The sequence below is a fragment of the Amycolatopsis dendrobii genome (assembly GCF_014145675.1).
In the GTDB taxonomy this organism is placed as follows: Bacteria; Actinomycetota; Actinomycetes; order Mycobacteriales; family Pseudonocardiaceae; genus Amycolatopsis; species Amycolatopsis dendrobii.
In genome coordinates this window covers 170,301-226,970 of the sequence record NZ_JACGZW010000009.1, presented here as the reverse complement: position 1 = coordinate 226,970, position 56,670 = coordinate 170,301, and the positions used below count along the sequence as shown (strand labels likewise).

Here is a 56,670-nt window from a genome sequence, read left to right as displayed (position 1 = left end):
TACGGCTCGTCGTCTTCCTTCGCGAAACGGGAGTACTCGCGGAAGATGACCGTCTTGTCCTTCGGGTAGTCCCGCTCCGGGTGGAAGTGGCGGAACTCGATGATCCGGGTGTAGTCGACGTCGGCGTCGTTGTAGTTGACGACCGACGTGCCCTGGAAGTCGCCGGTCTGCGCGACCTCGGACTCGAAGTCGACGGTGCGCCAGGTGAACCGGCCCGCCGAGTAGTCGAAGTAGCGGTCGAGCGGCCCGGTGTAGACGGTCGGGGTGCCCGCCGGGATGTGCTCGCGGACGTCGAAGTAGTCGACGTTCAGCCGGATCTCGATGTTCTCGTGCTCGGCCATCTTCTCGAGCCACGCGGTGTACCCGTTGACCGGGAGACCCTCGTAGGTGTCGTTGAAGTACCGGTTGTCGAAGGTGTAGCGGACCGGCAGCCGGGTGATGATGTTCGCGCCGAGGTTCTTCGGGTCGTTTTCCCACTGCTTCGCGGTGTAGTCCCGGATGAACGCCTCGTAAAGGGGACGGCCGATCAGCGAGATCGCCTTCTCCTCGAGGTTCTGCGCGTCCTCGGTCCGGAACTCGGCGGCCTGCTTCGCGATGAGCTCGCGCGCCTCGTCCGGCGTGTGCGACTTGCCGAAGAACTGGTTGATCATGCCGAGGTTCATCGGCAGCGGGTAGACCTGCCCGTTGTGCTTGCCGAAGACCCGGTGCTGATAGCCGGTGAACTCGGTGAAGCGGTTGACGTACTCCCACACCCGCTTGTTGGACGTGTGGAACAGGTGCGCGCCGTAACGGTGCACCTCAATGCCCGTTTCGGGCTCGACCTCGGAGTAGGCGTTGCCCCCGAGGTGGTGGCGGCGCTCGAGGACCAGGACCTTCTTGCCCAGCTCGGCCGCGGCCCGTTCGGCGATGGTCAGGCCGAAGAAACCGGACCCGACGACGACGAGGTCGTAACCGCGAAAGTCGTCTTCAGTAATCTTGGCGGAGTTCGTGTGCTCGCTCACGGGCGCTCAGGGTACGCAGTCGCGCGACCGCGTCCCGAACCGACCTCGGCATCCCGCCAGGTTTTACCGGCACTACACACGTGAGAAGCATGCCTGCACCAGACACCTTCTGGACCTATCTCGGCGCGGTCGCCAGCTACGTGGCCGTGCTGGCAGTCCCGGGCGGCCTCATCGGCCGGGCCGCGGGAGTGCGCGGGTGGGCCCTCGCCGGGCTCGCGCCGCTGCTCAGTTATGCCGTCACCGGCCTGGCTGGGCCCTGGTTGTCGACTGTCGGTCTCCCGTACAACGTCTTCACCGCCGCGGCCTGCACGCTGCTGCTGGCCGGGGTCGCGTGGGGGATCCGGCGGCTCTGCCTCGTCCGCGGCTGGATCACCCCGGGCGCGGAGGAGCCTCCGGTCGCCTGGAGCACGCGCGCGCAGTGGTCGGTCGCCGCGTGCGTCGCGGTGGCGACGGCGCTGTCGATCGCCGTGGTGCTGTCCGCGCGCGGCGGGACGACGGCGGTCTTCCAGCGCTGGGACACCGTCTTCCACGCGAACGGCATCCGCTACATCGCCGACACCGGCGACGGTTCGCTCATCGGCATGGGCAAGATCAACTGGTACCCGGACGGATCGTTCTATCCGAACGGCTATCACCTGGTCGGCGCGCTGGTTTACCAGATCTCCGGGACGAGCATCCCGGTCACGCTGAACGCCATCACCATGCCGGTCGCGGGCATCTTCGCGCTGTCGATGGTCGCCCTGGTCCGCCAGATGGGCGGCCGCGCGGTATTCGCAGGCTGCACAGCCCTGATCGCCGCTGCTGCGACGACGGGCGCGTACGAGTCGGTGTCGAGCGGCCTGCTGCCGTACGCGCTGGGGATAGTGCTCACGCCGCTGACGGTGGTCGCGCTGCAACGCTTCCTCGTACGCCCGGGCGTCGACACCGGCCTGGTGTTCGCGCTGGCTGCGGACGGTCTGCTCACCGCGCATTCGAGCGCACTGTTCGGTGGCGTCCTCTTCGCGGCTCCGCTGGTGCTGCAACGCTGGTACCGCTCGCTTCGCGGGCTTCGGGTGGACGGTGTGCCTGAAGGGCGCAACGGGCTGCGCGTGATCGGCGGCGACATCGTGCGCACAGTGCCGGTCATGGTGGCCGCAGTCGTCTTCGCCGCGCCGCAGATCCTGGGCGCGATCAGCTTCACCTCCGGCGCGTACCCGTACCAGCCGTGGAACTCGGACCTGCCGGTCCTGTCGGCGCTGAACATGCTCGGCACGTTCCAGCAGGTGCTGCACACGCCGCAGCTCTGGCTCACCGTGCTGCTCGTGGTCGGCGTGCTGGCCTTCCGCACGCTCGACCGGATGCGCTGGCTGGTCCTGTCCGCGATCGGGCTGTCCGGGCTGTTCGTGCTGGTCACGTCGTACGGCGCCTCGCCGCTGGTCATCTCGCTGTCGCGGCCGTGGTGGAACGACCGGTTCCGGCTGATGGCGCTGGCCGCGATCCCGCTGTGCCTGCTCGCCGGGCACGGCATGGCGGAACTGCAGCGCTGGACCGCGCAGTGGATCCGCTCGATCGGCTGGGCGAAAGCGCGGCCGACGGTGGTCTCCCGGCTCGGGATCACGGCGGCGGCGGTCGTCGTGGCCGTGACCGCGGTGCTGACCGGCGGTTTCTACCGCACCGCGAACGCCACCGCGGTGTCGTTCCTGTACTACAACGGGCCGGAGGGCGAGGTCACGCCGCCGGTCAGCCCGGACGAGATCGCGGCCATGGAGTTCCTCGGCCGGATGCACATCCCGTCCGACGAGAAGGTGCTGAACGACCGGCTCGACGGCACCGCGTGGATGTACGCGCTGACCGGCGTGCACCCGGTGGCGGGCCACTACGACGGCGGCGGCCCGGTCTCGCCGGACGCGACGTACTTGGCGCTGCACTTCCGCGATTACGACCTCGACCTGCGCGTACGCGAGGCGGTCCAGCGGCTGAAGGTGCACCACGTGCTGGTGGGCAGCGGTTCGATCGCCAGGGGCGCACCGATCTCCCCCGGCCTGCGCGACCTCATGGGCAGCGATTTCCTGCGGCTGGTCTACCGCAATCCCGGCGCGCAGATTTACACGATCATCAAGTGATCCTGGCGGCCGCGACCTGGGTGGTCGCGGCCGCCAGAGGTCATTCGGCCTTGAGGCCCGGCAGTACTTCTTCGACGACCTTTTCCAGCACCGATTCGTGCCCCTCGTACGGCCCGCTCGAACGCGGCCAGTGCGCGATGACGTCGGTGAAGCCCAGCTCACGGGCCCGTTCGGTGGCCTCGCGGAACGCCGCGACGCTGCTGAGCGAGAACACCGGCGCCGCGTCGAGGCTCAGGTACCGCTGGATGCCTGCCGGTTCGCGGCCCGCCGCCTCGAGCCGCTGGTCGAACGTGCGGACCAGCTCCTCGATGCCGGTCCACCATTCGTCGAGGGTGGACCCGCCGCGCCCGGTGGTGACCCAGCCCGCGCCGAACCGCGCGGCCAGCGTCATGGTGCGCGGGCCGTTGGCCGCGACCAGGAACGGCAACCGAGGGCGCTGCACCGTGCCGGGCAGGTTCCGCGCGCCGCGCGCGGAGTAGTACTCGCCGGAGAAGTCGAAGTTGTCGGTCATCAGCAGCCCGTCGAGGGCCTCGACGAACTCGGTGAAGCGGTCGACCCGCTGGCGTGCGGTCAGCTCCGGGGCGGCGAGCACCTGCGCGTCGTAGCGCGAACTGTCCACGCCGGCTCCGACGCCCAGCACGAACCGCCCGTCGGACACGTCGTCGAGGGTGATCAGCTCGCGCGCGAACGGCACTGGATGCCGCGCGACCGGAGAGGCGACGAAGGTGCCCAGCCGGATCGTGGAGGTGACCATGGCCGCCGCGGTGAGGGTGGGCACAGCGGAGAACCACGGCCCGTCGACCAGCGATCGCCAGCCGAGATGGTCGTAGGTCCACGCGTGGTCGAAGCCGTACTCCTCGGCCGCGCGCCATTTCGGCTCGGCCGCCCACCAGCGGTCTTCAGGAAGAATTACGATGCCTGCTCGCACGAGGCCGACCGTAACGTCCGGCACTGACATTCGCTCGAACGGGCGGCGACCGGGAGAATGGGACGCGTGGAGAAACCCCGGTTGATCGCGTCCGATGTCGACGGCACCCTGCTCGGCCCCAGCGAACAAGTGACCCCGCGCACGGTGTCGGTCGTGCAGCGGGTGCTGGCCGACGACGTGCCGTTCGTGCTGTGCACCGGCCGCCCGCCGCGCTGGATCGCGCCGATCGCCGGACCGCTCGGGCTGACCGGCTACGCGGTGTGCGCCAACGGAGCCGTACTGCTCGACATCGGCACCGACTCAGTGGTCGCGGTGCACGGCGAACTCGAACCGAAACTGCTGCACGACCTGGCCTCGGCGCTCGACAAGGCATTGCCCGGCTGCCGGCTGGCCGCGGAACGGATCGGCACCGGATCGGTCGACCACGAGTTGCGCAATTTCGTGATCGAGCCGGAGTACCACAACCCGTGGGGCGACGAGGAGAGCCGGATCGCGCCGCGTGCCGAGATGCTCGGGAAAACCGCGATCAAGCTGCTGGTCAGCCGACGCGGGATGACGTCGGAGGAGATGGCCGAGGCGACGAACGCGGTGCTCGACGGGGCGGTAGACGTCACGTATTCGTCCTCCGGCGGGCTGATCGAACTGTCCGCACACGGCGTGACGAAGGCGACCGGGCTCGCGGACATCGCCGAGCGCTTCGACGTGCCCCAGTCGTCGGTGATCGCGTTCGGCGACATGCCCAACGACGTCGAGATGCTGCAGTGGGCCGGACACGGCGTCGCGATGGCCAACGGCCACCCGACCGTGCTGGCAGTGGCGGACGAGGTGACCGGACCGGCTGCGGAGGACGGGGTGGCGCAGGTGCTGGAGCGCTGGTTCTAAGCGCCCCAATGTGGCATTGGGTGCGTCAGATGCACCCAATGTGGCGTTCGGTGCGCTCAACGCACCCAATGTGGCATTGGGGCGCTCACGAACGGCGGTCGAGCTCAGCGGCTTCCTCGGGCGTCGGCGCGCTGCCGCCGAGGTGTGCGGGCAGCCACCAGCGTTCGGCGTCGCTCTCCGGGGCCTCCGGGTACTCCGCCTGGGCCTTCTCCAGCAGCTCCGACATCCGGGCGCGCAGGTCCGTCGTCAGCGCTTCGCACGAGTCCTCCGGGCCCGGGCGCATCGGCTCGCCGATCACCACCGAAATCGGCACGTGCCTGCGGGTGAGGTCCCGCGGACGGCCCTTCGTCCACAGCCGCTGCGTGCCCCACAGCGCCATCGGGATCACCGGCACGCCCGCTTCGGCGGCCATCCGGACCGCACCGGTCTTGATGTCCTTCACGGTGAACGACTGGCTGATCGTGGCCTCCGGGAAGACGCCGACGACCTCGCCCGCACGCAGCCGCGCCACGGCCTCGTCGTAGGACGCCTGCCCGGCGGCACGGTCCACCGGGATGTGGTGCATGCCGCGCATGAGCGGACCGGCGACCGAGTTGCTGAAGATCTCCTGTTTGGCCATGAACCGCACCAGCCGCTTCGCCGGGCGGGCGCCGAGGCCGCAGTAGATGAAGTCCAGGTAGCTGACGTGCGTGCAGGCGAGCACGGCGCCGCCGCGGGCGGGCACGTGTTCGGCGCCGGTCACCCGGAGGCGGTTGTCGAGCAGCCGGAACATCAGCCGCGCGGCGACCAGGACGGGCGGGTACACGAAGTCAGCCATGTGCCCAAGGCTACGGGACCGTAGGTTTCCCGCCGGTAGGTCGCGCGGGTCGGCTCCGCCACACTTCAGGGGCAGGACACGTAGTGGAAGTCCGGGGCGCGGTCGAGTTCGCCGACGAGCCTGCTGGCGTCGTCGGCACGCGGGTAGACCGAGATCCAGAACGGTGTCCCGGTGCGCCGGAAGGTCGCGACGCGGTACCAGGCGGGCAGGTCGTCGGCACAATCCTGGCGATCGGCGTACCCCGACCGGCCGGGCACGGCGAGCGTCGACCGTTCCGCGTCCAGTCCGACCACCAGCACCTTCGAACCAGCCCGGCTCGCGAGCAGCCCCGGCGATCCGGCGCTCACGGTGGACCCCGGCGGCAGGTAGCGGGCGAGCCAGTCCCCGACCTCGGCCAGTTGCGCGCCCTGTGTGCTCCAGGCCCGCACGCGCTCCAGTACTTCTGGGCTGAACACCGAGACCGCCACCGCGACCCCGGTGAGCGCGGCGGTAACCGCCGGAACCGCCCGGGAAACCGCCCGCGGCCTCGGTACCGGCGTGAGGACGCCACACCCGGCCACCGCGGCGACTGCCAGCAAGGGCGGCACCGGAACGAGCAGCCGCCACGACAGTCCCGGATCCTCCTCGAAAAACAGCACGATCCCGGTGTGGCAGACAGCAAGCGCCAGCAACAACCACAACGCCGACTGGGCTTCCACTGCGCGTCGCCGGGACGCCACGAGCCCCGCCACCACCGCGGCCGGGACGAGAAACCCTAAGTGCGCCAAGGCGAAACCGCCGAGATACGGCCAATCCGGTGCGGCCGGCAGACTCGCGTCCGGCACGAAACGGTCGTAGTAGGTAACGCGCCAAGCCGTCCACGGGGCCAGGAACACTAACGCGCCCAGCACAAAACCGACCGGTGCCCACCAGGTGTGCCGTCCGCGCGCGGCGGCGAAAACGAGCCACACCGCGCCGACGACAGCGAGCACAATTCCTTCCGGCCGCGTCATCACCGCACTGGCCACGAGCACGCCGGCGACCAACGGCCGCCCGGCCACCAACGCGTACGCGACACAGAGCACGAGCAACGCGAACATCGGCAGCTCAGTGCCGGAAAGCCCGTACACCGCGAGCCCATTCGCCCCCGCGGTCAGCAACGCCGCCGCGACCCCGACCGCACGCCGAGGCTCAACCCCTTCCGGCAGCCCGAGCGCGGCAATGCGATTGGCGAGGAAATACGCTGTCAACACGCACCCCAAGGCGGCCGCGCCACTCAACACAACGGCCGCCACCGGCACTTCCGCCCCGAATGCCCCGCGCGGCAACGCGATCACCACAAGCCAGAGGAAATTCGCGTACGTCTCGCTGCGATCGCCCGTGTTGAATACCGGGCCGTTGCCGTCGGCGATGTTCTGCGCATACCGGAAACTGACGTACGCGTCCTCGGTCGCGGTGGCGAACAACAGCTGATGCAGCAGCGAAAAGCCGAGAACAAGCAGAAGAACGCCGACGCGCCACCGCCGGTCCTGCCCCATCCGCCGCCAAGCGGCGACGACCAGCGCGGCCAGCGCCAGCCATCCCCCCACGACCGCGTAAACCACGCGCCCCCAGCCTCCCGCGCCCCTCACCCGTCCGGCCGACCCCTGGCGGACCGTTCCTCACCAGCTCCAGTCAAGCGCGCTGCCGCGCTTCCCGGACATCAGCCGTTCGGGTGTACATGGGGTGCGGTTAGCCTAGGGCCCGATTCCCATCCGCCACGGGGAGCAGGCGGACGCCTATGACTCGAGGAAGACTGTGCCGAGCGACCCCACATCGTTGTCCGTGGTAGCCAGCATCGCCTGCTGCCTGCTCGTGCTCGGGATCCCCGGGCTCGTCACCGGAGCCGCCGCCGGATTGCGCGGCTGGCTGCTGGCCGGCCTGACCCCGCTGCTGAGCTACGTCATCGGCGGCCTCGCGGGTCCGTGGACAGCGGCGATCGGGCTGCCGTTCAACGCCTGGACCTACGCGCTGGCCACCGTGCTTTTCGCGGCTGTCGCGTTTGGACTCCGATGGCTCACCGTCCGCCGGTGGCCACACGAGCCCGAGGTGCGGGCCTGGGAACCGCGGGCGAACTGGGCGGTCGGCGCCTGCCTCGTCCTCGCGACCGCCATCGGGTTCTACGCGGCCGTGCGCGGCATGGGCCACCTCGGCGCGATCGCACAGGGCGGCGACGCGCCATACGCGGCCAACGGCGTGCGCTACATCGCCGAGACCGGCGACGGCAGCCTTTTCGGCATGGGCACGGTGAACTGGTACGAAGACGGTGCACCGCCCTTCTATCCCAACGCGTACCACCTGCTCGCCTCCGTGCAGTACACGCTCAGCGGCGGTTCGATCCCGCTCACCCTGGACGTGAACACGGCGTTGCTGCCCGGCTTGCTGGCCCTTTCCCTCGTGGTGCTGGTGCGGGCGTTCCGCGGCCGCGCCGTGCTGGCCGGAGCCGTCGCGCTCGCCTCGGCCGCGCCGGTGATGGGCATGTACGAGTCGATGGACCGCGGGCCGCTGTACCCGTTCCTGCTGGGCATGGCGCTCACCCCATTGGCCGCTGTGGTGCTGCGCCGGTACCTCGACCGGGTCGCACCGGACACCGGTTTCGTGCTGATGGTCTCGGCGGTCGGACTGCTGTGCATCCACTCGTCCACGTTGTTCGGCGCGATCCTGTTCGCCGGACCGCTGCTGGTGCAACGCTGGATCGAACGGTGGCGCTCGATCGGCAAGGACCTGCTGGCGCTGCTGCCGATCGCGGTGCTGGCGATGGTCGTGGCGTGGCTGCAACTGTTCGGCGCGCTCGGCCTGGCGAACAGTTCGACGGTGGAATACCTAGGCTGGCCAAGCGAATGGCGCGCGACGACCGCGCTCGGCGCGTTGCTCGGGTTCCAGCACTTCGAACCAAATCCGCAGATCTTGCTGTCCGTGGCGCTGCTGTTCGGTTTCATCTTCTTCCGCAGGCTTGGCTCGCTGCGCTGGATCGGCCTGACCGCACTGATCACCGGCTTGCTCTACATGGCGGTCTCGTCCTCGGACGCCCCCTTGGTCATGGCACTGGCCCGCCCGTGGTGGGACGACCCGTACCGGTTCATCACGATGGCGACCGTGCCGCTGTCGTTCATCGCCGGCCACGGAATCGCGGCGCTGCACGAGTGGCTGAAGGAACGACTGCCCGCACGAATCCCGCCGGCAGCACTCGCCGCGCTGGTCCTGATCGCCTTCGTAGGAGCCACGAAAGGCCTGTACGCCCGGACCAACAGCGAGGTGGTCGCGCGCGGGTACCAGCGCCCCGATCCGCACACCCTGGAAATCACACCCGGCGAGGAACGCGCGATGGCCGAACTGGGCAAGCTCGCTAAGCCAGGTCAATGGGCGATGAACGACCGCTGGGACGGCACGCCGTGGACCTACGCCCTCAGCGGAGTCCGCACCGTCGCCGCCCACGACGACGGCACGAAACCTCCCTCGGACGCCGTGCTGCTCGCCGCGAAATTCCGCGACTACGACACCGACCCGGCGGTCCGAGCCGCGGTGCAGCGCCTGAACATCCACTGGGTGATCCTGGGCCGCCCGGCGGCCCCGCCGAAACGCGCGTACGCGGATCCGGGCGTGAACGGGCTGGCCGGACTGCCGTTCCTGAAAGAGGTGTACCGCAACGAGGACGCGGTGATTTACCAGCTGAATCGTTGATTTTCTTTCTGGTCGGCGGCAGGGGTTTCCGAACCCCTGCCGCCGACTTTTTTATGCCGTATTCGAACTCCGGATCCCGCTGACCGGAACAATGTCCTGAGTCACACAGGCGATGGGTAATGCCTGCATACCCCCGCCGATAGACAGGCGGATCGATTAATGAGGGCATTCGCGGGACCGAGGGGACGGACCATATCGGCACAGTAGACAGAATTGCGCCATTCAGCGTCTGGACAACCAGTTCACAGCCGACTATCGCACCCTAAAGGAAGGCCTTTATGTCTCGAAGAACCCAGAGAGCCCTCGCCATTTCGGCCACGCTGCTGACCGGCGGCGTGCTCACCGCGATCCCGGCGCACGCGATTTCCGGCGGCACCGTCGTGCCCTCCGGAACGTCGGGTTACCTCGCACGCATCACGACGCCCACGAAGGCGTGCTCGGCCGCGCTGATCGACCCGCAGTGGGTCATCACCTCGGGGAGTTGCCTGACCGCGAGCGCTACCGGTGCTCCTACTGAGAACGCAACGGTCAGCGTCGGTGCGGTCGATGTCAGCACCGGAGCTGGGACGAACGCCAAGGTCGTCAAAGTGATCGGCCGAAGCGACCGCGACGTCGCGCTGGCCAAGCTTGAGAAGCCCACCACCGGGATCGCACCGGTCGCGTTGGCCACGACCGCTCCGACGAGCGGGGAGACCCTCCAGTTGGCCGGGTTCGGCCGCACCGCGACCGAATGGGTGCCCGCTCGGCCGTCCGTCGCCTCCTTCTCCGTCTCGGCGGTGAACGCCACCGAGGTCTCGGTGACCTCCGCGAACGGTTCGGACACCTGCCTCGGCGACGCCGGCGGCCCGGCGTTGCGCACGGTGGGCGACAAGGTCGAGGTGGTAGCGGTCAACAGCCGGTCCTGGCAGCACGGCTGCCTCGCGGTCACCGAAACCCGGGAAGGCGGCACTGAAGCCCGGGTCGACGACCTCGCCGACTGGGTTCGGCAGAACACCGTCCCGACGCCGGTGAGCTGTCCGAACGGCGCGGTCGTCTGGGACGACATGGCCGACGGCACCCTGTGGCGGCACATCCACAATGGACCGGTGAACGGTACAGCGAGCTGGACCGAGCCGACCAAGTCGAGCGGAAACGGCTGGTTCGGGCGACCGGTCGCGGGCAAGAACGGCGCAATGTGGGACGTCCACCGTTCGTACGGCGCGGGCGATCCATACGGCGACGGCGTGCTCAAGCTCTGGAAGTGGGACGGCGCGAACCTGACCGGCGGCAAGGCGGTCGGCGACGGGTGGGCCCGGTACCTCACGCCCGAGTTCAAGAATCGCATCACCGTCGACCAGTCCGGCCGCATTTTCATGGTCAACGACCAGGGCGAACTGCGCGCGTACCTCTGGGACGACACTGCCGGCAAGTGGGTCGACGGCAACGGCCAGCTCGTCGACACCGGCTGGACGAAGTACGACTCGATCACCGCTGCCGGCGACGGCGTGCTCTACGCCCGGACGCCGAACGGCAATCTGTACCGCTTCCAGTACGACTTCGGCGCGGCGAAGTGGACTCAGCGGGAGAAGCTGGTCGGCACCGGATGGAATATCTTCAGCGGCATCTTCTCGCCTGGAGCTGACATCCTGTACGGCCGCGGGGCCTGGGGCCCGGGCCCGTGGGACGGCAAGGACGGCCCGGTTCTGCGCTGGTACCGGTACTCCGCGAACACGGACACCTGGCTGCCGGTAGGCACCAGCGGCACGAGCGTCGGTTCAGGGTGGAACACCGACCTCCACGCGACTGCCGCGCCGGACTCGTGCCGGCTCGTTCCGTGAGCTGAGGTTCCCTTTCAACGACTGAGGAGGCCGCCCGAACCCGGGCGGCCTCCTCGTACGTCAGAACTCAGGCGGCGTCGACCGGAGCCGGCCGCCGGGCCGCCATCTTCGCGCCCAGCGCGGCGAAACCGGCGGTGAGCAGGTCTGCCACGGTGAACATGACCCGCGAGGCGACCGCGAACGCCGTCGCCTGTCCGACCGTCAGTCCGCTTGCGGTGAGAACCGCGACCTGCGCGACCTCACGGACGCCGACGCCGCTGGGCAGGATGAAGGCGAACGTACCGACCGTCATCGCGACGGCCATCGCGCCCACGCACAGGATGAAACCGTTGAAGCCCGGCGCACCAACCGAGTTCGCCAGCAGCCACAGGTGCACGCCCTGCAGAGCCCACGCGCCGGTGGAGGCGCCGAACGCCTTGAGCACCACGCCCCAGCCCAGCGGCTCGGCGAGCGGCGGACGGCGCAGGAGCTTCAGGACCAGCGACGTGCCCCAGGACAGGATGCGCGGATGCAGCAGCGCGAGACCGACCGGGATCAGCACGAACAGCCACATCGCACGCGGGCTGTTGCTGAACACCGCAGGTGCCGCGAGCAGCGACACGACCAGCGCGGACACCACGCTCACGCCCAGCTGGATCAGCGAGCCGGTAAAGATCCGGGCCCTTGCCAGGCCCGCCTTGCGACCCAGTTCCATCTGCAGCAGGTACGCCCACACCGAACCTGGCACGTACTTGCCAAGCGAGCCGACCAGGCAGATCTGCGCCCCGCGGGCGTAGCCGATCGGCTTGCCGAGGTGGTCGACCAAGACCTGCCAACCCCACGTGGACACCATGATCGCCAGGATCAGCGCCACCAGGCTCAGCGCGGAGGACTGCCAGGCGACGTCCGACAGCGTGTGCCAGAACTCGTCCCAGTTGGACGCCAGGCTCTTCGCCGCGAAGCCGATCACCAAGAGGATGGCGACCCAGCGCACGACGTCGAGCACCCGCGCCTTGGTGGACTTGCGGGCTTTTCCGGTGGTCGGGGCGTCCTCAGTGGACGGGGTGTCGTCCCCCGGCGTCTCCGTACGAACGGTCGTCACTGCCTCTCAGCTCCTCAGGCCTGTACCGTGACCAGCCGGCTGAACTCGGACAGCAGATCGTAGCCGTCCCAGACCCCGGCGAACGTGAGGGCCGAACCGAAGGGCACGACCCGGTCCACCCCCCGTCCGGCGAGCGCCGTCACGAATCCGGTCAGTTCCTCGCGGGTGAACCCGAACTGGCTCACTGTCTGGTCCTTGCGCTGCACGATCGGCACCAGCTCGTCCAGCGACGCCACCGAGGCGTTCGCGAACGTGCCCGCGCCCAGCCATTCGCGCGGCATCACCGTGGCGTCGGCCAGCTCAAGCGTCGCCAGCGCGTTGCCGTCGAAGCGGATCGACGACACCAGCCCGTCGACCGCCGCACCGTAGGCCGACACCCGCTTCTGCACGGCCATCGCCGGCTCGGTGACGTGCTGTTTCGCTGCCAGCACCTCGGCGAGCAGCCCGCGGAACTCCTGTCCGGCGGCCTGCGCACCCGTCGCGTCGCCAACCCAGAACACCGCGCGCGGCGACGAGCAGGCGGCCTGGTCGAACCAGTACGAGTCGTTGTAGAAGCCCTCGGCGGCGGCCTTGCGCTGCTCCGGCGCGGCCTCCTGCCAGCCGCGCACCGACGCGATCGCGAACGACGAACGGTCCGGGAAGGTGAGGTCTCGCGCGTGCGGGGCCAGCGGGTACTTCCGTAGCGCGGCCACGGAAGCGTCGCCGCCCCAGATCACCCGCAGGTCCGCGGCCAGCGACAACGCGCCGCTGACCTCGTCGCTGCGGTCATAGGTGACCATGCGCTGGGTGGCGCGGATGGTGGCCGCGGTCTCCGGCGACACGTCTTCCATCGCCGCGTTGAGCGCTTCCAGCACGGCTTCCGCCGCACCGGCGGAACGCGAAGACACGCGCACGACGTTGCTGTTGCCCGCCAAGGCCGACAGCGCCCACGAGTACACGAAAATGGTGTCCACGTTGGCTGGCGGCACGTGGAAAACGAGCCCGCGCGGGAACCGCAGCGAGTCGCCATTGGTTTCCAAAGTGGACAGTGACTTCGCGAGTTCTCCCTTGCGCAGGAAGAAGCCCAGCGAGGCCAGCTCCGGGAAACGTCGCGCCAGCGCGGGCGCGAGCAGCTTGCGCGCGAACTTGGTGACGAACTCGACCACCCGCGGGTCGCCGACCGTCAGCCTGCCGCCGGGCGGTTCCTCGCGCAGCTCGTCCAAGAGCGCGCCGACCGAAACCGATTCGCCGAGCGGAAAACGCTGTTCCAAAGCACTCACGCGGCCGCTCCCTGGAACGTGTCCGAGCATCCGCGAGCCTCAGCCTTCGGCAGCCTGCCCAGCACGGAGAAGTGCTTGCCCGGCCAGTCGCCGTCGTCGATTCCGTTGTAGACGCCAAGGTCTTCGGTGAGCAGCACGTGTCCCGGGTACGAGCGAGGCAGCGTGCTCACCACCTCGATGACACCCGGTTTGCCGACCGGCTGCTCTTCCCAGGTCTCCGGGTCGCGGATCACGACGTCGGCGAAATCGGGGCAGTACAAGGAGTTCCCGGACGGGCCCTCGAGGAACACGGTGCCGATCTGCTCGATCATCCCGTAGTAGTTGTGGATCCGGGTGAGACCGGTGTCCTCTTTGAACCGCCTGCGGAACTCGCTGTTGTCGACCGCTCGGTCGATCAGCTTCTTCCAGCCGCCGGAGTGGATGAGGATGCCGTTCGACAGATCGAGCTTGTGCTCGCGGGCGACCTCGTAGAGGTACTGCCACACCATGAACGTGAAGCCGAAGATCAGGAAGGGCTTGTCGCCGTACTCGGCGAGGAACTTCCGCACGGCCTCGACGTCCGGCTTGTCGTTCTCGTCCAGCACGTAGGTGTGCTTGCGGCCGAAGTTCGCCATGCCGAGCACGCCCGCGCCGCGCGCGGAGAACGAACGGCGGTTCTTGATGATGCCGATCGTGTCGACCATCAGCATCGGCAGCCGCTCGCCGCCCAGCACCTCCTGCAAGGTGGCGCCGAGCTGCTTCGTCTGCGCGCCCGCCGCTTCCTTGTCCAGGTAGATCCGCGACGCGCCCGCCCCGGTGGTGCCCGAGGACGTGAGGGTCTTGAAGACCTCGGCGTCCGGAATGGACTTCAGGTCGTGCGTCTTGAACATGCGCACCGGCAGCCACGGCAGGTCCGCGATCGTGGCGAACGACGCGTCCGGCGCGAAACCGAGCGAGGCGAGGATGCGCTCGTACCCGGCGGAGTTCGCCCGGTGGTGCGCGGTCAGCTCGGCGAGCTCAGGGAGCAGCGCCGCCTCTCGCTCCGCCTGCGAGCGCGTGAACACACTCATACCCGTCCTTCCAGCGACCGGTAGTCGATCTTCCCGCTGGCCAGCAGCGGCACTGTGTCGATCGGACGCACGTCGAACCCGCTGGCGTGCAGGTGCAGCCGCTCGGCCAGCGCCCGAGCCGCGTCCTTGCAGATCGCCTTCGCGCCGTCGCCCTCGGGCAGTTCGGCGAACAGCACGACCTTGTCTCCCGCGGGTACCGCGGCCACCACGTCGATGCCCACCGCGGCGGTGCGCACGGCCTGCTCCAGGTCGTCCAGGCTGACCCGGTTGCCGAACACCTTGCCGATCCGCTTGAGCCTGCCGGTGATGTACAGGTACCCCTCGTCGTCGAGATACCCGAGATCCCCGGTGGCCAGCGTTCCGCCGTATTCGTCGCCCGCGCTCAGCCCTGCTTCGTCCTCGGCATAACCCATCATCACGTTAGGTCCACGGTAAAGGACCTCACCGACAATTTTGGGATGCGTGGTTTCCTCGCCGTCGTCGCGGCGGATGGCGAACGAGCCGCCCGGCAGCGCCGGGCCGGCCGAGCCGATCTTGTCCGCGAGCCGCTCGGCGGGCACCGTGGTCATGCGCGGGGACGCCTCGGTCTGGCCGTACATGACGTACATCCGGCCGCCGACCGCGAGCATCTTGTCGTTGAACTCGGCGACCAGGTCGTCCCGCAGCTTTCCCCCCGCCTGGGTGAGGGTGCGCAGCGTCGGGTACTTCGCCGGGTCGAATTTCAGCCGGCGCAGCATTTCGTAGTGATAGGGCACGCCGGACAGCGAAGTCACGCCGTGTTCCTTCACTGAATCCCAGAATCCGCGGCCAAGAACACCAGAAGATTCGATAACCACTGTCGCACCACGCAAAAGGTGCGAATTCAGCACCGAAAGCCCGTAGCTGTAATGCAGCGGCAGACAAGTCGGCGCGACCTCCTCCGCGTCGATCGCCAGCACCTGCGCGATGGCGTCGGCATTGGCCAGCAGGCCTTGCCGGGACAGCCGGACGAGCTTCGGATTGCCGGTGGAACCGCTGGTCGGGAGCAGAACGGCGAGGTCCGGATGCGGGACAGCGCCATCGGCCGCCTCGCGCACCCAGTGCCCGTTTTCGGCCCGGTAGCCCTGCGGCGCGTCCGCTTCGGGCGCGGCCAGCACGGCGGCGGGCCGGAACCGGGTGATCAGGCCTTCGAGCACCTCGGCGTCGAGCGCGGGGTCGATCAGCGCGATCGCCCGTCCCGCCTCGAACGCGCCGAGGTACCGCAGCACGCTGTCCAGGTCCAGCGACATCCGCGCGAACAGCACGCCGGGCGGGAGCTCCGCCAGCGCGGCCGCGGACTGCTCGACCTCCGCCGTCAGCTCGTCGCCCGCCAGCGTGCGGCCCCCGGCCACATCGACCAGCCGGGACCCTTCGCCAACCAGATTCACCGAACCTCCTCGCACTCGCGAGAGCACTTCACAGCACCAAGCCGCCGTCGACGCCCAGCACCTGACCGGTCACGAACGACGCCTCGTCGCTCACCAGGAAGCGGATCGCCTTCGCCACGTCCTCGGCCGCGCCGAGCCTGCCCAGCGGCGTGCGCGCGATGTTGTCCGCCTTCGCGTCCTCGGCAAGGCCCGCGGTGAGATCGGTGTCGATCACGCCCGGCGCGACCGCGTTCACGCGGATACCGGAGCGGCCGAGTTCCTTCGCCGCCGAACGCGCGATGTTCGCCACCGCCGCCTTCGACGCCGCGTACACGGTCTGGCCAGCGCTTCCGTACTCGCCGACGATACTGGCCAGCACGACGATCGCGCCGGTCTTCTTCCGCATCATCGCCCTCGCGGCGGCCTGCACGGTGTGCAGCGTGCCTGCCACGTTGGTGCTCAGCGTGGTGTCGACCAGGTCTTCCTTGATCATGCCGAGGAGCGCGTCCTCCATGATCCCGGCATTCGCTACGACGATGTCGAGCTTGCCGTGCTCCTTAGCCACGCCGCGCACCAGCGTGGAGACCGCCTTCGCGTCGGTCACGTCGAGCGCGAGCCCGGCCGAAGCGCCGGCGGCGGCCGCGGCCTCCTTCGCGCGCGATTCGTCGCGACCGGTCAGCACCACGGTGGCCCCGGCCTCGGCCAGGGCCTTCGCCGTGGCGAGGCCGATCCCGCGAGTCCCGCCGGTGACGAGCGCGACGCGTCCGGACAGATCAGTCATTCTTCGACTTCAACTCGGTCACCATGTCGACCGCGACCTTGAAGCTCGACATGTCGATCACCTGGTCGGTGTCGAACTCGACGTCGAACTCGTCCTCGATGGCGGCGACCAGCGCCATGTGGCCGACCGAGTCCCACGCTTCGATGTCGCGGTACTTGAGGTTCTCGACGTCAACGTCCCCGTCGAGATCCAGCGCCTCGACGAAGACCTCTCGCAGCTTGGGGGCGATTTCCGACATTCACAGCTCCTAGTGTTCGTCGCGGGGGCGGGCGTCCCACGCCTTGACCACGGTAGAGAGGTCCCCGGGAAGGCGATCGGCCAGCCCGTCGTCCGGCAGTTCGCCCTTGCCCTTCAGCCACGGCGAGAGCGCCTCGATCATGGCCTCGTCGAGGCCGCGCCGGGACAGCCCGACCACATTGACGCCGGTCACCCTCGCCGGGTTGCCTACCGCGATCGTGAAAGCGCCCACTTCGCGGCGGACCGCCGAGCTCATCCCGACCATCGCGCCCGGCCCGACCACGACGCGCTGGTGCAGCACCGTGCCCATGCCGAGGTTCGCGCCGTCCCAGATGTGGCAGTGCCCGCCGGTGATCACGTTCGACGCGACGGTGACGCCAGAGCCGACCAGGCAGTCGTGCGCGATGTGGCTGCCGCGCAGGTAGTAGCTGTCGCTGCCGAGTGTGGTGGTGCGCCAGGTGCCCTGGTGCACGCTCACGTACTCGCGGATGCGGTTGCGGTCGCCGATCACTACGCCGTAGCCGTCCTGGTCCGGATCGCCCGTCGGCGTTTCCTCCCAGGCCGCCGGATGCGGACGCCCGCGGTCCTCGCCCGGCGTGCCGATGGTCACGTGCGGTCCGATCCAGTTCCCGTCGCCGATGCGAGCCGGGCCGACGATGACCGTGTAGGGGCCGATGACGTTGCCTTCGCCCAGCTCCACGCCCTCGCCGACGACCGCCGTGGGGTGAATCCGGTTGGGTGCCGCAGGTGACACAGTCGGTGTTCCGTTTCGTCGCTTCCGGCCTGGACGGCCTGGGGTCAAGGGCTGGCGGCGGCGCCCGGTAACGTGTGGCCCGCGTGCATGCAGGGTGGCCGGGCGCAGAACCGGCGGCTTTCCGGCCTCGCGGCCGGAGCGCCTAGCACTGTACCGGACGCATAGAAATCCCCAGCCGAGAGAGACTGCCGATGATCCCCATTACCGTGGTCGACGTCCGAGACGCGGAGGACCTGGTCGTCGAGGTGCTGCGATCCGGCGCCATCGCTCAGGGGCCGATGGTCAAGCGCTTCGAGGAGGCGTTCGCGCAAGTCGCGGGCACGAAGCACGCCATCGCCGTGAACAACGGGACGACCGCGCTCGTCGCGTCGCTGCAGGCGCTGGACCTTCAGCCCGGGGACGAGGTGGTGACCTCGCCGTTCACCTTCGTCGCGACGCTGAACGCGATCCTGGAGGCGGGCGCGACCGTCCGGTTCGCCGACATCCGGCGCGACGACTTCGCGATCGACCCCGACGCGGTCGCCGCCGCCGTCGGCCCGCGCACCAAGGTGCTGATGCCGGTCCACCTGTACGGCCAGACCGCGGACATGGGCAAGCTCGCCCCGCTCGCCGCCGAGCACGGGCTGCGCGTCATCGAGGACTCCGCGCAGGCCGTCGGCGCGTCCTTCGAGGGCAAGCAGGCCGGGTCGTACGGCATCGGCTGCTTCTCGCTGTACGCGACGAAGAACGTGACCACCGCCGAGGGCGGCGTGATCACCACGGACGACGACGCGCTCGCCGACAAGCTGCGCGTGATGCGCAATCAAGGCATGAAGGCCCGCTACCAGTACGAGATGGCCGGCCACAACTACCGGATGACCGACCTGCACGCCGCGGTCGGCATCCCGCAGCTGGAGAAGCTCGACCAGCTCACCGCGGCCCGCCAGGCGAACGCGAAGCGGCTGTCCGAGGGTCTCGCCGGCACGCCGGGCCTCGAGGTGCCGCAGGTGCTGCCGGGCCGCGAGCACGTGTGGCACCAGTACACCGTGCTGGTCGGCCCGCACGCGATGCTGTCGCGCGAGGAATTCGCCTCCGCGCTGACTGAAAAGGGCATCGGCAACGGGATCTACTACCCGAAGATCGTCTTCGACTACGACTGCTACCGCGGGCACCCGCTGATCCCGGACGCTCGCGTCGAGGACTTCCCGGTGGCGTCCGCCGTTGCCGCGCAGGCGCTTTCGCTCCCGGTGCACCCGCATCTGACCGAATCCCAGCTGGACCGGATCATCGAGGCCGTTCGCGAGGTACTTGGCGCATGACACACCGCATCGCACTCGTCGGCACCGGCAACATGGGCTCGCTGCACGCGCGGGTCCTGTCACAGAACGACCGGGTGGACCTGGCCCGCGTGATCGACCCCCGCGAGGAAGCGGGCCGCGCGGTCGCCGAACGCTACGAAACCCAGTGGACGCCGGAAATCGGCTCGCTGTCCGATGTGGACGCCGTCGTGCTCGCCTCGGCCACCGAGGTGCATTACGAGCTGGCGCAGGAGATTCTCGGCCAGGGCAAGCCGATGCTGGTCGAGAAGCCGGTGTGCAACAGCCTCGAGTTCTCGCAGGAAATCGTTGCCCTGTCGGCGAAGAAGGACGTCCCGCTGATGTGCGGGCTCCTGGAGCGCTACAACCCGGCCGTGATGACCGCGCGGGCGCTGGTGAACGAACCGGTGCACCTGATGGCGCGCAGGCACGGCCCGTACGCGCCGCGGATCAAGACCGGCGTCGCGTGGGACCTGCTGGTGCACGACGTCGACCTGGCGATCCAGTTCTTCGGCGGGTCGACCCCGAGCCGGGTCACCTCCAGCGCGGGGTACTTCCACCCGCAGTCGGTCACCGGGGCCGAGGACACCATCGAGACGGTGCTGTCGTTCCCCGCCGGGCTGGCCACGGTGTCGGCTTCGCGGCTGGCGCAGCGCAAGGTCCGGTCGCTGATGGTGTCCGAACTGGACCGGATGATCGAGATCGACCTGCTGCGCCGTGACGTGACGATCTACCGGCACGTCTCGCACGATTCGGTCACCCCGGACGGCCTCGGCTACCGGCAGCAGACCGTCATCGAGATCCCGGAACTGGTCACCGCGCGCGAACCGCTGGCGACCCAGCTGGACCGGTTCGTCGACCTGCTGGAGGGCAAGGTCGACGCGGACGTCGAGCGGGCGCTGATCCTGCCGTCGCACGAGGTCGTGGCGCAGGTTCTGGCCGAAGCCGCCTGATTATTTGGTGAGACGTTTGCCGTCCGCGGAGTAGGCGACCAGCGGGGTCGCCCGCTCCGCGGACGGTACGTCGTCCTGGTCGAACCAGAAGACGACCACGTCGGGGTCCTCGCTCCAGCGCGCCGTGTGCGCCGGGATCGTGCGACCGTCCACTGTGGTCTCAATTCGCGCGGCCGGCCCGCTGAAGTAGCCGTACACCGGCACCCAGATGTCGGACACGGTGGTGCCGCCCGAGGTGGCGTGGAAGCCGAAAGAGCGGTCCTCGCCTTCGGATTCGTTGGCGAGGTAGAGCGGACGCAGGTTGCCGTCCGGCTCGTACAGGCTGGCCATCACTCCGAATTGGACAGTCGGCAGGTTGTCCGGATCGTCGATTTCCGTTGCGTAGAAGACAAGTTCCGCGCCATCAGTGTAGGTGCCGGTGGAGATCACCTCGCCGAGCGGCCGCGATTCGGCCGATGTCGGAGCCGGCAGCGGAGTCGACGAAGACACGCTCGTCACCATCGGCGGCGGCGACGCGGCCGCGTGCACCTGCTCCGGCGCCCCGCCCGGCGACCGCAGCCAAGCCGCACCGAACACGACGGCGACCACGGCCACGGCCGCCCCCGAGGACGTCAGAAACCGCCGCCGACGCCGGATCCGCCCGCCCTCTTTGAAAATCCGGTCGAGATCGGGCGCCGCGAAGGGTTCCGCGGGCGCTTCCTGAAGCGCGGCGCGCAATCGGTCGAGTTCGTCAGTCACGCGCTCACCTCCCCGACCAGCGCGTCGCCGTCCACGCGCAGTTTCGCCAGCGCCCGGGAATTGGTGCTCTTGACCGTGCCGACCGACACGCCCAGTTCCTCGGCTACTTGGTGTTCCGGCAAATCAAAGAAATGCCGGAGAACGACTACGGCGCGTTCCCGCGCGGTGAGCCGGGCCAATGCGTCGGAAAGCCATTCCCGATCGGTGACGGCGTGCGAAATGTCCGGCACCTTCGGCGGTTCCGGCATCTCCTCGGTGGCGTATTCGCGGATCGGGCGGCGCCACATGTCGATGACGTGATTGGCCAGAACGCGCCGGGCGTAGGCGTACGGGTTCTTGCGCCGCACCCTGGGCCAAGCGGCGTAGGTGCGGGTGAAGGCGGTCTGGGCGGCGTCTTCGGCCTGGTGACGATCGCCGGTGAGCAGGTAGGCCGCGTGGGTGAGCCGAGCGGAACAGGACCGCACGAAGTCGGCGAACTCGTCGTCCCCGCGCACCATCCACCTCTGTTTCCCGGTTGCCTTGCTGTCCAGGTTACGGGGGCGGGAGACGTGCGTCGATGTAATGGCTGGTCAGTCTTGTCTCAACGGCGACGCATGGTGTTCGGGGAGGTGCCCGACGTCAGCGCTGCGCGCGAGGGTCGATGAGCGCGTTCAGGTCTAGCTTCACCGGTGCGCCCGCGACCTCGAGTTCGACGCTGCCGGAGTACTCGCCGAAATTCTCGTAATCGCCGTCGATGAGCCGGTAAGCAATCATGCTGACCGGCGGATCCAGATCGACAACCCAGTAATGCTCGATCCCGGCATCGGCGTACTCGAAAAGCTTCGCACCAAGATCGACGTGTTTGGTGCCCGGGGACAGCACCTCGATCACCAGCTCGCGTCAGCCGCCGCGATCCGGGCCGGGTTGGCTTCCGCGACCTCAGCCGAGGTCACGACGACATCCGAGACACGGATCGTCAGCAAGGGTCAGGAGGTGGTGAGGTCATTCAAGGACACTCATGAGATCTCCTCCACCGACAGTGACTGAGAGTAGTGTCCCATGTTACCCGGAGCATCCGCCAGTGCGTGACGCACCGTGTCCGAATCACTTCCCCGTGAAGTCGCCTGACGGGGAACCCCACCCGTACGGGTCGTCCGACAGCGCTCGGCGGCGGGCGTTCTCCTCGCGGACCCGCTTCACCTCCGCCTCGATGTACTCCTCGTCGTAGCGTTGGAACACGCGCGCCGGGTTGCCCGCCACGAGCGAGCGCGCCGGAACATCCTTGGCGACCACGGAGTTCGGCTGCACTGTCGCGAAGTCACCGATCGTGACGCCCGGCATGATCACCACGAGGCCGCCGATGAAACAGCCCTTGCCGATTTTCACCGGCTTGCGTTCGATCAGATCGCTGCCGGAGTGGTTCTCCAGCGCCATGTTCGCGAGCCAGCTCGAATGCGTGAACACGAGCGTGTTCAAGCCGATGCTGGTGTGTTCGCCGATTTCCAGCCCGCCGCTGGCGTCAAGTGCCGCACCCTCGCCGATCCAGCAGTGCTCGCCGATCGTGAGGTTGTCCGGGCTGATGATCTTGACGCGCTCGCGCACCCGGCATGATTCCGGCAGTCCGTAGAAACGAGCCCGCTCGGCGTCGTTCATGTACTGCGAAACGAGGTCGTTCAGGATCATCGGGCGCAGCCGGTTGCTGCGCTCGTCCTCGAAGAACATCAGTTGTCCGCCACCAGTTTCGTGAGCACCCGCAGGTGTTCCTCGGTCACCACGTCCAAGCCGAAGTTGGCCCGGACCATCGAGCTTTCCCGCTCGGCGATCCGCGCGCGCAGCTCAGGGTCGTCCAGAAGGGACAGCACGGTCGTCTCGACCGCGGCCGAGTCGTCCGGGGGCACCAGCAGGATGTTCTCGCCGTTGTGCAGTTCGATGCCGGGGTAGTTGTCCTCGGCGACCGACGCGATGGTCGCCGTACCCGACAGCATCGCCTCGAGCGACGCGGTGCCGCAGCCGCCGTTGAGGTCGTGCGTGACGATGTCCGCGGCCGCGAAGTACGCGGGCACGTCCGCCTTCGGCACCGCGCCGGTGACGATCAGCGCGTCGGAGACGCCCAGTTCCTTGGCCCGCTGCTGGAACGCGTCGTGATACACCCGGCCGACGATCACCACGCGCAGTCCGGGGTGCCGTTCCAGGATCGCGGGCAGCGCCTCGATCAGCGGCAGCCGGTTGCGCAGCGGGATCACGTGTCCGAGCGACACGATCAGCGGCGCGTCCCCGATCTCCAGTTCCGCGCGCACGTCCTTGGTCACCGGCTTGGCGAAATGCCCGGTGTCCACCGCGATCGGGAAGTACTCGGAGTTTTCGTCGCTCGTGCCGTAGCGCTCGACGCAGTAGTCCACGCCGAGCTTGTCGAGAATGACGAAGCGCGGGCGCAGGTACTTCAGCACCGGGTTCACCAGCATCGCGTCGAGCGCCCGGAACACGCGCCCGTACATCTTGTTCTCGCTGATCAGCAGCGTGTGGATGGTCAGCAGAACGGGCAGCTTGCGCCGACGCGCGTAGATGCCGACCATCCAGGACAGGTCGAAGAACTGCCCGTGCAGGTGCACCGCGTCCGGTTTGAACTCGTTCAGCAGCTTCCACAGCCGCCGCCAGTTGCCCGGCCGCATCGACGCGAACGTCATGTCGAAGTCGATCGACAGGCCGAGCTGCGGCATTTTCACCGCGGGGAGGCGCACGACGCGGTATCCGTCGCGCTCCTCTTCCGCCGGCGCGTCACCGTAGGCAGCGGTGATCGCCAGCACTTCGTGTCCGGCAGCCGCGTACTCGGCGGCCAGTGAGGCCGACATGTGCGCGCTCCCGCCCACGCGCGGCGGGAAGAAGTTGTTCACCACCACGATCCGCATGGGCTTTCCTTCGGCCGGGCCCGCAGTGCTCATTACGCATTCCCCTCGGAAGACGCGCCGACGGCGAGGCTCACTCGGAGTCCCGCACCAAGGCGCGCATGCCCTCTTCGACGGTGATCTGCGGCTCCCAGCCGAGCACCTCGCGGGCCCGGGTGATGTCCGCGGCACGGCGGGACACGAGGACGTCGCGCTTGTTGAACACCGGCTCGACGTCGACGCCGACCGCCTCGATCAGGATCTTCGCCAGGGTGGCGATCGAGGTGTCGATGCCGGTGCCGATGTTGATCGGCAGGTTCGACTGCTCCGACTCCAGCGCGGCGACGACGCCCTTGGCGAGGTCGGTCACGTGCACGAAGTCCATCGACTGGTCGCCCGCGCCGTCGATGATCGGCGGCTGGCCGGCGCGCAGGCGCTGGATGAAGTGGTTGATGACCGAGGTGTAGTACGCCTCGATCTTCTGGCCGGGGCCGTACACGTTGAAGAACCGCAGCGCGTTCCAGGACAGGCCCTTGGTGCGCTCGTAGAAGCCGAGCAGGTCCTCGCCCGCGCGCTTGGAGATGCAGTACGGGGTGAGCGGGTTCAGCTTGTCGTCCTCGTGCATCGGCAGCTTCTCCGGCTCGCCGTACACCGAGGCGCTGGAGGCGAACACCAGGCGCTCGACGCCCTCGTCGGCCGCGGCCGCGAAGACGTTGTTGTTGCCGACCATGTTGATGTCGATCGACTCGCCCGGGTCCGCGATCGACTTGTTGATCGACACGGTGGCGAAGTGGATCGCGTGCGTGCAGCCCCGCATGGCCTCGCGGACGCCGACGCCGTAGCGCACGTCCTTCTCGACCAGCTCGACCTTGCCGGTGGCGACGAACTCGTTGACGCGGTCGCGGTCGCCGCGGGTCATGTTGTCGAAGATCCGGACCGTGTAGTCCTTCTCCAGCAGGATCGGGATCACGTGCGAGGCGATGAAACCGCCGGCGCCGGTGAAGAAAACTTTCTTGTCGGACATGGGTTCTCCTCAGGGAGGTCGGCGGGTCAGGAAAGAGCGGACACGGCTTCGCGCACGGTGGTGACCACGCGCTCGACTTCGCTGTCGGTGAGTTCCGCGTGCATCGGGATCGCCAGCTGGCGGCGGAAGGCGTCGGCGGAGACGGGCAGCGGCTGCTGCTCGCCGTACACCGGCTGCAGGTGGGAGGCGTAGGTGCCGAAGTTGCACTGCACGCCCTGCTCGCGGATCCGCAGGGCCAGCGCGTCGCGGCTGATCTCCGGGGCCACCGTCATCAGGTATGCCTGCCACGGGTGCTCGCGGTCCGGGGCCTCGACCGGCACGGTCAGCGCGTCGACGTCCTCGAACGCCTCGTGGTAGCGCTTGGCCACCGAGCGGCGGGCGGCGAGCAGGTCGGGCAGCCGGTCGAGCTGGACGCCCATGATCGCGGCCTGGATGTCCGAGAGCCGGAAGTTCCAGCCGAGCTCGTGGAAGGACGGGATCGGCAGCGTGTCCGAGCCTTCGCGGCTGATCGCCGGCTCGATGCCGTAGGTGTGGATCTTGCGCGCGTGCGAGATCAGGTCCTCGCGGTCCGAGACCAGCGCGCCCCCCTCGCCCGCGGTGATGCCCTTGCGGCCGTGGAAGGAGAACGCGGCCAGGTCGGCGAGGCTGCCCGCCGGGCGGTTGCGGTAGGTCGCGCCCGCGGAGCAGGCGGCGTCCTCGAACAGCCACAGGCCGTGCTTGTCGGCGATGGCGCGGTACTCGTCGAAGTCGCCGGGCTGGCCCGCGACGTCGACGGCGAGGATGCCGACCGTGCGCGGCGTGATGAGCGCTTCGATCGCGGCCGGGTCGGCGCTGAAGATGTCCGGGCGGATGTCGGCGAAGACCGGCTTCGCGCCGGCCTGCAGCACGGCGTGGCCGGTCGCCGGGAAGGTGTAGTCGCCGACGATCACCTCGTCGCCGGGCTGGACGCCAAGCACCTTCAGGCCCAGGAACAGGGCGGAGCCGCAGTTGCTGGTGGTCAGCGCGTGCGCGGTGCCGGTCAGCTGCGCGAACCGCTCCTCGAAGCGACGGCACGCCGGGCCCGCGCCGGCCAGCCAGCCGGAACGGAACACTTCGGCGACGGCTGCGAGCTCTTCGTCGCCGACGGTCGGCTTCCCGAGCAGGACGGGTTCGCCCACTGTAGATCTCCTGTGCATCGGGGTGTCCCGCATTGCGCGGGGTCGCGCCAAAGTGTATAGAAGTCGCGTTTGCCGCCTGTTTCGGGGACAGAACCCACGGGTAAGCACCCGTTCCGGGCATAGGCTCACGGGATGCGGATCGGGGTGCTGGGGGCCGTCGTCGCGTGGGACGGCACGGGCGGGACGGTCGCCGTGGGCGGCCCGCGAGGCCGGGCGCTGCTGGCGTTGCTCGCGGCGGACGCCGGGCGGTTCGTGTCCGCCGAGCGGCTCATCGACGGGCTCTACGGCGAGGAACCGCCGGACGGCGCGGCCAACGCGCTCCAATCACAGGTCTCGCGGCTGCGCAGCGCGCTGAAACTGCCGATCGAACTCACCTCGGCGGGGTACCGCCTCCGGATCGAACCGGACGAAGTGGACGTGCACCGGTTCGAGCGGCTGGCCGGTGAAGGCCGTCGCGAACTGGCCGAGGGCGATCCGACGCGGGCCAGCGACCTGCTCGGCGAGGCGCTCGCGCTGTGGCGCGGACCGGCGTTCGCCGATGTCCCGGCGGTACCGGCGGTAGAGGTCCAGGCCACCCGGCTGACCGAACTGCGGGCCGAGGCGGCCGCCGACCGGGTCGACGCGGAGATCTCGCTCGGCCGCGCCGCCGACGTCCTCGACGAGCTGCGCTCCGCTATCGCCGAGCACCCGCTGCGTGAGCGGCCGCGTGCCCAGCTGGTGCGGGCCTTGCACGCGGCTGGCCGGACCGCCGAGGCACTGGCCGCGTTCGAGGACGCCCGCCGCACGCTCGCCGACGAACTCGGCGCGGACCCTGGTCCAGACCTCACCGAGGCGCATCTGGCCGCTTTGCGCGGCGAGTCAGCGAACGCCGCGACACCGTTGCCGGCGCAGCTCACCAGTTTCGTCGGGCGGGACAGCGAACTGCGGCAGGTCGCCGATCTCCTGCGGCAGGCCCGGCTCGTCACGCTGCTCGGGCCGGGCGGGACCGGGAAGACCCGGCTGGCCATCGAAGCCGCGGCGGACGCGGGACCGTGCGTCTTCGTGGAGCTGGCCCCGCACGTCGCGGACGACGTTCCGCAGGCCGTCCTCACCGCGCTCGGCCTGCGCGAGGGAGCCCGCGGTCGCCAGGACCCCGTCGACCGCCTTGTCTCGGCCTTGCGCGATCAGGCGACGTTGCTGGTGCTGGACAACTGTGAACACGTCATCGCCGCAGCCGCGAGATTGGTCGCGCAGCTGCTGCTCGCCTGCCCCGGGCTGCGTGTGCTGGCGACGAGCCGGGAACCGCTTGGCATCACCGGCGAGCAGCTCGCGCCGGTCCCTCGGCTCGCCGTTCCGCCGCCGGGCGCTGAGTCGGTTGAGACCTACCCCGCGGTCCGGCTGTTCCTCGACCGCGCCCGGGCGAGCGACCCCGCCTTCCGGCTGACCGACGAAACGACGGCCGACGTCGTCCGGATCTGCACCGCGCTCGACGGCCTTCCCCTCGCGCTGGAACTGGCCGCTGCCCGCGTACGCACGCTGCCGGTCGCCGACATCGCCGCGCGGCTCGACGACCGCTTCCAACTGCTGGCCCGCGGCAGCCGCACCGCCGACGAGCGGCACCAGTCGCTTCGCGGCGTCGTGGAATGGAGCTGGGATCTCCTCGATGACGACGAACGCCGCCTCGCCCGCCGGCTGACCGTCTTCACCGGCGGCGCGACGCTCGCGTACGCCGAGCAGGTGTGCGACGCCCCCGTCGACCTACTCCCCGAACTCGCCGACAAGTCGCTCGTCGAACCGTCTAGCGGGCGCTACCGAATGCTGGAGACGATCCGCGCGTTCTGCGCGGAAAAGCTCGACGCCGCAGGCGAGACCGAACGCTTCCGGCACACACACGCGCAGGTTTTCCTGCGGCTCGTCGAGGAAGCCGACCCGAAGCTGCGTACCGCGGAACAGCTGGACTGGCTGCGGAAAATCGACGCTGAGTACGACAACATCGTGGCCGCGCTCCGGTGGTCGGCCGCGGCAGATCCGGCGACGGCCTTGCGGATCGCTACCGCGCTGTCGATGTATTGGTGGCTGCGCGGACGACGTTACGAAGGCGCGGCGCTGTCGATGGAAGTCGTGCGCCACTGCCAAGCGGAGCCGCCGGAGGGACACCGCGAGCAATTCCTCATGTGCTTGCTGACCGCGATGGCTGGCGCCCCGGAGGCGGCCGAGACGGCGAACTATCGGTCCTATGTGGAGCAATACCTAGTAGACAGTTCGTGGGCCCCGGAGCATCCGATGATGCTCATGCTGTCCGGCGTCGTGCTCGGACCGCCGGAGGACGACGACGCGCGGCTCCGGCTGTCCGGGCTCGAAAATCATCCCGATCCGTGGCTCACCGCGCTCGTGCCGATGGGCGACGGTCTGCGCTCGATGCTCGCCGGCGAACTCGACGAAGCCGAACGCGGTCTGCGAGAAGGCGAAGCGCGCTACCGGGCTCTCGGCGAACGCTGGGGGCTCTCGATGGCGCTCGACCACCTGTCGCAGCTGCTGGTGTTGCGCGGCCGTCACGAGGAAGCGCTCGCCGCGATGACCGAGTCCCTGTCGCTCATGCAGACGCTCGGCGCGACCGACGACTACGCGGACCTGCTGTGCCGTCGCGGCGACAGCCGCGCGTTGCGCGGCGACCTCGCGGGCGCGAAGGCCGACTACCAGCGGACCATCGAACTGGCCCACCGCACCGGGATGCCCGAGACGCGAGGCAGCGGTCATGTCGGCCTGTCCGGTGTCGCCCGCCGCTCCGGAGATCTGGCCGGCGCGCGGGCCCTCGCCGAGCAGGCGCTCGCTGAATGCACGGCGGACTCGTTCTCGGCCGCCATCGTGCGGGCCGCCGCGTCGATCGCGCTCGGCTGGATCGACGTGGCCGAACACCGCCCCGAGGATGCCCGGGGGCGGATGCGGCTCGGCGTCGAAACGGCGCACCGCTGGCACGACCACGGGTCACTGGCCACCGCGTTCGAGGGCGTCGCCGGGGTCTTCGCCGAGGAGGGCCGGTTCGCCGACGCCGCCGCCTTGCTCGGCGCGGCCGCCGCGGTGCGCGGGGCCGCCGTGCCCGGCCAGCACGATGTCGCGCAGGTCACCGCAGCCGCGGAGAAGGCGCTCGGACCGGACGGGTTCACCGCCGCGTACACCGCCGGTAAGCAGCTAGAACCGCATCGCCGCCTCGCGTTGGCCGGATTGTCCCCGGTTCAGTGAACGGGTACCACGCCGTCGGGGGGTACGCAGCGCCGCAGGAGAGCGCGTAGCCTTCCCTGCCGTGCGGAACGTAGTTGTGATCGGTGGGGGAATCGTCGGGCTGTCGGTCGCTTGGGAGCTGTCCCAGCGCGGCCAGGACGTGACGGTGCTCGAAAAGGAAGCTCGCTGGGCGGCGCACCAGACCGGGCACAACTCCAATGTCGTGCACGCCGGGCTCTACTACAAGCCCGGCTCGTTCAAGGCGCGGATGTCGGTTGGCGGCAACCGGTCCATTGTGGATTTCGCCAGGCAGTACGGGGTGCCCGTACAGGTGTGCGGCAAGCTCGTCGTGGCGACGCGCGAGGAGGAGATCCCCGCGCTGGACACGCTCGCCGAACGGGCCGAGGCCAACGGCGTGCCCGCCAAGCGGATCACCCCCGCGGAGGCCCGCGAGTACGAACCGGAGGTGTCCTGTGTCGCCGCGCTGCGCGTCGAGTCGACCGGGATCATCGACTTCCCCGCGGTGTGCGCGGCGCTCGTGCGACTGCTCGACGAGGCGGACGCGGACCTGCGGCTGAACACCCCCGCGCTGGGCATCCGCCCGGCTCGCGGCGGCGGCGTCGAGGTGGCCACCGGCTCCGAGGTGCTGCACGCGGACGCGCTGGTCAACTGCGCCGGCCTGCACGCCGACCGCGTCGCCGAAATGGCGGGCATCACACCGAGCGCGCGCATCGTGCCGTTCCGCGGCGAGTATTACGAGCTGAAGCCGGAGCGCCGCCACCTCGTGCGCGGCCTGATCTACCCGGTGCCGGACCCGACGCTGCCGTTCCTCGGCGTGCACCTGACCCGCATGCTGGACGGCAGCGTCCACGCGGGCCCCAACGCCGTGCTCGCGCTGCGCCGCGAGGGCTACCGCTGGGCGGACGTGTCGGTGAAGGATCTCGCCGACGTCGCCCGCTTCCCCGGCGCGTGGAAGCTCGCGCGCAAGTACGCGTACCCGACCGGTCTCGAAGAGGTGCTGCGGTCGTTCTCGAAGAAGCGGTTCGCCGCCAGCCTCGCGCAGCTCGTGCCCGCGGTGACCGAGGACGACATCGTGCGCCACGGTTCCGGTGTCCGGGCGCAGGCGCTGCGCCCGGACGGTTCATTGGTCGACGACTTCCTCATCGAGTCCACAAAGGACCAGGTGCACGTGCTCAACGCGCCGAGCCCGGCGGCGACGAGCGCGCTGGAGATCGCCAAGTACATCGCCGACCGGGTGACCGACTGAGCCGTCCTCGTCAGTCCGATGTAGACGGTTCAGGAAGGCAGATTCCCCGACACCATCGGGATTCCGGCCTTGATCGCGTCGCACGCCTTGGTCTTGTCGGCCAGCTGCCCGCTAACGATCTGGATCGAGGCGGTGTCCGAAACCGGGAGCCCGGCCGCGCAGATCACGCCGCCGGAATCGTTGAAGTTCGGGAACAGCGACCACTTCTTGCCGTTCACATCGATCTGCTCGGTCGGCGCGACCTCCATGCCGGGCCAGCGTTTCAACGGCACGTCCGGCCCGACCCAGACCTCGAACGGCTTCTGCCCGCCGTCTCCGTCGGTGTCCTTCCACAGGCAGTAGGTCACGTTCGGCGAGATGACCTTGGAACTGTCCAGTTCGCCGTTCGGCGCCATTTTCAGTTGCTGCGCCTGCTCCGGCTTCAGCAGCTGGCACGGATTGACCGACGCGAGCGGCCCGGTCGGCGCGGTGCCCTCCGGCGGCGTGCTGGGCGCGATCGACGGTGCGGGCTGCCCGCCCGGCAGATGCGCGGCGACCTGCGGGATGACCTTCTTCGTGCGCTCGCACGCCTGCGCGTCGTCCGGATAGGACACGCTCACGAAGGCGAACGACTTGGGCCCGAGCGTCGTGTACAGATCGCAGCTGCCGCCCATGAACCCGGCGTAGCGCGTCCACGCGAATCCGCCTAGCTGTACCGGGTCGGCCTTCTTGAGGGCGCCCTGGAGGTAGTCGTCGAGGCTCAGATCCACCGACCAGCCAACGGACATGACCACCGTGTGCTCGGTGTCCGTCGCGGTCCACAGGCACATCGCGGGCGCGCGCTGTTCCTTGCTCGCCTTCACCGCCCTGCCCTGCGGCTTGTAGCCAAGCCCGGCGAGCTGTTTCGCGTCGAGAAGCTGGCACGGCTCGACGACCGGCGTGACCGGCCCCTGCCCCGGCACCGGCGAAGCCACGCCGCTCACCTGCTGCGTGCACCCGGCGAGCAGCATCGCGACCGCCGCCAGGGCGACCGCCGCTTGTTTGAACCTCATCGGCTGTTTCCTCCTCCGCCGAGCACCCTACTGACCAGCGGGGTTCCGCACCTGCGGAACCGGAAGGAACAACCCGGCGATCACGGTTTCGGCACTGCTCGGCGCACGACGGCCGCGGACACCCCGGACGCCACCACGACCACCGCGGCAGCGGCGATCGCGATGGCCATCGTGGCGGCGCTCACCTGCGGCCGGAAGGGATGCGAGTTCGGCACCAGCAGCACCACGCCGGAGCCGATCACCGCGAGCAGCAGCCCGAACAGCCAGATCCGCAACGAGCCTTGGCGAAGCGTCGCGAGAAACTGAGTGTCCGCGGACTGAAACAGCGGGCGCCGATCCCGCCCACGGACCAGCATGACCCCGTTGACGACGAGGCAGAACGCCGCGCCGCCGATCGAGATCAGCCCGAACCGGAACGACGCGTGCGTCCCTTTTTCCGCGGCGAAGAGCAGCCAGCCCGCGACCGCGAGCGCGGCGAAAGCCAGCGCATAGTCCACTGTGGCCAGCACACCGGCCTTGCGCAGAGCGGGGATCAGGGCTCTGTCGGATTCCATCTGAGGTTGTCTCGCCTTCGCGAAGTTCAGCGCTTGACCGGCTCCAGCACCTCGAGCCCGCCGAGGAACGGCCGCAGCGCGACCGGCACCCGGACCGAACCGTCGGGCTGCTGGTGGTTCTCCACGATCGCGACGATCCAGCGCGTGGTCGCCAGCGTGCCGTTCAGCGTGGCGGCCGTCTGCGGTTTGCCGTTCTCGTCGCGGTAGCGGACCGACAGCCGCCGCGCCTGGAACGTGGTGCAGTTGGACGTCGAAGTCAGCTCGCGGTAGGTCTCCTGTGTCGGGACCCACGCCTCGCAGTCGAACTTGCGGTAGGCGGACGTGCCGAGGTCGCCGGTCGCGGTGTCGATGACCCGGTACGGGACCTCGATCGCGGCGAGCATGTCCTCTTCCCAGCCCAGCAGCCGTTCGTGCTCGGCCTCGGCGTCCTCCGGCTTGGCGAAGACGAACATCTCGACCTTGTCGAACTGGTGCACCCGGATGATGCCGCGGGTGTCCTTGCCGTACGACCCGGCCTCGCGGCGGTAGCACGACGACCAGCCCGCGTAGCGGCGCGGACCGGCGGCGAGGTCGAGGATCTCGTCCGAGTGGTAGCCCGCGAGCGGCACCTCCGACGTGCCAACGAGGTACAGGTCGTCGTCGCGCAGCCGGTACACCTCCGACGAGTGCGCGCCGAGGAAGCCGGTGCCGGCCATGATCTCCGGGCGGACCAGCGACGGCGTGATCATCGGCGTGAAGCCGTTCGCCGTCGCGCGTGCCACGGCCATGTTCAGCAGCGCGAGCTGCAGCTGCGCGCCGACGCCGGACAGGAAGTAGAACCGCGAGCCCGACACCTTCGCGCCGCGCTCCATGTCGAGCGCGCCGAGGCCTTCCATCAGGTCGAGGTGATCGCGCGGGGCGAAGTCGAACGACGGCACCTCGCCGACGGTCTTCAGCACGGCGAAGTCGTCCTCGCCGCCGATCGGCGCGTCCGGGTGCACCAGGTTCGGCAGGATCCGGAACAGCTTGTCGAACTCTTCGGACGCCTCGTTCTGCTCGACCTCCGCGGCCTTGACCTGCGCCGACAGGTCCTTGGCCCGGGCGAGCAAGGCGGGCTTGTCCTCGGCGGAGGCCTTCGGCACCTGCTTGGACACGGACTTCTGCTCGGCCCGCAGTTTGTCGGCGGTGGCGATCGCAGAGCGGCGGCGCGTGTCGAGGTCGAGCAGCTTGTCGACCACTCCCTCGTCCTCGCCACGGGCACGCTGCGACGCGCGCACGGCTTCCGGGTCTTCGCGCAGAGTCCTGGGGTCAATCACGGACAGAAGGGTAGTCGCAGGCCAGCCACGACTTCGACGCGGTTTCCCGTACACACTGTGCGGGGCACTGAAGACAACCCGACAGTCTGATCGTTGTCGCCCGTTTCCCGCGCTCCCCATACTCGCTAGAACCCGGAGCGGAGGGAACTCACATGACCGACGACCTGCTCGCGCGCCACCGCGCGGTGCTCCCGTCCTGGATGTCCCTGCTGTACGACGAGCCGATCGAAATCGTGCACGCGCAGGATCGCCGTCTGACCGATTCCGCCGGCCGCACCTACCTCGACTTCTTCGCGGGCGTGCTCACCAACGCCATGGGCTACGACGTCCCCGCGATCAGCGACGCCGTCCGCAAGCAACTGGACACCGGTGTCCTGCACACCTCGACGCTCTACCTGATCCGCTCGCAGGTCGAACTGGCCGAGCGGATCGCGGAACGCTCCGGCATCCCGGACGCCAAGGTGTTCTTCACCAACTCCGGCAGCGAGGCCAACGACACCGCGCTGATGCTCGCCACCCAGTACCGCCGCAGCAACCAGGTGCTGGCGATGCGGAACTCCTACCACGGCCGGTCGTTCGGCACGGTCGCGATCACTGGCAACCGCGGCTGGTCCGCGTCCTCGCTGAGCCCGATCAAGGTCAACTACGTCCACGGCGGCTACCGCTATCGCAGCCCCTTCCGCGACCTGCCCGACACCGCTTACATCGACGCCTGCGTCGCCGACCTGGTGGAACTCCTCGAGACCGCCACCGCGGGCGACGTCGCCTGCCTGATCGCGGAGCCGATCCAGGGCGTAGGCGGCTTCAGCTCCCCGCCGGACGGCCTGTTCAAGGCGATGAAGGAAGTCCTGGACGAGCACGGCATCCTGTTCATCTCCGACGAGGTCCAGACCGGCTGGGGCCGCACCGGCGACCACTACTGGGGCATCCAGGCGCACGACGTGGTCCCGGACATGATGACCTTCGCCAAGGGACTGGGAAACGGCCTGGCCGTAGGCGGTGTGGTCGCTCGCGGCGACGTCATGGACTGCTTCCAGGCGGAGTCCTTCTCTACCTTCGGCGGCAATCCAGTCTCCATGCAAGGCGCGCTGGCCGTCCTGGACTACATCGACGAGCACGACCTGCAAGCCAACTGCAAAGCCCGAGGCGACCAGTTGATGCGTGGCCTGCGCGCGGCGAACAGCCCCTTCGTCGGCGAAGTCCGCGGCAAGGGCTTGATGATCGGCGTAGAACTCGTCGAACCCGGCACCACGACGCCGAATACCGTTGCCGCCAAGCAAATGCTGGAAGAAACGAAAAAGCGCGGCCTGCTCATCGGAAAGGGCGGCCTGCACAAGAACGTCCTGCGCATCGGGCCGCCGATGACGCTGACTGAAGCCGAAGCCGCCGAGGGGCTGCAGATCCTGGTCGACTCGCTGGCCGCCCTGTCCTGACCCCTTGTGAGTGCCTATGCCGGTTCTAACCGGCGTAGGCACTCACAAGGTCAGCGGCGGACGAACCGCGCCACGTGCTCGGCGAGAACCTCCCCCGCGTCCTCCTGCAGAAAGTGCCCGGCCCCGGCCACCGTCGGGTGGTCCAGTCCAGTCGCCCCGCGCATCGACCGCTGCAGAATCGGCCCCATCGCCCCAGTAATCGGATCCCCGTCCGAAAACGCGCACAAGAACGGCACGTCCAGCTCAGTCAACGTCGCCCACGCCGCCCGGTTCGCCTCCGACGCCGGGTCATCCGGCCGAGTAGGCACCAATCCCGGCATCGCCCGCGGTCCAGCCTTGTACATCTCATTCGGGAACGGCGCGTCGTAAGCCGCCCGAATCTCTTCCGACAGCGGCGTCTGGCACCCGGCCTGCACGCACCGCCCGACGTCCAGAATCTGCGCGCCCTCCACGGCCTCCCGGAACTTGTGCCACACCGGAGGCATGTCCACATCCCCGGTAGGCAACCCGGTATTGGCCGCCACTACCCCGGCGAACCGCCCCGGGTGCTCGGCCACCAGGCGCAGCCCGATCAACCCGCCCCAGTCCTGCCCGACGACCGTGACCCCTTCGAGCCCGAGGACGTCGAACGAGAACCGGCGCATCCACTCCACGTGCCGTGCGTAGCTGTGGTCGACGATCTCCGCGGGCTTGTCCGACCGGCCGAACCCGACCAGGTCCGGGGCGATCGCCCGCAGCCCGGCGTCGGCCAGCACCGGAAGCATCTTCCGGTAGAGGAACGACCAGCTCGGCTCGCCGTGCAGCAGCAGGACGGGCGGGCCGTCCGCGGGCCCGGCCTCGACGTAGCCGACTCTGATCAGCCCGCCGTCCGGGTCGGACAGGTCGGTGTACTGAGGTTCGAAGGCGAAATCGGGCAGGTCCGCGAACCGGTCTTCCGGCGTCCTGAGGAGTCGCACGGGTCCCACGTTAGTGGGAACGGGACCGCGCGGCAGTGCGCGAACGCTACGAAATCGCTACCGCGACGACCAGCCCGAGCCCCAGGTGCGCCGCCGCGACGACGACGCTCGCCGGCGCGAACTTCTCGCTCTGGATCGTGGACCCGACGTCGATCCGGGTCGCCCACTCCAGCAGCCGCACCGCCAGCACCTGGACGATGACCCCGATCAGGCCGTAGACCAGCGAGGTGATGAGCCCGGCGGTCAGATCGCTCGCGGAGCTGTAGATCGCCACGACGACGATGAACGCCATCGACAGCAGCCCGGAGGCGGTCACGATCACCGCGTTCGGCAGCCCGCGGGTGACGAGCTTCGACAGCTTGCCCGGCGTGGTGAAGTCGATCGCGTAGAAACCGGCGAACATCAGCAGCAGGCCGACGATGCCGTACAGCAGGATCGCGCCGATACCGCGCACGAGGTCGGAACCGAACGTTGCGGGCAACGCGAGCGTCGAGGTCACGGGGTCTCCCTGGATGGCCAATTCAGCCAGTTGAATCGGACATCCAGGGTTGTATCACGACTCCGGGATCCGGTGCGGCACAAACGCCGCGCCGTCGTCGGTGACGAGTCCGCTGGTCTCCCGGATGCCGAGGCCAGCCGCGGAGTCGCCGACGATCCACGCACCGAGCGCGGGCCGGTACCCGTCGAACTCGGGCAGCGGGTCGAACGCCTGGTAGACGTAGCCTTCCGCGCCGTAGACGCCGTCCGTCTGCGTCTCGTACCCGGTGGCCACGATCTGCACGTTCGCGCCCTCGCGGCCGAGCTTGGGCTTGCGCACGTACTCGGTGAGCAGGCCGGGGTCGTCGGCGAACGCGGGCAGCAGGTTCGGATGCCCGGGGTAGTTCTCCCACAGCACGGCGAGCAGCGTCTTGTTCGACAGCAGCATCTTCCACAGCGGTTCGACCCACAGCGTGCGCGGCATGGTCTCCACCGCGAACTTGCCGAACTCCTCGTCGACCACCCATTCCCACGGGTACAGCTTCACCACCGTGGACATCTGCGCCTCGGCGAGATCGACGAACCGCTTGAGCACCGGGTCCCAGCCGATCTCCTCGATCGCGAGCCCGACCGTGTCGAGCCCGGCCTCGGCCGCGGTCTCTTGCAGGTACGCCGTGGTGACGTGGTCCTCGCCGCTCGGATCGGCTGCGGACCAGGTGAAATGCAGTTCGTTCGACGGCAGCTTGCCGCCGATCTCCTCCCAGCGTTCGACCAGCTTCTCGTGGATCGAGTTCCACTGGTCGTCCTCGGGGAAGACGTCGGTCTTCCAGTGCCACTGCAGCAGCGACGCCTCCAGCAGCGTGGTCGGCGTGTCCGCGTTGTACTCCAGCAGCTTGGCCGGCGATTTGCCGTCGTAGCGCAGGTCGAAGCGACCGTAGACGTGCGGGTCCTGGCGCTTCCACGACTCCGCGATGTGCGGCCACACCCACTCCGGGATGCCGAAGCGCTGGTACTGCTCGGTGGTCACGACGTTGTCGACGGCCTCCAGGCACATCGAATGCAGCAGTTCGACGTCCGCCTCGAGCGAGAGCACCTCGTCCATGTCGAAGACGTAGTGCACCGATTCGTCCCAGTACGGCCGGGGCTTGCCGGTGCCGTCGCGCGCCGGGGTGCCGTAGACCAGGCCCTGCTCTTCGACGATCCGCTGCCAGTCGCGGCGCGGTTCCCGCCGGTCCCGATACACCTATGAGCCTCCGCTCTTCCCGGTCCCGCCGAAGCTGCTGCCGCTCTTGCCGCTGATGCCGAACCCGCCGCGCTGGACGCTGGTACCCGACTTGGTCGTGACGTTGGTGTTGCCCGACGGCGCGGTGTAACTGCCGCCGGACACGTGCTGGCCGATGTTGCCGGTGCCGCCGTAGTTGTAGCGGTACTGGCTGTACCCGCCCCCCGGTAGCGGGATGATCCAGAACCCGCCGCTGTAGTGCCCGTGGTTGGCGACCGCGTAGTCCTCAGAGCAGTACTTGTCGTCCTGGATGACCCCGTCGGACGAGACGCAGGACGCGGTCATCTCGGAGGGCTTCGCGATCGTGTAGAACGTCGCGACGAGCCCGACGAGTCCGACGGTGACGCCGCTCCCGATCAGGATCTTGCGTTTCGTGGCCGCCTTCGCGTCGGCCGCCTCCCGTGCCGCGACGGCTGCCTGCCGTTCGCGTTCCTGGTCGGCGATGGCCTGCTTGCGGGCCCGTTGTTCGGCCACCGAGGGCTGCCGCGGCTGCGTGTTCGCGTCCTGGAAACGCATCGAACCCGGCTTCTTCGGCTCCTCGGGCGGCTGCACGCCGCTGTTGTCGTCCTGCGTCATGTGCGCTCCGTAATCCCCCAGCACTGCAAACCCCGCGTTCCACCCTAATCGACCCGGCACACGCGCGGTTCATGCGGCGCGGGCATCATAGGTATCGATGTCTCAACGCTCGGAGCGGTTCCCTTCGCGCATGCAGACCCTGACCACCCGCGTGGTGATGGCCGGGGTGTTCCTCGGCGCGGTCATCGCGCTGGCCCTGAGCGTCGCCTTCTCCTGGACCGACACGCTCGCCGGAGGCGCGGGCGGCGGCGAGGGCAAGCTCAGCGAGGCCGCCCAGCAGGCGTTCCACTCGCCGCCGGGCACCTGCCTGACCTGGAGTGCCAAGGACGCCTCCGACGCGCACCAGGTGCCGTGCACGCAGCCGCACCTGTTCGAGGTCACCACGGTGGTCGACATCGGCGCGAAGTACCCGCAGCAGGCTCCGTTCCCGAGCCTCGACCAGTGGCAGGACATCGCGCAGCAGCAGTGCAACGCCGACGTGCGGCCGTATCTCGGCCACCCGCTCGACCCGTACGGCAAGCTCACCACCAACCTGCTGCGGCCCACGTCGGCGCAGTGGTCGCAGGGCGATCGGCAGTTGCGCTGCGGCCTGCAGTTCGCCGGTCCCGGCGGAACGCTGCAGCCCACCACCGGCGCGGCGAAGACCCAGGACCAGTCGATGGTGTGGGCCCCGGGCACCTGCCTCGCGCTCGCGGGCAAGGGCGTCGGCGACCCGATCGACTGCGGCAAGCCGCACTCCTACGAGATCATCGCGACGCTCGACCTCGCCTCGCACTTCAAGGACGGCTACCCCAAGCTGGACGACCAGAAGACCTGGCTGGACACCGAGTGCAACAATGCCGCGAAGGAGTACACCGGCAGCGCCGACCTGTCGGCGAAGAAGCTCACGCTGGGCTGGGACTCGCGCGAGCAGGAGAGCTGGGACGCCGGGTCCACCAAGGTCAACTGCAAGGTCGCGGCCACGCTGCAGGACGGCAGCGGATTCCAGGCGGTCACCGGCAGTGTGAAGAGCGGGGCGGCGAATTCCTCCGGCCAGCAGCAGAGCCCGCCGCCGAGTTCCAGCTCCGGTTCCGGCGGAGGCAACTGAGCCGTGCCCGTCGAGATGAGTTTGGCGCGGTTCGAGGAACTCGTCTCCGACGCGCTCGACCAGGTGCCCGCGGAGTTCGCCGCGGCGATGGACAACGTCGTGGTGCTGGTCGAGGACTTCAACGAGGAAGCACCGGACATCCTCGGGCTCTATCACGGCATCGCGCTCACCGAGCGCACCAGTCACTACAGCGGGGCGCTGCCGGACCGGATCTCGATCTACCGCGAGCCGATCCTCGACATCTGCGACACCGAGGACGACGTCGTCGAGGAAGTGCTGATCACCGTGCTGCACGAACTCGGCCACCACTTCGGCATCGACGACGAGCGGCTGCACGAACTCGGCTGGGGCTGATTCCGGCGGAACTCCGACGGACCGTTGCTCTTCCCTGATCACCACTGCGCGGCGACCGCGGAAACCACCGAAGGTCACCAAAGCGTCACAGAACGCCGCCGCGCTCCCTAGACTGGCCTCACCAGGGCGTTTTCTTTCCTCGTGAGGTGGTTCGTGTCGCATCGGCAGACGGACGGCCGGCTTCGCTGGCTGCTCGCCTCGAGCGGCACGTCGAACCTCGCCGACGGCATCGCCAAGGTCGCTTTCCCGCTGCTGGCCACCACGCTGACCCGCGATCCGGTGGAAATCGCCGCGCTGTCGGCGGTGCAGTTCCTGCCGTGGCTGCTGTTCGCGATCCCGGCGGGCACGCTCGTCGACCGGATCGACCGCAAGAAGGCGATGATCGCGGCGAACGCGATGCGCGCGCTCGTGGTCGCCGTGGTCACCGCGCTGCTGGCCTTCGGCACGGTGGAGATCTGGACGATTTATGTCGCGTCGCTGCTCGTCGGCATCGCGGAGACGGTCGCGGAGAGCGCGGCGAACGTGCTGCCGCCCGCGCTGGTCGAGGCGGACCGGTTGGAGAGCGCCAACAGCAAGCTGCAGGCGTGCGAGATCGTCGGACAGACGTTCCTCGGCGGCCCGGTCGGCAGCGCCACCTTCGCGATGTTCGCGGTCTTCCCGTTCCTGCTCTCGTCGGTCGGGTTCGCGGTCGGCGCCGCGGTGCTGCTGGGCATGGCGGGCAGCTACCGGCCGCGGCAGGAAACCAAGTCGCACATCCGGGCGGATTTCGCGGACGGTTTCCGCTGGCTGCGCCGGCATTCTCTGCTGCTGCGGCTGCTCGCGATCGCCGGCCTGCTCAGCCTGATCAGCGAGCTGGCTCAGGCACAGCTTGTGCTCTACGCACTGGAAGACCTGCATTTGTCCGACGCCACCTTCGGCGCTTTCGCGTTCGTCGGCGGAGCTGGCGGCCTGCTCGGGGCCGGGCTGACACCGCGGCTGGTCCGGCGCATCGGACGGCGGGCGGTCCTGGTCGGCGGGGTGTTGTTCTGTGCACTTGGCTTCGGCGGAATGGGCCTCATCCGCCAGCCGGTCGTGTCCGCGGTGCTGTTCGGCGTGTTCGCGGCGGCGGTGGTGGCGGTGAACGTGGTGCTCGCGACCGCGCGCCACACGCTCGTGCCGGGCGAACTGCTCGGCCGCGTGCTCGGGGTCTGGCGCACCGTCGTCTGGGGCGCGATCCCGCTCGGCGCGCTGCTCGGCGGATTGCTCACCAAGCTGCTGGGTTCGGCTGGCGACACCTTCGCCGCGTCCGGCCTGCTGCTGCTGTTCGTGACCGGCTATGCACTGTTCGCGCTGCGCGGGCACCCGCTCGATGACAAAACGGCCTCGACCGGCGACGGAGTCCGTTCGCAGCAGTGATCCGGCGCGGTTTTGGTGCTGAAATAGCACCTCACCCCGGCCGCCCGGAGGTACGTGATGACCGCTCTCGACACTCCGCCGCTGCCGGACGACGACCGCGACACCGAGCTGGAATCACCGCCGCCCGCCTCCCGCCGGCCGCTCGTCATCGCCGCCGTCGCCGGATTCGTGCTCGGCGGATGCCTGCTCGGGTTGCTGTGGGGGCTGTCCGGCCAGCGCGCCGGAGCGAATGTCGACGCCGCGGCCGCCTGCGCCGCGTTCGCCCGCGCCGGGCACATCCCGGACACCACCGGCGGCGTCGACGCGGCGCAGTTCACCCGCATGTCCGACGACTCGGTGCACCGCGTCACCGGCGCGATGGAGCTGGCCAAGGCGGCAGCGACCTTCGACGGCAACTACCAGCCGCTGGCCAAAGCCCTCGACGCGGTGAACAAGATGGTGCTCAGCAGCCGCTTCGACAACCGCGACGGACAGGCCGCGGTCGTCCAGGTGGAACAACTCTGCGCGCGGGGCTGACCCCACGCGCAGAGCGTTCCGTCAGGCCTTGTGCACGGTCTTCACGCCGAGTTGCTTGCCCGGGATGTTCGTGCCCGCGCAGCCGAGGCCGTCGAGCGGCACGAACTTGGACGCGGTCTCCTGCGGCAGGTACACGCGCAGGCCCTTGACCGGCGTCGGCTTGCAGGCCGCCGGGTCGAAGTTGCGCACCTGGGCGAACTGCACGTCGGCCGCGGCGGTCTGGCCGGGAGCCAGCTTCACCGGCGCGCCCTTGGTGCCGTCGCGCTGCGCGGGCTGGCCGATCTGGGTGCCGTTCTCGCCGCCGACGTAGGACACGCCAGGGAAGCCCTGGATGGTGCACGGCTTGCCGCTGGTGTTCTTGATCAGCAGCGACCGGTACTCCGAGCCGGCGCCGGCGTCGCCGCCGCCAAGGGACAGGGACACATCGGCGGCCTTGCACAGGCCGTTGTCAGCGGGTGGTTTCTCGGCCGGTGCCGTGCCGCCGCTCGGGGCGGACGACGACGCGGAAGACGGAGCGGACGACGCGGCGGACGAAGCCGACGACATCGGGCTGCTCGACGGGGTGTCCGAACTCGCCGGGCCGCTCGCGGCGGGTGCGCCCTGGCCGCACGCGGAAAGCAGCAGCGCCCCCGACGCGCCCACTGCGGACAGGAAGACCAGGGAAATCCACGGTTTCTTCGTGTTTGCCATCTCACTCGCCTCGCTGTGCTGGTGAACGCCTAACTGGGTGAAACCTTCATCCGGAGGACGTGCCAGGTCCGGACGGGGTTGCTCCGCATCCGGTGAGTTCCCCACCGGACCCGGCTTCACGCAGCGTTTCCCCGCACGAGTGACCAACCGCTCACGAAAGGCGGGTATCGACCCAGCGGAGGCACTCCCATCCGTGGTCCCTGGCTACCAGTTCGACGAACTTCGTGTTCGGGATCAAGGCCTCGTTCGCCAGTTCGGCGGGCACGTTCGAGGCCAGCCATTCTCCGGCGAGCCGGATCGCGCCGCCGTGGCTGACCAGCACGACCGCTCCGTCCGGCGAGGTTTCCTCGTGCTTGGCGCGCAGTTCGTTCGCCGCGCCGAGCATCCGGTCGCGCACCTGCGTACCGGTCTCGCCGCCGGGGATCGGGACCTCGAGGTCGCCTTCGGTCCAGGCCTTCACCACGCGCAGGTAGACGCCGATCGAGTCCATGTCGGTGTTGCCCTCAAGATCGCCGGCGTCGACCTCCTTGACGCCCTCGATCACCTGCACGTCGAACCCGAACGCCTCGGCCAGCGGGGCCGCGGTCTGCTGCGCACGCACCGCTTCCGACGCGTACACCGCCACGATCGGCTCGGCCTTCAGCTGTTCGGCGAGCGCCGCGGCCTGCTCGCGGCCCAGTTCGGTGAGCGGCGGACCGGGCAACGCGGTGTCCAGCGCGCGGCGGACGTTGCCTTCGGTTTGCCCGTGCCGGACCAGCAGCAGCCTCACGCGCCCTCTCCCTTCAAAACCGCGTCGACCCACGCCTGCGCGTCGAGGAAATCCTGGTTCCCCGCGCCCTCCTCGATGGTGGCCGCGACCTCGTCCGCTCGCGGGTGCGAACCGAGAAAGCGCAGGTGACAGCGGCGGCGCAGAGCGGTCATCGCGTCGATGATCCGGGGTTCGGCGACATGGCCCTCGAAGTCGATGAAGAACCGGTATTCGCCGAAGTTGCTGCGGGTCGGCCGGGCGTCGATCCGGGTCAGGTTGATCCCGCGGCCGGCCAGTTCGACCAGCAGATCGGACAGCGTCCCGGTGCGGTTGACCGCGGCCGCGACGATCGACGTGCGGTCGGCGCCGGTGGGTGCGGGCAGTTCGCCGGGGCGGCGCACCATCAGGAACCGGGTCTGCGCGTCGCGGACGTCGGCGACGCCGGTCGCCAGTTCCTCCAGCGGATAGTGCTCGATCGCGACCGGCGCGGACACTGCCGCGTCGAAATCGCCCTCGACCACGCCGACCGCCGCCGCCGCGGTGGACGACGAGGCGACCGGGGTCGCGTCCGGCAGGTTCGTCTCCAGCCATTCACGCACCTGCGCGAGCGCGTGCGGATGGCTCGCGACGGTGCGGATTTCACCGCTGCCCGGCCGTTTGAGCACGCTGAAGTGGATGGGCAGGATCGTCTCGGCCGTGGCGACGAGCGGGTCCCCGTCGCTGAGCCCGTCGAGCGTCGTGGGCACCACGCCCTCGACGGAGTTCTCGATGGGCACGCACGCGGCGTCCGCGGCTCCGTCGCGGACGGCTTGCAGCGCCAGCCGGACGGTCTCGTAGGGGGTCAGGTCCTCGCCCGGCGCGAGCGCGCGGGCGGCCTGCTCGGTGAACGTGCCCTGAGGGCCGAAATACGCGATCCGCAACACGAAGGTCAGGCTAGCGACCACGGGCGTGGCGCTTTTCACTCGGACAGCCGGTGGCTAAACCGGTTACGCCGGGTGGCGTTTTTTGCCATGCTGGAACGGTGACCGCCGACTCAGGCACACACGCCGGGCACGGGGAAGCCGGTTTGCCGGGTTCCCCCCGAACGCCGGAATTGGTGCTGTGCGCCGTCGATGAACCGCTGGCCGCGGCGTGGACCTCCGCCGTGGCGGGCTTCGGCGGCTCCGTCCGGGTGCACCGCGGTTCGGTGCTCGACATCTCCGCCCAGGCGGTCGTCAGCCCGGCCAACTCCTACGGCTGGATGCGCGGCGGGATCGACGCCGTGTACGCGCGGGCGTTCCCCGGCATCGAGCAAAACGTGCGCAGCGCGGTCCTGGCTTCTTACGGCGGTGAGCTGCCGATCGGCGAGTCGGTGATCGTCCCGACCGGCGAATCCGAACCGGCGTGGCTGATCAGCGCGCCGACCATGCGCGAGCCCGGCGAACGGCTGCCCGCCGACACCGTCCACCCGTATCTCGCGGCGCGCGCGGTGTTCCTGCAATGGCAGCGCGGACAGCTCGATTCCGGTCCGGTCGCCTCAGCCGTGCGGACGATCGCGATGCCAGGGCTCGGCACCGGCGTCGGCGGCGTGGCCCCGGCCACGTGCGCTCGGCAGGTCGCCGCCGCGTGGCAGGAAGTTTTCGGGGCCAACGGTCACCTTCGGTGATCGAATACCTGCCCCGGTCCGGGGTGCGTGCATCACATCACAGCGCGTTCACGCGCGGTAAGCCCTACCGTTGATACGGCGTTACGGAAGTAGCGCAGACGGAGCCAGCGCAGGCGACGGCCGAGGAGTGTGCGATGCCCCCACGGGTCCGTGAACTCAGCCCCTATGTAGAGCTGCATCGGGAACAGTGGCGGGAGCTGCGCAGCTCCACTCCGCTGCCGCTGACCGCCGACGAGCTGGTCCGGCTCCGCGGGCTCGGGGAGCAAATCGATCTCGCCGAGGTCGCCGACGTGTACCTGCCGCTTTCGCGGCTGATCAACCTCCAGGTGAAGGCCCGGCAACAGCTGTACGAGGCCACCACGACATTCCTCGGCGAGGACTGCCGCAACACCAAAGCCCCGTTCGTGATCGGCATCGCGGGCAGTGTCGCGGTCGGCAAATCGACCACCGCCCGGATCCTGCGCACCCTGCTCGCCCGCTGGCCCGACCACCCGCGCGTCGACCTCGTGACGACCGACGGGTTCCTCTACTCGCGTGCCGAGCTGACCCGGCGCGGGATCATGCACCGCAAGGGTTTCCCGGAAAGCTACGACCGGCGCGCGCTGCTGCGGTTCGTCACCGAGGTGAAGTCCGGGGCCGAACGGGCGGCCGCGCCGGTGTACTCGCACCTGGCCTACGACATCCTCCCGGACCAGGAACAGGTCGTGGAGCGGCCGGACATCCTCATCATCGAGGGGCTGAACGTCCTGCAGCCCGGCCCGAGCCTGACCGTCTCGGATCTGTTCGACTTCTCGATTTACGTCGACGCGCACATCGACGACATCGAACACTGGTACGTCGAGCGATTCCTGAAACTGCGGCACACCGCGTTCGCCGACCCCGCCTCGCACTTCCACCACTTCGCCGGCCTGCCCGACAACGAGGCCCGCGAAGAAGCGCGGCACCTGTGGCGCACCATCAACGAGCCGAATCTGATGGAGAACATCAAGCCGACTCGTCCACGTGCGACTCTCGTGCTCCGCAAGGACGCCGACCACGCCATCAACCGCGTTCGACTGCGGAAGCTCTGATTTCACCCACACGCGCCTCACTGGTCTCCTTCTGCACAAGGCCCGGGTAATTGACCGATCGGCTGGCGTCTTCGTAACCACTTGGCCGATACCAGCTCCCGGGTCCGCAAGCGACCCTGAAAGCAGCAGGATGTCGCACTTGACCTGCGAAGGAGGCCACGATGTTGACTATCGTCCTGACCTGGGTCGGCGCGGTATTGGGATTGACGCTGCTGGTCGCGATGGCCGCGGGGGCGTTCGTCGTCGACTTCGACGACGCGCTGCGCGAACGGCGCGTGAAGGCACGGAGCACGGCGGAGCCGACCAGCTGAGGCCTGAGCTTCGGGTCCAGGCAAGATGTGCGGCATGAGTCCGGTGAGCCGCGCGCGCAAGAAGAGTTCCCTACCCACCGCCCCCAGCGTCAACGGTCTGTTCAAGGACGTGCTGCGGGACTTCTCCGCGGTCGCGGCCGAGCCCGGTCCGTTCGACATCGACCTGCTGGGTTCCGAGGTCGTCGGGCAGTGGCGGGACGTCGTCGTGGAGGACGAACCGGAAAGCCAGCTCGGACTTGAGCTGATCGCGTTCGCACAGCGCAAGATCACGCCCGGCGCGGCGGCACTGCTGGCCGCGCTTAAGGTGCTGGCGGAGTCCGAAGAGGAGCGTTCGGCGGCGGCCGAGGCGCTCGACGTCGTGCTCGGCCGGGGCATCCCGGAGCCGGAGTGGGCGGCCGAGGTCGGGCAGGTCAGCGTCGGCGAATGCTGGCGCACCGGGGACGTCTACGGCGACGAGTCGTCGTTGCTGTGCGTCTTTTCCCGCGGCGACCACTCGCTCGGCCTGCTCGCGCTGCTGGACTTCACCGAGGACGGCCGGGTGCGCGACCTCGTGGTCATCGAGGAGCCGCACGAGGTGCTCGCCGAAATGCGCTCGCAGGTCGAGGAAGACGGCGAACTGGTCGTACTGGAGAAAATCGAGCCCGCCGACGCGCACCGGCTGCTGGTGTCCGGGATCGCCGCCACGGACGCGCTGGACGAGCCGGACGTCGGCGAGGACTACCCGCGGTTCCACGCGATCGCGTTGACCTGGGCGCGTTCGCTCCCGGAGCCGTCCGAGATTCCGCCGGTCGCCGAATGGACCGCCGCGCAGCGCGAAGAAGCGGTCGCCCAGTTCCTCGCCGACACGAACCTGCCGGACGCCGACGCCGCCCGCGAAATCGCCAACCTGCTGGTGGATCACGGCTGCCGCACCGAACCGGCGAACCCGCTGCGCGTCGGCCCGGAAAAGCTCGCGCGGTTCCTGGAATCCTTGCTGGACGGCGAATACGAGCTGGAGGACGAGGACGCCGTCGCACCGGTCGTGCTGTCCTGGGCGGGCTGGGCCGCGGCTCGCGCCGGACTGTCCGAGGTCGCCACGGCCGCGTTGGTGGAGGAAGTCACCGAGTATCTCGGCGAGTACCTCTCGGACGACGACGAGGAAGAGGACTTCAGCGACTACCTCGACGGCACCGAATCCGCCGACGAGGCGCTGGAAGTGGTGGCCCGCCGCCGGTTCGCGGTGCCCGAGCTGTCCACGGTGATCGGTGACGAGGAACTGACCGACCTCGACCCCGGCGACCCGGAACAGCGCAGGCTGCTGGTGATCGGCGCGCACCCGGAGTACCACGAATCGCTGGCCGCGGAAGAATTCGACGGCGCGGACGGCCTCCGGCTCGCCCTCGAGACGTCCATTGTGGACCAGCTGTGGGACGACGAGCCCGCCGAAGTGTGGACCGCCGCGCAGAACCTGCTGCGGCAGGATCTTTCCCGCACTGACGTCCTCGACCGGCTGGTGACCGTCCTCGAAGGACAGCTGACCGAAACCGAGGAAGAAGACCAGCTCGACTACGACCTCGACGCCTACCGCGCCGCCTTGGCCGAGCTCTAGCCCTTCGGAAGCGCGATCCGGGCCGACCGGATCTCCGCGAGCAACCGGGTTTTGCGGCGGTGGACGTTCACCAGCTCGGCGACGTAGCCGGTGAACTCCTCCGCCGTGCCCGCTTGTTTGTGGAGCGCGCGCAGTTTTTTGAGGCACTGCGCCGCTTCCCGGTACGCGCCTGCTTCTTTTTGCGCGATCAGCTGCTCGATCCGTTCGCGGTATTCCGGAATGGACTCTTCTTCTTTTGGCGGTGCCTCTGCTTGCGGCGCTTCCTTCCGCTGCGGTTTCTCCGCCCGCGGTTTCTCCGCCCGCTGCGGAGTCAGCACCCGCGCCGCGTACGCGATCGCCTCGCTGTGCCGCCCGGCCGCCCGCAGCACCCGGACGATCTTGAGACTGACGTCCACCCGCGGCGGTTTGGCCGCGAGAATGGCGACCAGCCCGTCCACGTCCCCGCTCGCCTCGGCGATTTCCTCCTGCAGCCGCTGCGCGATCTCGACCTTTTCGGGCTGCTTGCCGCGCAACACTTCGTCCACAATGGACTTCATCCGCGCGAGCCCGGCGTCCCCGAGCGCCGCCGCGAAATCAGCCACCGCGACCGCGCGCCCGCTGAACGCCGCTTCCAGCACCCAGTCCGCGAGCAGCTCCGGATCCGGCGGCCGAGCCGCACAAGCCCGCGCGTACAACGCGACCGCCTGGTCAAGCCGCACTTCGAGGTCCGCCGCGAGCGCACCGTGCTGCTCGAGCATGCCCACGATGTCGTCCACCGCCCGCCGGGCGAGCGGCGCGAGATCAGCGCGGCTGCCGGAGTCGAGCAGCCGCCGCACGGTATCGAGAACCGCGCCGATTTTGGCGGTGTACTCGACCGGGTCGGGGACGCTCACGCGAACAGTCTGCCGTATGGCCCGTAACCGGCGTGTGGGCCAACGGCGTACTCTTTTCGGCCCAACCCGGACACCCCAGGTGAGCACCGCGCGTGATAATCAGGTCCAGTGACCCTAGACGACCTCACCCAGCGCCTCCGCGACTTCGCCGCCGCCCGGGACTGGGAACCGTTCCACACCCCGAAAAACCTGACAATGGCCCTGTCCGGCGAAGTAGGCGAGCTGATCGCCCTGTTCCAGTGGCTGACCCCGGAGGAGGCCGCGGACTGGCGCGCGGACCCGGCCCAGGAGTTCAACGTCCAGGACGAAATCGCCGACGTCATGCTGTACCTGGTCCGGCTCGCGGACGTACTGGGGATCGACCTGCTGGAAGCAGCGAACGCGAAGGTGGACCGGAACGAGAAGAGGTTCCCTCCGCTAGCCCGCTGACCTCGCCGCCGCCTGCTTCGTCTCGTCGAGGTACCAGCCGCCGACCAGCGCACCGACCGCGAGAACGGCCAGCACGATCCCCGGCCCCAGCCCGCTGCCGCCGAACATCGCGGCCACCGTGATGACCATGAGGACCAGTCCGAGTCCCATCAGCACTCGCCCGATCAGCCGGTCCCGGCTCGACGGCACCTTCTGGTGCCTCGGCTGCGGGGCCGGAACGAATCCCCACAGCACCACGGCCTCGTCCAGCCGCACAACGTGCGCACCGAGTTCGAGCGCCCGGGAAAGCCGCGGTTCGGACTCGCGCACGCCCGAGTCGTACACCAGATGCGTGACCGAGCCCGTCAGGTTCTTCGCGAGCTGGAACCCTTCCGACAGCACCCGCGCGCGCAACTGGTCCGCGTCCGCCGTCGTACCGAGCACCAGTACCCGCGTCGGCTTGTCGCCGGTAGCGGTGACCTTGAGGTCCACCACCACTTGCAGCGCCCCGAGCGCGTCCGCGACCTGACGCAGTTCGCGGTACTCGGCGGAGGTCACCACCCCGTCGGCCTCCGCGACCCGGCGCAGTTCGGCGACGAAGCCGGTGTGGATCCGCTGCACCTCCGCCGCTGCCATCCCGGCTTCGGCCGCGAGGTCGGCGAGCGCCCAGACCTCCTCGTCGGTCAGGAATTGGTCGCCGACCGCTTCGGCGAGCAGGTCGAGATAAGCCTGCGCGACCGGCCCGTCGTCTGCCGCGGAAACCCGGTCCACCGCCTCGGCCATCCAGCCCTTCTCCGCACCGGCCGCCGACCGGCGCAGGGCTGCCGCTTGGGACGCGTACCGCGGCAGCTCCGGAAAACGCACCGGCTGCGCGAACCGCAGCCCGTGCGTACCGACGAGCGCGATCATCGCCTGCGCGCACGCCCGGGCGGCCGGCTCGGCGAGGTAACCAGGGAAGTCCTCGATGCCGAAGGCGCGGGCGATGGTGGCGAGACGGTAGTTGGGCAGCGGCAACACCGCCTGCGCGGTGTCCTTGAGCGAGATCCCCGGCAGCCGGGGCACGCGGACGCCTAACTGGCTGATCTCGGTGAGGAGCCCTTCCACCGAGGCCAGGTCGGGTGCCACGACGACCGCGCCCCGGCACAGATCGAATACCGGGCTGAGGATGTCGCCCAAGCCCGGCGCGTCAGCCAGTTCCGCCGCGGTGATGCGGTGCGGGTTGCGCCGGCTCGCGTCCGCGGCGACGACCGTCGCGAACTCGCCGAGGAACGTTCCGTCCCCGCGGAACCGGATCGCGGCGACCTCCAGGACGCGACCGCGGTGCAGTCCGGTCGTCTTCACGTCGAGCGCGGTGAATTCCGTGCCGCTCGCGGGCACCTGCCCGGTCGAGGACAGGGACAGTCGTTCGATCAGCTCGGCCATCGTGGATGCGCTTTCTCCTGGACAGTTCCCCTGACCATCGCGAGAAGCTGCCGAATCGTCACACCCGGAACGGGAAACGCCGCCTTCGTGACGGATCCGTGACTTCTTCTTAGTCTTGCTGCCCTGTTGCGTAACACTTGCCGCCGCTTTTGCGAACACCATTCGGCACCCGCCTCAGGAAGAGGAATTCCGAATGCATCCCACGCCCGCGCCGCCGTCGCGTCCCAAGCTGAAACTGCCGACCTGGCTGACGGTCGTCCTCAGCGTCTTCGCGGTTCTCTTCATTCTGGGCGCGGTTTTCGGAAAGCCGGCACCGACGCCGGAGCCGGTCGCCGCACCGGTCACCCCGCCGCCGGCAACGACTTCGGCGACCACATCAGTCACGCCGGCACCGGTGACTTACACCGTGGACAAAATCACCGATGCCGCCAACGTCGAACTGATCGGTTCCGACGGCAGCCATCGCACCGTGCACATCCTCGGTCTCGAAGTGGCGACCGGAAACAACTGCTACGCAACTGAAACGACAGCATGGGCGAACAACAAGCTCGCCAGCGCGGCGGTGAAGATCACCACGGACACCGCCGACGGCGTCGCATTGGCCTTGAGCGACGGCACCGACTACGCGACCGCGGCGCTCTCCGCCGGATACGCGCGGCTTTCCGGCAGCGTCATCTCCGATTCGCTGCGCAACGCGGCGAACGCGGCCCAGCAAGCTGCGACGGGATTGTGGGCGGAACCCTGCAAAGGCGTGATCACCGCGCCGACGCCGGTGCCCACCCCGACTCCGACGCCGACTCCGCCGAAGGAAGCGCCCGCTCCGCCGCCCGACCCGCGCACGGCGGAACAAGCCGCGCCCCCGCCGGTTGAGGACGCGCCGGAACCTGAGCAGCCGAGCAGTGCGTATTACAAAAACTGTGCGGCCGCGAAAGCCGCTGGCGTCACGCCGCTGCACCGCGGCGACCCGGGCTACCGACCCGGGCTGGACCGCGACGGCGACGGAATCGCCTGCGAGCGGTAACTCCTGGTGTCGTGCGGCACCACCGGCAGACGAACCGCCCCACGGCCCGTAACCTGGAGATATGCCGATCCAGGTGCTGCTAGTAGACGACCACGAACTCGTCCGGCGGGGCCTGCGCGACCTGCTCAGCGACGAGGCCGACCTGGAAGTGGTCGCCGAGGCCGGGAGCGTCGAGGAGGCACTCGCGGTGGCGATGCACGTCGAGCCGGACGTCGCGGTCGTCGATGTCCGGCTCGGGGACGGCGACGGCATCACGCTCTGCCGCGAACTGCGGTCCAAGCCGAATCCGCCTGCCTGCCTCATGCTCACCGCGTTCGACGACGAGGAAGCCATGGTCGGCGCGATCATGGCGGGTGCTTCGGGTTATCTGCTCAAGCAGGTTCGCGGCCAGGACGTGGTGAACGCGGTCCGCGAGGTCGCCGCCGGCCGGTCGCTGCTCGACCCGGTCAGCACCGCTCGCGTGCTCGACAAACTGCGCCATCCGCCGACCGACGAACTGGCCGCCCTCACCGACCGCGAGCGCGACGTCCTGGAGCTGATCGGACAGGGGCTGTCGAACCGCGAGATAGCCGAACGTCTTTTCCTCGCCGAGAAAACGGTGAAGAACTACGTGACGTCCGTGCTCGCGAAGCTCGGCATGCAGCGCCGCACCCAGGCCGCGGCGTGGATCGCCCGGCGCGGCAAGTGAATCAGCTGCCCGCGACAGCCCGACCGTAGCGTTCGGACAGCAGCTGCAGCCGCGGGATCAGCTCCGGCGGCGATTCGACGGTGAAGTCCATCATCAGCATTCCAATGTAGACAGCCACGGTGTCCAAACTGTCCGCGCCGGTGACGAGCACGCACTGGTGCTCGTCGATGGGTTCGACGACGCCGACCGTCGGGTTGATCCGCGCCAGCACCTGGTCCGCCGGAGCGTCGATGCGCAGCCGCGCGTGCACGATCCACCCGCTCGCCGCGATCGTGCGCATCGCGAAAGCGGTGTAATCCCCGCCAGGCAACGGATTCGGCTCGAACCGCCGGCGGGTCGCCATCCGCGGCTGCATCAGGTCGACGCGGTAGGTCGCCCAACTGCCGTCCTGCGGGTCGCGAGCGACCAGGTACCACCGCCGTTGCCAGCTGAGCAACCGATACGGCTCGACCAGCCGCAGCTCGTCCGCGTAGTCGAAGCGGAGCCATTCGACGTGCCGGATCGCCCGCGCGACCTCCTGCAGCACGGCACCGTCGACCTCCGGATCGGGCGCGTCGGTGCCGGTGTTCTCCGGACCGCGGTCGATCGTCGAGCGGAGAGCGTCGACCGTCGGACGCAGCCTCGACGGCAGGACCTGTTCGAGCTTCGCGAGCGCCCGTGTGCCGGCCTCCTCGATCCCGGAGATGCCCGCCGCGGCCCGCAGCCCGACGGTGACCGCCACCGCCTCCTCGTCGTCCAGCAGGAGCGGCGGCAGCTTCCCGCCCGAACCCAGCCGGTAGCCGCCTACGTTCCCGCGCGTCGCCTCGACGGGATAGCCCAGGTCACGCAGCCGTTCGACGTCGTTCCGGATCGTGCGGGCCGAGACGCCAAGGCGCTCCGACAGTTCCCTGCCGCTCCGCCCAGCGGCGGTCTGCAAGAGAGCGAGCAGCGCCAGCAACCGCGCCGTCGGATCGGCCATCGAAACTCCTTATTCTATTAGGAACTTATCCTACCTAATAGCCTCCTAGTGTTCTTCTCATGACGAACGCGACCGCTTCCCTCGCCCTCCGCCCCTTCACCCTCGAGATCACCGACGCCGAACTCGCGGACCTGCACGACCGCCTCGCCCGCACCCGCCTGCCGCAGCCGTCGCCGACCGACGACTGGGACGCCGGCACCCCGAACGCCTACCTGCGGACGGCGCTCGAAGCGTGGCGGGCCTTCGACTGGCGCGCCGCCGAAGCGCGGATCAACTCCGTCCCGCACTTCACCACCGAGATCGACGGCCAGACGTTCCACTTCATCCACGTCCGCTCCGCCCACCCCGGTGCGACGCCGCTGCTGCTCGCACACACCTATCCCGGTTCGTCGGTCGATTACCTGGACCTGATCGACCGCCTCGTCGACCCGGTCGCACACGGCGGCCGCGCCGAGGACGCCTTCGACGTCGTCGTCCCCGACGCGCCCGGCTACGGCTTCTCCCAGCCCGTCGCGGAAGCGGGCTGGACAGTCGCCCGCGTCGCCGCCGCATACGACCGCCTGATGCGCGGCCTCGGGTACGAGAGCTACGGAATCCACGGCTCGGACAACGGCGCGATGGTCGCCAGGGAACTAGGCCTGCTGAACCCGGACGGTTTCCTCGGCCTGCACGTCCTGCAGCTGTTCTCGTTCCCGTCCGGCGACCCGGCGGAGTTCGAACGCCTCGAACCGGCCGACTACGCCGGCCTCGAACACATGCAATGGTTTCAATCAGTCGGTGGCTACAACACGATGAACGCCTCGCGCCCCCAGACGGTTTCCGTTGGCCTCAGTGACTCCCCGATCGGATTACTCGCCTACAGCGAGCTGTTCAACTCCTTCGGCAACGGAACCTCGCTCGTACCACTGGAAACGATCCTGCTGGAGGTGAGCGTGAACTGGTTCGCCAACGCCGCTTCCGGGATGAGCCGCAGCTACCTGGAGAACGCCCGCGCACAGGCCGAGCCGCGGATGAGCGACGCGCGCACCGGGGTCGCGGTGTTCAAGGACGACTTCCAGACCATCAAGACCTTCGCCGAACGCGACAACACCAACATCGTGCACTGGAACCGCTTCGAGGAAGGCGGTCACTTCGCGGCGATGGAACGCCCGGGCCTCCTCGCCGCCGATATTCGCGCTTTCTTCGCTAACCGCGACTGACCCCTGCTGATTTCGTGCCCGAACCCCGCCCGCGTTGCTGCGGACGGGGTTCTCGGCGTCCAAGACAGAGCTGTGGGTAGCCGACTTCCGCAGATTGGTTCACCCAATTGAGTGCCGAATGGATGTTCGATTCTTCGCTACCATGGGGAACGGCTCGGTGGCAGGGCGAGAGAATTCGAGGAAGGAGCGTGTTCGATGACTCGTGAAGGCTGAATCTCTTGGTGCGCGGTGTGTTCACAGCGGTGGGTTCACAGCGGCGCGAGGTTGATACAGCGTGTTTGCTGCGAGCGATTCAGGACGACGCAGACGCAGTACGTCCACTGCGATCCGAGGCGGCGGATTCGCGACGACGGTGCGAGGCAACTGGTTCGAGGTGGCTAGTTCGAGGTGGCTAGTTCGAGGTGACTCGAAATGGCAGTAGGCGGACGTGGCGATTCCGCACAGCACTAGGTCGCACGGCACTAGGTCGCCGCAACGCGGGGTCGACGACACAGTGCAGCGCCACACAGTGCAGAGCCGCGCCATGCTGCCCGGCTGACGCAACGAGTCCAAGACAACGGCAACTCGGTGCGACGTGGTTACCGCGACGTGCGCGCGCGGCGCGGTAACTGCCACTGCCGGGCTCAGGCAGGGCGAGTATTTCCTTGCAGCCACGGCAACGCACCCGCCGTGCAGGCCCCGGCAAGGCGGCTGTCCGGCCAGCCACGGCAACGCATCTGCCTTGTCGACCATGACAATGCTCCGGTGTTGCCGACCACGGCAACGCTCCTGCCTCGCCGATCATGGCAACGCACCTGCCTGGCAGGTCCTGGCAACGCGCACGTCCCGCAGGCCGTGGCAACGCACCTGCCTCGCCAGCCACAGCAACGCGACTGTCGTGCCGACCTTGGCAAGGCGACTGCGTTCGCCGACCACCGCAACGCGGCTACTGCGGCACGCAGTGTGGACTGTCGCGGCGCGATGGCGGACGTATGCGTGAGTGCCTGCGAGGTGGGTCTGCGCGCCGCAACTTCGGCGTCGTGGCCTCACTGGCTTGCCATCGATCGCTGCGCCGCAATCACCCGCGGTGCCAACCGTCGCAGCGCAACCGCTGAAACCCTTGCCCAGCAACACAACCACCGAACACTGTCGCCGAAGCTCATGCGGGCGTTCAGGACCGCGATCAGCCGTGCCGTTCCTGCCGCAGGGTTCAGCTCGGCGACCGCGCCTCACTCAAGCGGCAGGTCAAACGCGACCAACGTCCCCAAACTCGGCGAAGAATTGAGGAAAAACCGGCCACCAGCAGCATCAGCACGTTCGGCGAGATGCCGAAGCCCCCGGGTCGCGACCCCTTGCGGAACCCCGGAGCCGTTGTCGCGCACGCGAAGCTTCACTCCCTCGGAGTCGCGGGTCAGCGTCACGCGGGTTTCGCTCGCACCGGAGTGACGGACCACATTGGACAGTGCCTCGCGCAGTGCGGCACGGATGTGGTCGGCCCGTTCGGCCGGGATGTCGGCGAACTCGCCGGACAGCTCCAGGGTCGGCGGATACCCGAGCAGTTCGCCGGCGATGCGCACTTCGCCGCGCGCGGATTCGGCGAGGTCGGTCGGGCTGCCGGGGTCGTGGCGCGGCTCGGGCGAGCGCAGCGCGCGTACGGTGCCGCGGATTTCCTCGATGGTCTGGTCCAGCTGGTCGATCGCGTCGGACAGCCGGGCCCCGTCGGCCTGTGCGAAGCGTTTCCGCATGTTGCGGCGGACCCGGTCCAACTGCATGCCGGTGCCGTAAAGCCGTTGGACGATCACATCGTGCAGCTCGCGGGCGATGCGTTCGCGCTCTTGGTAGAGGGTCACGCGATGCCGCGCGTTCGCACCCTCCGCCAGCGCGAGCACCACCCCGGCCTGCGCCGCGAACGCCGCGAGCATCTCGACCGTGCCCGCGGAAAACGGCTCGCGACCTTGCCTTCGGTACACCGTGAGCGCGCCGAGCACTCGTCCGCCGGAGCCGAACGGCGCGGCCGCGAAGGGTCCGTATCCGCGCAGTTCGTCCGGCACATACGGTGCTGTGCGCGGGTCGACGATGAAGTCCTCCGCCGCGATCGGCTCGCTGCCGCGCGCGACCTGGCCTGCTGCGGAATCCGTCCCGAGCGTCAGCCCGCGCAATTCCCCGACCGGCCCGCCGTCGACGTCGCCCGTCGGCGCCTCGGCGAGAAAGCCGTCGACTCCATACGCCGCCTCGACCACGACACGCCCGTCATCAGCACTGACCATCGCCAGGCCAAGGTCGGCGTCCGCCAACTCGACGGCCCTGGCCACGACTGTTTCCAGCACCCCCTCCGGGTCGTCCCCGGACAGCGCGGTGCTGGTGATCTCCGTGGCCGCGGATAGGGCACGCGCGGCGAGTGTCGGGTCCATGAGCAACTCCGACCTTAGCGCGGAGCCCTGCCCCAGACCCGAAATCGTGACCGTCACCAACAACCCTCCGTCACGCCGCCACCCGCGGCGACGCCCGCCGCACGACGCGTCCGTCCCGGACCTCGAAAACGATGTCCGCTTGCAGCTCTTCATCCGCATTGTGCGTTACGTGCACAACCGTCCGTCCAGCAAGCTCTGTACGCAACGTCGCCCGCAACGCCCGTGCCGTCGGCTCGTCGAGATGCGAGGTCGGCTCGTCAAGCAACACCAACTCCGCCGACGGCGCCGCCAGCAACGCGCGCGCCAACGCCACCCGCTGCGCCTGCCCGCCGGACAGCCCGGCCCCGGCGCTGTCGAGCACCGTCGCCAAATCCAGCTCCGGCAACTGCGCCTGATCCAGCACCCGCCGCACATCGGAC

General features: G+C 69.0%; 54 protein-coding genes (2 of these 54 running past the window's edge). 21 read left to right on the top strand and 33 right to left on the bottom strand.

Annotated elements, in window-relative coordinates; translation table 11 throughout:
- A protein-coding gene (gene glf / locus H4281_RS26745; protein WP_182893678.1) for a UDP-galactopyranose mutase crosses the window boundary here: on the bottom strand, positions 1 to 1,001 show its 5' portion. 223 nt of this gene lie to the left of the window's left edge; the window shows 1,001 of its 1,224 coding nt (coding positions 1-1,001); it begins with the start codon at positions 999 to 1,001; its stop codon lies off the left edge, out of view.
- Positions 1,002 to 1,090: 89 nt separating this feature from the next.
- On the opposite strand from glf, the gene H4281_RS26740 reads away from it, so the two are divergent.
- Positions 1,091 to 3,103, top strand: coding sequence for a DUF6541 family protein (locus tag H4281_RS26740; RefSeq protein ID WP_182893677.1), 2,013 nt, complete (start codon positions 1,091 to 1,093; stop codon positions 3,101 to 3,103).
- 40 nt (positions 3,104 to 3,143) lie between these two features.
- Here H4281_RS26740 and H4281_RS26735 read toward each other — a convergent pair whose 3' ends face one another.
- Positions 3,144 to 4,031, bottom strand: coding sequence for an LLM class flavin-dependent oxidoreductase (locus H4281_RS26735; RefSeq protein ID WP_182893676.1), 888 nt, complete (start codon positions 4,029 to 4,031; stop codon positions 3,144 to 3,146).
- 57 nt (positions 4,032 to 4,088) lie between these two features.
- Here H4281_RS26735 and H4281_RS26730 point away from each other — a divergent pair, with 57 nt between their 5' ends.
- Complete coding sequence (locus H4281_RS26730; protein ID WP_182893675.1) at positions 4,089 to 4,913, top strand: HAD family hydrolase; 825 nt, start codon at positions 4,089 to 4,091, stop codon at positions 4,911 to 4,913.
- 85 nt (positions 4,914 to 4,998) lie between these two features.
- Here H4281_RS26730 and H4281_RS26725 read toward each other — a convergent pair whose 3' ends face one another.
- Together H4281_RS26725 and H4281_RS26720 are read right to left on the bottom strand one after the other, a co-directional pair.
- Entirely contained in the window at positions 4,999 to 5,730 is a 732-nt protein-coding gene (locus tag H4281_RS26725) for a lysophospholipid acyltransferase family protein (protein ID WP_182893674.1), read from the bottom strand.
- A gap of 65 nt (positions 5,731 to 5,795) precedes the next feature.
- Positions 5,796 to 7,313, bottom strand: a complete 1,518-nt coding sequence (locus H4281_RS26720) for a phosphatidylglycerol lysyltransferase domain-containing protein (protein ID WP_182893673.1) — start codon at positions 7,311 to 7,313, stop codon at positions 5,796 to 5,798.
- A 193-nt stretch (positions 7,314 to 7,506) separates the two neighbouring features.
- Between H4281_RS26720 and H4281_RS26715 the strand changes: the two genes are divergently transcribed.
- Together H4281_RS26715 and H4281_RS26710 are read left to right on the top strand one after the other, a co-directional pair.
- On the top strand, positions 7,507 to 9,429 hold the full coding sequence (locus tag H4281_RS26715) for a DUF6541 family protein (protein ID WP_182893672.1): 1,923 nt from the start codon (positions 7,507 to 7,509) through the stop codon (positions 9,427 to 9,429).
- A gap of 278 nt (positions 9,430 to 9,707) precedes the next feature.
- A complete protein-coding gene (locus H4281_RS26710) occupies positions 9,708 to 11,246 on the top strand; it encodes a tachylectin-related carbohydrate-binding protein (RefSeq protein ID WP_182893671.1) in 1,539 nt (512 codons plus the stop codon).
- A gap of 67 nt (positions 11,247 to 11,313) precedes the next feature.
- Here the strand turns inward: H4281_RS26710 and H4281_RS26705 are convergent, their stop codons facing one another.
- The 7 genes from H4281_RS26705 to H4281_RS26675 are packed head-to-tail and all read right to left on the bottom strand — an operon-like array spanning position 11,314 to position 17,792.
- Positions 11,314 to 12,327 (bottom strand): lysylphosphatidylglycerol synthase transmembrane domain-containing protein, encoded by a 1,014-nt coding sequence (locus H4281_RS26705; protein WP_182893670.1) that lies wholly within the window; start codon positions 12,325 to 12,327, stop codon positions 11,314 to 11,316.
- Positions 12,328 to 12,341: 14 nt separating this feature from the next.
- Positions 12,342 to 13,586, bottom strand: a complete 1,245-nt coding sequence (locus tag H4281_RS26700; RefSeq protein ID WP_182893669.1) for an acyl-CoA reductase — start codon at positions 13,584 to 13,586, stop codon at positions 12,342 to 12,344.
- Positions 13,583 to 14,635 (bottom strand): LuxE/PaaK family acyltransferase, encoded by a 1,053-nt coding sequence (locus H4281_RS26695; RefSeq protein WP_182893668.1) that lies wholly within the window; start codon positions 14,633 to 14,635, stop codon positions 13,583 to 13,585. Before H4281_RS26695 ends, H4281_RS26700 begins: the two co-directional genes overlap by 4 nt.
- Positions 14,632 to 16,041 (bottom strand): AMP-binding protein, encoded by a 1,410-nt coding sequence (locus H4281_RS26690; protein ID WP_182893667.1) that lies wholly within the window; start codon positions 16,039 to 16,041, stop codon positions 14,632 to 14,634. The genes H4281_RS26695 and H4281_RS26690 overlap by 4 nt, the downstream gene beginning before the upstream one ends.
- 28 nt (positions 16,042 to 16,069) lie before the next feature.
- Positions 16,070 to 16,801 (bottom strand): SDR family NAD(P)-dependent oxidoreductase, encoded by a 732-nt coding sequence (locus tag H4281_RS26685; protein ID WP_134664449.1) that lies wholly within the window; start codon positions 16,799 to 16,801, stop codon positions 16,070 to 16,072.
- Complete coding sequence (locus H4281_RS26680) at positions 16,794 to 17,039, bottom strand: acyl carrier protein (RefSeq protein WP_067578624.1); 246 nt, start codon at positions 17,037 to 17,039, stop codon at positions 16,794 to 16,796. The genes H4281_RS26685 and H4281_RS26680 overlap by 8 nt, the downstream gene beginning before the upstream one ends.
- A gap of 9 nt (positions 17,040 to 17,048) precedes the next feature.
- Positions 17,049 to 17,792, bottom strand: a complete 744-nt coding sequence (locus H4281_RS26675; RefSeq protein ID WP_182893666.1) for an acyl-ACP--UDP-N-acetylglucosamine O-acyltransferase family protein — start codon at positions 17,790 to 17,792, stop codon at positions 17,049 to 17,051.
- Between the two features lie 191 nt (positions 17,793 to 17,983).
- Between H4281_RS26675 and H4281_RS26670 the strand changes: the two genes are divergently transcribed.
- Complete coding sequence (locus tag H4281_RS26670; RefSeq protein ID WP_182893665.1) at positions 17,984 to 19,090, top strand: DegT/DnrJ/EryC1/StrS family aminotransferase; 1,107 nt, start codon at positions 17,984 to 17,986, stop codon at positions 19,088 to 19,090.
- Positions 19,087 to 20,040 (top strand): Gfo/Idh/MocA family protein, encoded by a 954-nt coding sequence (locus tag H4281_RS26665; protein ID WP_182893664.1) that lies wholly within the window; start codon positions 19,087 to 19,089, stop codon positions 20,038 to 20,040. Before H4281_RS26670 ends, H4281_RS26665 begins: the two co-directional genes overlap by 4 nt.
- Here H4281_RS26665 and H4281_RS26660 read toward each other — a convergent pair whose 3' ends face one another.
- The 7 genes from H4281_RS26660 to H4281_RS26630 all read right to left on the bottom strand — a co-directional run bounded on the left by H4281_RS26660 (position 20,041) and on the right by H4281_RS26630 (position 25,838).
- Positions 20,041 to 20,778, bottom strand: coding sequence for a hypothetical protein (locus H4281_RS26660; protein WP_182893663.1), 738 nt, complete (start codon positions 20,776 to 20,778; stop codon positions 20,041 to 20,043).
- Entirely contained in the window at positions 20,775 to 21,275 is a 501-nt protein-coding gene (locus H4281_RS26655; protein WP_182893662.1) for a SigE family RNA polymerase sigma factor, read from the bottom strand. Before H4281_RS26655 ends, H4281_RS26660 begins: the two co-directional genes overlap by 4 nt.
- A 121-nt stretch (positions 21,276 to 21,396) precedes the next feature.
- Positions 21,397 to 21,648: a Uma2 family endonuclease gene (locus H4281_RS26650; protein WP_312872184.1), complete on the bottom strand. Its 252-nt coding sequence runs from the start codon at positions 21,646 to 21,648 to the stop codon at positions 21,397 to 21,399.
- A gap of 213 nt (positions 21,649 to 21,861) precedes the next feature.
- Entirely contained in the window at positions 21,862 to 22,479 is a 618-nt protein-coding gene (locus H4281_RS26645; RefSeq protein WP_182893661.1) for an acyltransferase, read from the bottom strand.
- A complete protein-coding gene (locus tag H4281_RS26640) occupies positions 22,479 to 23,696 on the bottom strand; it encodes a glycosyltransferase family 4 protein (protein ID WP_376771951.1) in 1,218 nt (405 codons plus the stop codon). The genes H4281_RS26645 and H4281_RS26640 overlap by 1 nt, the downstream gene beginning before the upstream one ends.
- A 37-nt stretch (positions 23,697 to 23,733) precedes the next feature.
- A complete protein-coding gene (locus tag H4281_RS26635) occupies positions 23,734 to 24,663 on the bottom strand; it encodes an NAD-dependent epimerase/dehydratase family protein (protein WP_043837832.1) in 930 nt (309 codons plus the stop codon).
- Positions 24,664 to 24,689: 26 nt separating this feature from the next.
- On the bottom strand, positions 24,690 to 25,838 hold the full coding sequence (locus H4281_RS26630) for a DegT/DnrJ/EryC1/StrS family aminotransferase (protein WP_182893660.1): 1,149 nt from the start codon (positions 25,836 to 25,838) through the stop codon (positions 24,690 to 24,692).
- Between the two features lie 114 nt (positions 25,839 to 25,952).
- Between H4281_RS26630 and H4281_RS26625 the strand changes: the two genes are divergently transcribed.
- Together H4281_RS26625 and lhgD are read left to right on the top strand one after the other, a co-directional pair.
- Positions 25,953 to 29,039: an AfsR/SARP family transcriptional regulator gene (locus H4281_RS26625; RefSeq protein WP_182893659.1), complete on the top strand. Its 3,087-nt coding sequence runs from the start codon at positions 25,953 to 25,955 to the stop codon at positions 29,037 to 29,039.
- A gap of 61 nt (positions 29,040 to 29,100) precedes the next feature.
- The gene (lhgD, locus tag H4281_RS26620) at positions 29,101 to 30,285 is read left to right on the top strand and encodes an L-2-hydroxyglutarate dehydrogenase (RefSeq protein WP_037807063.1); all 1,185 of its coding nucleotides are present in this window, start codon (positions 29,101 to 29,103) and stop codon (positions 30,283 to 30,285) included.
- 29 nt (positions 30,286 to 30,314) lie between these two features.
- Here lhgD and H4281_RS26615 read toward each other — a convergent pair whose 3' ends face one another.
- The 3 genes from H4281_RS26615 to serS form a co-directional block, all read right to left on the bottom strand.
- On the bottom strand, positions 30,315 to 31,316 hold the full coding sequence (locus tag H4281_RS26615; RefSeq protein ID WP_182893658.1) for a DUF3558 family protein: 1,002 nt from the start codon (positions 31,314 to 31,316) through the stop codon (positions 30,315 to 30,317).
- 80 nt (positions 31,317 to 31,396) lie between these two features.
- A complete protein-coding gene (locus H4281_RS26610) occupies positions 31,397 to 31,870 on the bottom strand; it encodes a hypothetical protein (protein WP_182893657.1) in 474 nt (157 codons plus the stop codon).
- 26 nt (positions 31,871 to 31,896) lie between these two features.
- Positions 31,897 to 33,165, bottom strand: coding sequence for a serine--tRNA ligase (gene serS / locus H4281_RS26605; protein WP_182893656.1), 1,269 nt, complete (start codon positions 33,163 to 33,165; stop codon positions 31,897 to 31,899).
- Between the two features lie 152 nt (positions 33,166 to 33,317).
- Here serS and H4281_RS26600 point away from each other — a divergent pair, with 152 nt between their 5' ends.
- Positions 33,318 to 34,598: an aspartate aminotransferase family protein gene (locus H4281_RS26600; RefSeq protein WP_182893655.1), complete on the top strand. Its 1,281-nt coding sequence runs from the start codon at positions 33,318 to 33,320 to the stop codon at positions 34,596 to 34,598.
- 50 nt (positions 34,599 to 34,648) lie between these two features.
- Here H4281_RS26600 and H4281_RS26595 read toward each other — a convergent pair whose 3' ends face one another.
- The 4 genes from H4281_RS26595 to H4281_RS26580 are packed head-to-tail and all read right to left on the bottom strand — an operon-like array spanning position 34,649 to position 37,889.
- Complete coding sequence (locus H4281_RS26595) at positions 34,649 to 35,563, bottom strand: haloalkane dehalogenase (RefSeq protein WP_182893654.1); 915 nt, start codon at positions 35,561 to 35,563, stop codon at positions 34,649 to 34,651.
- Positions 35,564 to 35,600: 37 nt separating this feature from the next.
- Positions 35,601 to 36,053 carry a DUF350 domain-containing protein gene (locus H4281_RS26590; protein ID WP_182893653.1) on the bottom strand — a complete coding sequence of 151 codons (453 nt, stop codon included), beginning with the start codon at positions 36,051 to 36,053 and terminating at the stop codon, positions 35,601 to 35,603.
- A 54-nt stretch (positions 36,054 to 36,107) separates the two neighbouring features.
- Positions 36,108 to 37,274 carry a glutathionylspermidine synthase family protein gene (locus H4281_RS26585; RefSeq protein WP_182893652.1) on the bottom strand — a complete coding sequence of 389 codons (1,167 nt, stop codon included), beginning with the start codon at positions 37,272 to 37,274 and terminating at the stop codon, positions 36,108 to 36,110.
- The gene (locus tag H4281_RS26580) at positions 37,275 to 37,889 is read right to left on the bottom strand and encodes a hypothetical protein (protein WP_182893651.1); all 615 of its coding nucleotides are present in this window, start codon (positions 37,887 to 37,889) and stop codon (positions 37,275 to 37,277) included.
- A gap of 97 nt (positions 37,890 to 37,986) precedes the next feature.
- On the opposite strand from H4281_RS26580, the gene H4281_RS26575 reads away from it, so the two are divergent.
- The 4 genes from H4281_RS26575 to H4281_RS26560 all read left to right on the top strand — a co-directional run bounded on the left by H4281_RS26575 (position 37,987) and on the right by H4281_RS26560 (position 41,241).
- Positions 37,987 to 38,976, top strand: coding sequence for a septum formation family protein (locus H4281_RS26575; protein ID WP_182893650.1), 990 nt, complete (start codon positions 37,987 to 37,989; stop codon positions 38,974 to 38,976).
- Between the two features lie 3 nt (positions 38,977 to 38,979).
- Positions 38,980 to 39,330: a metallopeptidase family protein gene (locus H4281_RS26570; RefSeq protein WP_182893649.1), complete on the top strand. Its 351-nt coding sequence runs from the start codon at positions 38,980 to 38,982 to the stop codon at positions 39,328 to 39,330.
- Positions 39,331 to 39,483: 153 nt separating this feature from the next.
- On the top strand, positions 39,484 to 40,725 hold the full coding sequence (locus tag H4281_RS26565; protein ID WP_312872183.1) for an MFS transporter: 1,242 nt from the start codon (positions 39,484 to 39,486) through the stop codon (positions 40,723 to 40,725).
- Positions 40,726 to 40,782: 57 nt separating this feature from the next.
- Positions 40,783 to 41,241 carry a hypothetical protein gene (locus H4281_RS26560; RefSeq protein WP_182893647.1) on the top strand — a complete coding sequence of 153 codons (459 nt, stop codon included), beginning with the start codon at positions 40,783 to 40,785 and terminating at the stop codon, positions 41,239 to 41,241.
- 21 nt (positions 41,242 to 41,262) lie between these two features.
- Here the strand turns inward: H4281_RS26560 and H4281_RS26555 are convergent, their stop codons facing one another.
- From H4281_RS26555 to pheA, 3 genes are all read right to left on the bottom strand, one after another.
- Complete coding sequence (locus H4281_RS26555; RefSeq protein WP_182893646.1) at positions 41,263 to 41,931, bottom strand: DUF4232 domain-containing protein; 669 nt, start codon at positions 41,929 to 41,931, stop codon at positions 41,263 to 41,265.
- A gap of 151 nt (positions 41,932 to 42,082) precedes the next feature.
- Positions 42,083 to 42,700, bottom strand: a complete 618-nt coding sequence (locus tag H4281_RS26550; protein ID WP_182893645.1) for a histidine phosphatase family protein — start codon at positions 42,698 to 42,700, stop codon at positions 42,083 to 42,085.
- Entirely contained in the window at positions 42,697 to 43,602 is a 906-nt protein-coding gene (gene pheA / locus H4281_RS26545) for a prephenate dehydratase (protein WP_182893644.1), read from the bottom strand. The genes H4281_RS26550 and pheA overlap by 4 nt, the downstream gene beginning before the upstream one ends.
- A gap of 98 nt (positions 43,603 to 43,700) precedes the next feature.
- On the opposite strand from pheA, the gene H4281_RS26540 reads away from it, so the two are divergent.
- From H4281_RS26540 to H4281_RS26525, 4 genes are all read left to right on the top strand, one after another.
- Positions 43,701 to 44,324, top strand: coding sequence for a macro domain-containing protein (locus H4281_RS26540; protein ID WP_182893643.1), 624 nt, complete (start codon positions 43,701 to 43,703; stop codon positions 44,322 to 44,324).
- A 134-nt stretch (positions 44,325 to 44,458) separates the two neighbouring features.
- A complete protein-coding gene (gene coaA, locus H4281_RS26535; protein ID WP_182893642.1) occupies positions 44,459 to 45,394 on the top strand; it encodes a type I pantothenate kinase in 936 nt (311 codons plus the stop codon).
- Between the two features lie 161 nt (positions 45,395 to 45,555).
- Positions 45,556 to 45,705 carry a hypothetical protein gene (locus H4281_RS26530; protein WP_182893641.1) on the top strand — a complete coding sequence of 50 codons (150 nt, stop codon included), beginning with the start codon at positions 45,556 to 45,558 and terminating at the stop codon, positions 45,703 to 45,705.
- Positions 45,706 to 45,739: 34 nt separating this feature from the next.
- Positions 45,740 to 47,293, top strand: coding sequence for a hypothetical protein (locus tag H4281_RS26525; RefSeq protein WP_182893640.1), 1,554 nt, complete (start codon positions 45,740 to 45,742; stop codon positions 47,291 to 47,293).
- On the opposite strand, the gene H4281_RS26520 is transcribed toward H4281_RS26525, so the two are convergent.
- A complete protein-coding gene (locus tag H4281_RS26520; protein ID WP_220507865.1) occupies positions 47,290 to 48,165 on the bottom strand; it encodes a hypothetical protein in 876 nt (291 codons plus the stop codon). The two genes, H4281_RS26525 and H4281_RS26520, sit on opposite strands and share 4 nt — an antisense overlap.
- A gap of 108 nt (positions 48,166 to 48,273) precedes the next feature.
- Here H4281_RS26520 and H4281_RS26515 point away from each other — a divergent pair, with 108 nt between their 5' ends.
- On the top strand, positions 48,274 to 48,594 hold the full coding sequence (locus H4281_RS26515) for a nucleotide pyrophosphohydrolase (RefSeq protein ID WP_182893638.1): 321 nt from the start codon (positions 48,274 to 48,276) through the stop codon (positions 48,592 to 48,594).
- Here H4281_RS26515 and H4281_RS26510 read toward each other — a convergent pair.
- Positions 48,583 to 49,995 carry a 3'-5' exonuclease gene (locus H4281_RS26510; RefSeq protein ID WP_182893637.1) on the bottom strand — a complete coding sequence of 471 codons (1,413 nt, stop codon included), beginning with the start codon at positions 49,993 to 49,995 and terminating at the stop codon, positions 48,583 to 48,585. The two genes, H4281_RS26515 and H4281_RS26510, sit on opposite strands and share 12 nt — an antisense overlap.
- A 193-nt stretch (positions 49,996 to 50,188) precedes the next feature.
- On the opposite strand from H4281_RS26510, the gene H4281_RS26505 reads away from it, so the two are divergent.
- Positions 50,189 to 51,016, top strand: coding sequence for an excalibur calcium-binding domain-containing protein (locus tag H4281_RS26505; RefSeq protein ID WP_182893636.1), 828 nt, complete (start codon positions 50,189 to 50,191; stop codon positions 51,014 to 51,016).
- Between the two features lie 61 nt (positions 51,017 to 51,077).
- The gene (locus tag H4281_RS26500) at positions 51,078 to 51,704 is read left to right on the top strand and encodes a response regulator (protein ID WP_009085782.1); all 627 of its coding nucleotides are present in this window, start codon (positions 51,078 to 51,080) and stop codon (positions 51,702 to 51,704) included.
- Between the two features lies 1 nt (position 51,705).
- Here H4281_RS26500 and H4281_RS26495 read toward each other — a convergent pair whose 3' ends face one another.
- The gene (locus H4281_RS26495) at positions 51,706 to 52,662 is read right to left on the bottom strand and encodes a helix-turn-helix transcriptional regulator (protein ID WP_182893635.1); all 957 of its coding nucleotides are present in this window, start codon (positions 52,660 to 52,662) and stop codon (positions 51,706 to 51,708) included.
- Between the two features lie 59 nt (positions 52,663 to 52,721).
- Here H4281_RS26495 and H4281_RS26490 point away from each other — a divergent pair, with 59 nt between their 5' ends.
- Complete coding sequence (locus H4281_RS26490; protein ID WP_182893634.1) at positions 52,722 to 53,861, top strand: epoxide hydrolase family protein; 1,140 nt, start codon at positions 52,722 to 52,724, stop codon at positions 53,859 to 53,861.
- A gap of 1,208 nt (positions 53,862 to 55,069) precedes the next feature.
- Here H4281_RS26490 and H4281_RS26485 read toward each other — a convergent pair.
- Together H4281_RS26485 and cydD are read right to left on the bottom strand one after the other, a co-directional pair.
- On the bottom strand, positions 55,070 to 56,251 hold the full coding sequence (locus H4281_RS26485; RefSeq protein WP_182893633.1) for a GAF domain-containing sensor histidine kinase: 1,182 nt from the start codon (positions 56,249 to 56,251) through the stop codon (positions 55,070 to 55,072).
- 70 nt (positions 56,252 to 56,321) lie between these two features.
- Positions 56,322 to 56,670, bottom strand: partial view of a thiol reductant ABC exporter subunit CydD gene (cydD, locus tag H4281_RS26480; protein ID WP_182893632.1) — the end only. The gene runs 2,969 nt beyond the window's last position; the window shows 349 of its 3,318 coding nt (coding positions 2,970-3,318); its start codon lies beyond the right edge, outside the window — the gene reads right to left on this strand; it ends in the stop codon at positions 56,322 to 56,324.

Bases quoted from the DNA above. Each gene is read 5' to 3' on its own strand.
- H4281_RS26740 (WP_182893677.1), top strand. From the start codon at position 1,091: ATGCCTGCACCAGACACCTTCTGGACCTATCTCGGCGCGGTCGCCAGC.
- H4281_RS26730 (WP_182893675.1), top strand. From the start codon at position 4,089: ATGGGACGCGTGGAGAAACCCCGGTTGATCGCGTCCGATGTCGACGGC.
- H4281_RS26725 (WP_182893674.1), bottom strand. From the start codon at position 5,730: ATGGCTGACTTCGTGTACCCGCCCGTCCTGGTCGCCGCGCGGCTGATG.
- H4281_RS26710 (WP_182893671.1), top strand. From the start codon at position 9,708: ATGTCTCGAAGAACCCAGAGAGCCCTCGCCATTTCGGCCACGCTGCTG.
- H4281_RS26695 (WP_182893668.1), bottom strand. From the start codon at position 14,635: ATGAGTGTGTTCACGCGCTCGCAGGCGGAGCGAGAGGCGGCGCTGCTC.
- H4281_RS26685 (WP_134664449.1), bottom strand. From the start codon at position 16,801: ATGACTGATCTGTCCGGACGCGTCGCGCTCGTCACCGGCGGGACTCGC.
- H4281_RS26680 (WP_067578624.1), bottom strand. From the start codon at position 17,039: ATGTCGGAAATCGCCCCCAAGCTGCGAGAGGTCTTCGTCGAGGCGCTG.
- H4281_RS26670 (WP_182893665.1), top strand. From the start codon at position 17,984: ATGATCCCCATTACCGTGGTCGACGTCCGAGACGCGGAGGACCTGGTC.
- H4281_RS26665 (WP_182893664.1), top strand. From the start codon at position 19,087: ATGACACACCGCATCGCACTCGTCGGCACCGGCAACATGGGCTCGCTG.
- H4281_RS26655 (WP_182893662.1), bottom strand. From the start codon at position 21,275: ATGGTGCGCGGGGACGACGAGTTCGCCGACTTCGTGCGGTCCTGTTCC.
- H4281_RS26645 (WP_182893661.1), bottom strand. From the start codon at position 22,479: ATGTTCTTCGAGGACGAGCGCAGCAACCGGCTGCGCCCGATGATCCTG.
- H4281_RS26640 (WP_376771951.1), bottom strand. From the start codon at position 23,696: ATGAGCACTGCGGGCCCGGCCGAAGGAAAGCCCATGCGGATCGTGGTG.
- H4281_RS26635 (WP_043837832.1), bottom strand. From the start codon at position 24,663: ATGTCCGACAAGAAAGTTTTCTTCACCGGCGCCGGCGGTTTCATCGCC.
- H4281_RS26630 (WP_182893660.1), bottom strand. From the start codon at position 25,838: ATGCACAGGAGATCTACAGTGGGCGAACCCGTCCTGCTCGGGAAGCCG.
- H4281_RS26625 (WP_182893659.1), top strand. From the start codon at position 25,953: ATGCGGATCGGGGTGCTGGGGGCCGTCGTCGCGTGGGACGGCACGGGC.
- H4281_RS26615 (WP_182893658.1), bottom strand. From the start codon at position 31,316: ATGAGGTTCAAACAAGCGGCGGTCGCCCTGGCGGCGGTCGCGATGCTG.
- H4281_RS26610 (WP_182893657.1), bottom strand. From the start codon at position 31,870: ATGGAATCCGACAGAGCCCTGATCCCCGCTCTGCGCAAGGCCGGTGTG.
- H4281_RS26600 (WP_182893655.1), top strand. From the start codon at position 33,318: ATGACCGACGACCTGCTCGCGCGCCACCGCGCGGTGCTCCCGTCCTGG.
- H4281_RS26580 (WP_182893651.1), bottom strand. From the start codon at position 37,889: ATGACGCAGGACGACAACAGCGGCGTGCAGCCGCCCGAGGAGCCGAAG.
- H4281_RS26575 (WP_182893650.1), top strand. From the start codon at position 37,987: ATGTCTCAACGCTCGGAGCGGTTCCCTTCGCGCATGCAGACCCTGACC.
- H4281_RS26560 (WP_182893647.1), top strand. From the start codon at position 40,783: ATGACCGCTCTCGACACTCCGCCGCTGCCGGACGACGACCGCGACACC.
- H4281_RS26555 (WP_182893646.1), bottom strand. From the start codon at position 41,931: ATGGCAAACACGAAGAAACCGTGGATTTCCCTGGTCTTCCTGTCCGCA.
- coaA (WP_182893642.1), top strand. From the start codon at position 44,459: ATGCCCCCACGGGTCCGTGAACTCAGCCCCTATGTAGAGCTGCATCGG.
- H4281_RS26530 (WP_182893641.1), top strand. From the start codon at position 45,556: ATGTTGACTATCGTCCTGACCTGGGTCGGCGCGGTATTGGGATTGACG.
- H4281_RS26525 (WP_182893640.1), top strand. From the start codon at position 45,740: ATGAGTCCGGTGAGCCGCGCGCGCAAGAAGAGTTCCCTACCCACCGCC.
- H4281_RS26510 (WP_182893637.1), bottom strand. From the start codon at position 49,995: ATGGCCGAGCTGATCGAACGACTGTCCCTGTCCTCGACCGGGCAGGTG.
- H4281_RS26505 (WP_182893636.1), top strand. From the start codon at position 50,189: ATGCATCCCACGCCCGCGCCGCCGTCGCGTCCCAAGCTGAAACTGCCG.
- H4281_RS26500 (WP_009085782.1), top strand. From the start codon at position 51,078: ATGCCGATCCAGGTGCTGCTAGTAGACGACCACGAACTCGTCCGGCGG.
- H4281_RS26495 (WP_182893635.1), bottom strand. From the start codon at position 52,662: ATGGCCGATCCGACGGCGCGGTTGCTGGCGCTGCTCGCTCTCTTGCAG.
- H4281_RS26490 (WP_182893634.1), top strand. From the start codon at position 52,722: ATGACGAACGCGACCGCTTCCCTCGCCCTCCGCCCCTTCACCCTCGAG.
- H4281_RS26485 (WP_182893633.1), bottom strand. From the start codon at position 56,251: ATGGACCCGACACTCGCCGCGCGTGCCCTATCCGCGGCCACGGAGATC.